This window comes from Blautia caecimuris (assembly GCF_024622975.1).
In the GTDB taxonomy this organism is placed as follows: Bacteria; Bacillota; Clostridia; order Lachnospirales; family Lachnospiraceae; genus Blautia_A; species Blautia_A caecimuris.
On record NZ_JANJZT010000004.1, the window covers coordinates 115,344 to 173,014 of the forward strand.

The following is a 57,671-nucleotide window of genomic DNA, read 5'->3' on the forward strand; positions in this document are numbered from 1 at the left end:
AATGGGTATACAACGCTGTATCGAAAAGATTTACGTACAGGTGAGGAAACCAGCTATGACCTGGGAGAATTTCACCTGTATATGGGCGGCGGCTTCTATGAGCTGGGGGATAAAATCTGTCTTATGCGGTTCCGTCCGGAACTAATGCCGGACAATACAGAACTGTGGGAGCTGGATACACAGACCGGAGAAAAAAGACTGATCGGACAATGGTATAATTCAAATGCAGTTAATGCGGCAAAGGAGCCGTAATCCTGAAAAATAAATCTTGACAAAAAGAGAACATAATATTATAATGAACAATGTTCATATTGGAAACAGTTTTAAATGTATGATCAGGGAAACAGGAGACGTATATAATGAATACAGTTGTTACCTCCAGGACCGCAATTCTTGAAGCCAGCAGACAGCTGATCCGGGAAAAGGGATGGTCTGCATTGAATATCAGAAGCGTTGCCGGAGCATGTGGCGTTTCAGTAGGTTCTATTTACAATTATTTTAATTCAAAAGCAGATTTGATGGCAGCTGCGGTAGAAAGTATCTGGTGTGACATTTTTCACTTCTCAGATGAGAATGCCTTTGACAGCTTTACCGAATGTATTCAGTGGGTATTTGACAGTCTGGAAAAAGGAGAACAGAAATATCCTGGATTTTTTGCTCTGCACTCCGTAGGCTTTGAGGCAGGAGAAAAGACAGGAGGGCAGCAGTTAATGGCGCAGTCCTGGGAACATATGCGCAGGGGCTTTTGTATGGTGATGGCTCAGGACAAAAAGATCCGTAAGGATGCCTTTGATGAGAGTTTTACCAGAGAAACGCTGGCAGAGCTTGTATTTTCTCTGATTCTTGCCAACATGCTGCAGAAAAAATATGACAGTAGTTCTATTCTGGAAATGGTCAGAAGACTGATTTACTGATAACTGTGTGCAGAACAGATTGCAGAAGCAGACTTTTCTGCACCTTATTTGGGAACAAAATGAACAATGTTCAGAAAGGAGGCAGATAAATGCTCAAAGTAAAAAAGAACAGCTTACTTATGATCGCATGTCTGGTATGGGGAATTGCAGGAATCAACATTCTCCGTATAGGACTGTTGGCATATCCTGCATACGTTACAGTGGGAAACATCATTCTTTCTGTTGCGGTGTTTTCTGTTTTTCAGTATTTTATTTTTGGAAAGCTGGTAAAAAAGCATACACAGAGAATACGGACATACAAGGAAGAAAAGCAGTTTTTCCTGAAATTCTTTGATGTGAAATCTTTTGTGATCATGGCGGTTATGATGGCAGGAGGAATCTATATCAGAGAGTCCGGCCTTGGACCGGAGATATTCATTGCAGTATTTTATTCTGGACTTGGCGCATCACTTTTGCTGGCAGGGATTCTTTTTGGCAGAAATTATTTCAGAGAGATCAGCTTACAGAAAAAAACAGCACAGAGATGCTGTTAAATTATAGAAAAGGAGACAAATATTATGCAGGCTTTTGGCGAAACTTTATTTGATGTGGTTTATCTTGTTCTGGTTATTACCGTAGGAATCAAAATGATCAGACAAAGCAAAGGGGACAGGCAGTATCGTCTGTTTGGAATTATGGCAGTCACTCTGGGGTGCGGAGATGCTTTTCATCTGGTTCCCCGGGCATATGCATTATGTACAACAGGGCTGGAAAATTATACAGCGGCTCTTGGCATTGGTAAATTTATTACCTCGATTACAATGACAGTGTTTTATATTCTTCTCTATTATGTATGGAGAAACCGCTATAAGATCGAAGGAAAAAAAGAAATTACAATAGCTGTATATCTGATGGCAGCTCTTCGTATTATTCTCTGCCTGTTTCCGCAGAATGCTTGGACAAGAGCTGATGCGCCGCTGTCCTGGGGAATCTACAGAAACATTCCGTTTGCCATTCTGGGACTGATCGTGATCGTTTTGTTTTACAGAAGTGCGAAAGAGCACAAGGACAGAGATTTCCGCTGGATGTGGCTTACCATTGTGCTGAGCTTTGGATTTTATATTCCTGTCGTTCTGTGGGCAGATACCGTACCGGCAGTTGGAATGCTGATGATTCCTAAAACCTGCGCTTATGTATGGACAGTAATGATCGGATATCAGGCCATGAGAAAAACAGCCAGATAAGATGATATGCAGTACTGAGAAGCCGGCCAGCCGGGGGATGACTGCCAATATAAGAGTAAACAGCGTCAGACCGCAGAGGCTGTCAGAAAAAACACCGTATACCAGGTAAAAATATGCCCGGTATACGGTGTTTTTGCAGGGATTAAATGTTTTTATAACTGGGCGATTGCAGTGCTTATCATTTCTCTGCACTTTTCAATCTGCGGCATGTCTTCAGGAATGATGGACGCCAGCGGTTTGCGTACGCCTCCGATATTCAGCCCGTTCATTTTAAGGATTTCCTTCATGACTGCATACAGGTTGCCGTGACAGGAGCACATTGCATAGATGATGCGGTCAATTTTATACTGGATCTCTTTGGCCCGTGCAATATTGCCGGCTTTTAAAGCCTCGTCTGCTGCAAGGAACAGCTCAGGCATAACGGCATAGGTACCGCCGATCCCGCCGTCTGCTCCGATGAGACGTCCGGAAATGAACTGTTCATCCGGACCGTTGAATACAACAGAGTCGTCTCCTTTTACATCCTTGAACATCTGAATATCCTGTACCGGCATAGAAGAATTTTTTACACCGATCACATTTGGATTTTTCAGCATTTCTTTATAAAGCGGGATGCTCAGCGCCACACCTGCAAGCTGCGGGATATTGTAAATAATAAAGTCTGTATTTGGAGCTGCGCTGCTGATATCATTCCAGTACTGCGCGATCGCATGATCCGGAAGATGGAAATAAATAGGCGGGATAGAAGCGATGGCATCAACTCCAAGGCTTTCTGCGTGAGCTGCAAGCTCCTGGCTGTCTGCCGTATTGTTGCAGGCTACATGGGCGATTACGGTAATTTTGCCTTTTGCAATCTTCATCACATTTTCCAGAATGAGCTTGCGTTCCTCTTTGCTCTGATAGATACACTCTCCGGAGGAACCGCATACATAAACGCCTTTTACATTTTTGTCGATCAGGTGTTGGGTAAGAGCCTGTGTTCTTTCTGCGCTGACACTTCCGTCATCCTCGTAGCAGGCATAAAATGCCGGAATAATTCCTCTGTATTTTTCTAAGTCTCTCATATTGTCCTCCTTTTTTATATCAGCCTTTTACAGCGCCCATGGTAATTCCTTTTGTAAAGTATTTCTGGAATGCCAGGAATACAACAATGATCGGAATTGCGGCCAGAGCTGCGCCGGCCATGATCAGACCGAAGTCCGTAGAGTTTTCTGCCTGCAGTTTGGCAATACCAAGGGAAATGGTAAGATTGCTGGTGCTGCTCAGCATGATCAACTGCATAAAGTAATCGTTCCAGGAATTAATAAAGGTAAAGATCGCAAGAGCTCCGATACCTGGTTTGATCATTGGAAGAGCCACGTCTGCAAAGGTTCTCCATTCACTTGCGCCGTCGATACGGGCCGCCTCCATCATCTCTCCCGGAATGCCTTCAGCGAACTGCTTGATCAGGAATACGCCAAAGGGCCAGCCCACAATAGGGAAGATCGTTGCCCACAGTGTATTATACAGATTCAGCGACGACATTTCGCGGATCAGCGGAATCAGGATAACCTGTTTCGGAAGCGCCATTGCGCATACGATCAGTGTAAAGATAATGGTACGTCCCACAAAGCGTTTTTTTGCCAGGGCATAGCCGGCCATAGCTGCCGTGATACAGGTCAGCAGCATGGCAACTACTGCCATAAAGATAGTATTTCCCATCCAGCGGATTGCAGCCGGAACTTCAGGTCCTGCAAATACAATATCCGTAAATGGAACGTGGATTTCCCATAATGGGGCTACCTGTCTGCTGAAAAGCTTTTCGTAGTTTGCCAGAGTCCATTCCTGCGGAAACCACTGTGGTGTTGTGGCATTGATCGCCTGGGGCGTTTTAAAGGAGCCGGTAATGATCCAGTAAAGCGGGAATGTAAATCCGATAGCCAGAATAATGATAGTCAGGTAAGCCAGGATTTTATATAATTTTGTCTTTGTAAATTTTGTTTTCATAGCTTCCCCTCCTTACTTTTCACTGGTTACTTTAAACTGTATTGCAGAGAGAACCGCAATAATAATGGCAAGAACAACGCCCATTGCGTTTCCGTATCCGTAGCGGTACAGCTTAAATGCAGTGTGATAAATGTAATACATGATCGTGTCTGTGCTGTGGTTTGGTCCGCCGCTGGTAAGAAGCTGGATCAGGGCAAAGCACTGGAAGCTGTTAATGGTAGTGATAACCAGTATGTAAAGAGTAGTGGGTTTGATCTGAGCCCATTTGATCTTCCAGAATACCTGAAGATGATTTGCGCCGTCTACCTGTGCCGCTTCTACAAGAGACTGATCCACATTATTCAGAGCAGATACATAAAGTACGATAGGCTGTCCTACAGAAGTGGTGATCAAAATAAGAATGATACAGCCAAGAGCATATTTTTCATCACCCAGCCAGTTGATATTTTTTTCAAGAAGACCGGTGGATTTGCCGAGATAATTGAAAATACCGTAATAATTATTGAACATCCATTTCCACACAACAGTAACAGCTACAGAACCGGTAACAACCGGAAGATAGAATACGCAGCGGAACAGGGAGCACAGCGGGCCTGTCATATTGTTCAGCACTGAGCCTACCCACAGGGAAAAGATACAGGTTACAGGTACGGATACAATCACAATAATAAATGTATTTTTTAATGCGCCCAGGAAAACAGGATCCGTAAACAGTTCCTTGTAATTGGCAAGGCCTACAAAGATATCCTCACGGTTCATGGTAGAATCAAAGAAGCTGGTTATAATACACTGGAACATCGGATAGATGACAAATCCCAGAAAAAATACAAGACTTGGAAGCATAAACGCATATCCTGCGATGGTTTCTCTACGGGTAAGCGCTTTACTGCTTACTCCGTTTTTTTTCTTACTTGCTGCCAAGAGAAATCCCCCTTTCTATTACTCCTACAGAGACAAAACGCCCCTCCCGCGCAAACGCAGGAAGGGCGCCCGAGTTCTCATTTTGCAAATATGCAGTTGCAGTTTCGGTTATATTACTGAGCTACTGCTGCATTTGCGGTTGTAGTAAATTCTTCAACTGCTGTCTTAACATCTGTGCCGGAACCAATCTGCTGAAGCATGTTCCACCATGCGGTACGGGCCTCTGCCCATCCGCCTACTACCTGGTAATAATCGCCCATGTAATCAACGAAAGTAGAATATTCAGTCATCAGTTCATCGTCTTCGTAAATGTTTCCGATATCTTTTACCGGCCAGTAGCTGGAAGCTTTGACACTTTCTACTACCTGTTTTTCATCGTTTGCCATAAAGTCGATAAAGGTTTTGGAAGCTTCGATCTTGGCCTCATCACCGTTATCAAAGATACCGAATCCCCAGATACCGCCGCAGAGCTGAGGCTCGCCGCTTTCTGTAGGGAATGCCATTGGAAGAACATCAAATGCGATGTTTTCAAGATTGTTCTTTTCCTGAGCTACGTTCCAGCAGAATGCCATTGCAAGTGTTCCGTTGCAGAAAAGGTTGATCTCATCTGCGCCCTGGAGAGAAGCGTCGAAGTTGATTCCGTCCATACCGGAAAGAAGCTCAAGAGCTTTAATGTTTTCTTCGCTGTTTGCTGTGTATTCGGTGTGCTCCGGATTGGTAAAGGTACCGCCGTAAAGGTTGTTTACCAGTGCGCGGGTTCCCTGGTCGCCGCCCTGACCTGCACAGTAAACTGCGCCTACGTTTTCCTGGCCGGAGTCATAAACTGCCTGAACTGCTTTTTTGAAGTCCTCTGTAGTCCAGGTGCGGGTTTCTTCGTCAATATACTGCATAGCGTCTGCAGCTTCAAAAACGTCTTTATTGATTGCCATGGTATGAGCAGTCATACAGAGAGGATACTCATAATATATGCCGTCATTGCTTTTGCATGCAGCTTCAACAGACGGATAAATAGCTTCTTTGGCTTCATCAGTCCAGAGATCAGCAAGGTCTACCATTAATCCTTTTGCACCCCAGTTTGCAACCAGACGTTCCGGTCCTTCCAGAACAATATCCGGTGCCTGTCCGCCTTCAATTGCAGTGTTGATCTGGTCATCTCCGTTTGTGTAGTCCAGATACTCTACTGTCACGTTGATCTCAGGATGCGCCTCATTAAAGCTGGCGATCAGACTGTCTACTGTTGCGGCATCGCCCCAGCTTCCGATTGGGTAGGTCCATAAGGTAATGTCAGTCGCTTTGTCAGCTTTTTCATCCTTAGCAGCAAATGCAGTTACAGGGAATGCCAATGTGCATGCCAATGAAAGCGCCAAGATTTTTCGATACGTCATATTGTACCCTCCTTCTTATTTGGATGACTACCTGTCTTGGTAATCATTAATAAATTGATAATAAAAATATAAGTCGCTTTCGTCATTTTGTCAATAGATATTGCGAAAACTATTATAAAAATTTTCATTTTCCGTAAAAAAATTAAAAATTTTCATTTACAGCGTAGTATCACAGGACAAAATTTCAGGGATGATCTCTGAAAGAGCTTCTGCAAGCTGTCGGTGCCCTTCCTCTGTAAGGTGCATGAAATCCACATTATTTGGTTCAGCAGTAACCACCTGGTTTGCATCCAGATATGCACAGCCCGTCAAATCTGCGATCTTTTTGTATTCTTCCGCAAGCTTCTGAGATTTTTCTGCGCAGCCTTTTCCCATGGTTCCTCCTACCTCGGAAGTTTCATAGCGTTTGTCAATATTCTGAGGCGTTACAATGAGGATAGAAGGCCTGCCGTTTTTCCAGCAGTCAGTTGTGGAAACTGCTTTGGAGATCAGACGCTTCAGGCCAAGCGCAATACATTCGGCAGAAGCGCCGAAACGTTCTTTGGTATCATTTGTACCAAGCATAATGATCAGCAGATCTACAGGCTCATGGCTCATAAGGCATGGATAAATATAGTCCAGACCGCTGAGCGCCTCGTGGATCGGATCGTCAAAGGTGGTAGTACGGCCGCTTAAACCTTCTTCCAGGATCAGCCACTGGTCTCCCAGCTTTTTTTGCAGAAGACAGGTCCAGCGCTGGTTTTCATCAAATCGTCCTCCGGTTTTGGCACAATAGCCGTGAGTGTTGGAATCACCAAAACAAACTACATGTTTTTTCATAGTCATACCCTCCAATAATATTGTTTTATCAATATTATAATTAATTTTATGATTTCTGAAAATACTTTTCTTTATCAGTTGCGGAGGAAAATAATTTATATTATACTTTTTGTTAGGAAAATAAGGTTTTGGAGATTTATTATAAAGAAATCAGGAGGCAGACTCATGACGGATTCTATTTTAGACGCAATGACAGAACAGTATAATTCTATGACCCGTTCCGGAAAGAAGCTGGCAAATTATATTTTGTCTAATACTGCAGAAACTCAATATTTATCTATTACGTCGCTGGCTGAAAATTCCGGTGTATCGGAAGCGACTATTACCCGGTTTTGCCGTATGCTGGGATTAAATGGATATCATGAGCTGAAACTGGCTCTTGCAAAATCAGAACGGGCGAATACGGCCGCTGATTCTGAAGATGCGCTTCTGGCTGTCAGCGACAGTGGGTCTCTGGAAAAGATGTGCCGTAACCTGAGAGACTCTTATCTTTCGTCTATTAATGAGACGATTTTTCAACTGGATACTCTTTCTCTGAAACTGGCAGTGGATCTGCTTGTGCAGGCAAGACATGTGTATTGTTTTGGACAGGGGGGAAGTATGGTAACTGCAAAGGAAGCCTGGGCGCTGTTTGCAACAGTAACTCCAAAGTTTATTCATATTGAGGATTCCCATATGCAGACCATTGCGACTGCGCTTCTCACTCCCGGAGATGTGATTTTGTTTTTCTCTTATTCCGGTTCTACCAGAGATATGCAGGAAGTACTGGATCTGGCAAAAGAACGCCATATTCCCATTGTTCTTATTACGCATTTTCGTAAATCACTGGCTGCCAGTTATGCAAACGTTTCTCTTATCTGCGGCTATAATGAAAATCCTCTGCAGTCCGGCTCCATAGCGGCAAAAATCGGTCAGATGTTTTTGATCGACTGCTTATTTAATGCATACTGCAGCCAGAATACAGATGAAAATTCAGCAGCAAGAGATGCAACTTCCCAGGCTATTTCACGCAAGCTGTTATAGGCTACTGATTCCGGGCAGGAGGCTGGCGGAACTGCTTTTTATAGGCCCGGGAAAAAGTGGTGTAATCCCTGAAGCCGCTCTGAAGAGCGGCTTTCATAACAGGTGTTCCCCGGGCGATGAGGGAACGGGCAAGGAGAAGCCGTTTGCTTGTAACATAGCTGTGGATGGTGCAGCCGGTTTCTTCTTTGAATTTCCGCATCATATGATATTTGCTGAAAAAGAACCGGGCTGCCAGAGCGTCAATGGAAAGATCCTGCTCAAGATTCTGGTTGATATATGCCACAAGCTGTTCCACATGGGAATCAGAGGAATAGGATCTCTGATCAGTAATGTACTGTTTTTGCAGAAAAATGCGGTTTACATGAACCATGAACTCAGTGAAAAGAGCCTGTTTCAGAAGCTGATCTCCGAATTGAGTGCCGGAGATCGCAGTTTCCAGTTCATAGAGAATGGATTTTATCTGCTCCATAAGCCGGGTGTCCAGACGGATCAGGCTGAAGCTGCGGTCATTTGCTTTCTGAAAGCAGGTATTCAGTTCGGATGTCTGAAGATCGTCTCTGATCCACAAGATAAAACGTTCATAGGGAACGGAAAAATCAATTTCAGGCATATGAATAGCCCCCCGGCTTACAAGGATAATATCCCAGGGCTTCAGATGATATGCTTTTCCTTCTATATGATAGGTGACTTTTCCGGAGAGAAAAACAATGATTTTATGAAAATCATGATAATGGTAAAAATATTCTTTTTCAGTTTGGTCTTTAATATGAAACAACCGGAAATCCTCTTTTAAATATCCTGTTTTTTCTTTCTGGACAGGTATGGAATAACTGCTTTCCTGCTCTGAGTCCCGGGAAACGGGAAGGGTATCCGGATGGTATGAAGAGGTTTTCATATATTTCAGCTCCTGGTGTTATTTACAGTCAGTTTATCGCAGATGAAGAATGACTGCAAGAGAAAAAACCAGATGAGGATCAGACTGAGTTACTGTGAAGGTAGTAAGCATCAATCACACTGACAGGGGCAGGGGGCAGGAATATAAAAGCAGTTTTTGCAATGCAACAGGCATTTTATCCTATATACATAGAAAAAAATATCAGATATAATAATAACAGAATAAAGGTGAACATAAGATTCAATGGAGGGTTTTAAGATGGCAGGCTGCATTACAATGGTGAAATATCAGGGACTTGGCAATGATTATCTGGTTCTGGATCCTAATAAAAATCGTGTACAGCTTCAGGGGAAAAAGATTGCCCTGATGTGTCAGAGAGGATTTGGTCTGGGGGCAGACGGTGTTTTGTACGGACCTGTAGAAATCAATGGCAAAACAGGCGTGCATATTTTTAATGCAGACGGAAGCGAGGCTGCGATCAGTGGAAACGGCGTAAGGATTTTTGCAAAATATCTTATGGATCAGGGATATGTAAAAGAAAAGAAGTTTTCCATTGAAACTTTGGCCGGTCCCATCGAGGTAGAATGTCTGAACAGCCGCGCGACAGAATTTCGTGTGAACATGGGGAAGGCCTCCTTTTTGTCAAAGGAAATTCCTGTAACAGGAGAGGTTCGTGAAGTTATCAATGAGGATTTCTCTTTCCATGGAAAGGATTATAAAGCAACCTGTCTGACAGTAGGAAATCCTCACTGCATTATCTTTATGGATAAGGTCAGCAAGGATTTGGTAAAGGATCTGGGTCCTTATGTGGAAAATGCAGACGAATTTCCGGAAAGAATGAATCTCCAGATCTGCCGTAAGATTGACACAGGAAATCTGGATATTGAGATATGGGAAAGAGGTTCCGGTTATACAAAAGCCTCCGGTACCGGAAGCTGTGCCGCAGCAGTGACTGCCTATCGTCTGGGGATGGTGGAGAGTCGTGTGAATGTGAACCAGCCCGGCGGAATGATCCAGATCGATATTACTGATAACGGGGACATTTATATGACCGGAAGTGTTGGATATATTGCTGACATGAGGGTTGCGGAGAGTTTTTTCTCCTGATCGTTTATGCTATACTGTTATCAGACAAACAGATGAAAGATATGTATAAGGGATTGGAGAAACAATGTATCACTATGAGAAAAAGAACAGAAAATCATTAGGCGCTCAGACAGAGGATGAGTTGATGAAATACATCCTTCAGGAACCTATAAAACCAGGACAGAAAATTCCCAATGAATTTGAGCTGGCAGAGAAATTCGGTGTGGGACGGAGTACTGTCCGGGAAGCAGTAAAAGGACTTGTATCCAGAGGGATCCTGGAGGTGCGCAGAGGCTCCGGAACCTATGTGATCAACACCAATTCTCTGGCGGAGGATCCTTTAGGATTTGGGAAAATAGAAGACAAATATGAGCTGGCATTGCAGTTGTTTGAGGTAAGACTCATGATTGAGCCGGAAATTGCCTCTATTGCCTGCAAAAACGCCTCAGAAGAGGACCTCCTTCAGCTGAAAAAGCTCTGTGATGAGACGGAAGAATTGTATCTGGGCGGGCATAACCACATAAAAAAGGATATTGAATTTCATACTTTTATTGCTAAATGCAGCAAAAATCAGGTAGTGGAGCTTCTTCTTCCGGTGATTCATACAGCAGTGCTTACCTTTGCGAATGTTACACACAGACTTTTGAGAGATGAAACAATCCGTACCCACAGAGCCATTACGGAAGCGATTCTTGCCCGGGATTCTGTAGGGGCCAGATGCGCAATGATCACTCATCTGACCTATAACCGGCAGACGATCATGAAGATCATCTGTGAGCGGAACAGTAAGGATATGGAAAAAACATCTGACGTTTAAAAGGACGGAAAGACGACTTAAAAAAGTATATGGACATAATGTACAAAAAACAAAGCGATTATTCTTGGAAATAATCGCTTTTTTTGTGTAAAAAACAGAAAAGAATTTAAATACATCACATATATTGACGGGAAAAATGGGGAATCCTATAATGAGGGCAAACAACATAAGACGTCAGATGTTGAGCGAGAAAAATGCGTTATATCAACAAAGGAGGATTTTATTTATGTCTATAGAAGGTACTGCACTGAACCCTGTACGGCTGGTTGCAGCGGCACTGATTGGACTGGTAATTTTACTCGTACTCATCATTAAGTTTAAAATCCAGGCAATGGTAGCCATTCTCATTGGCGCGATCTCCATAGGCCTTATTGCCGGACTTGCAGTTGGTCATGCCTTTATTCCGCCTACACCGGGGCCGGTCCTGGTGGCAACCATGCTGAACGTAGACCTTGGATGGGTTATTATAGTAGGCATTTTCTGCGGAGTTTTTGCAATGATCGTAGCAGGTCCTGTGTGGGGTTCCATTTGCGGAAAGAAATATATGATCCCTGTTCCGGAACATGTGGCAGAGCAGAACGATATTGATGAATCAAAGCTGCCGAATTTCTGGACTATTGTCGGAATCATTCTGATTCCTCTTGTACTGATTATTATGGACTCTGTCTGTGGAGTTGTTCCGGCGCTCAGCGCGCTGGCACCGGTGTTCTCTTTTCTGGGAGAGCCGTTTGTAGCCCTTCTGATCGCAACAGTGGCAGCAATGTTTATTCTTGGAATCAGACACGGCTATACAACTGAAGAGCTGGAAAAGGTTATGACAAAATCTCTGGAGCCTACAGGTCTTATCCTTCTGGTAACTGCCTGCGGCGGTGTGCTCCGCTATATGCTGCAGTATTCCGGACTTGGCGAAGTAATCGGAGACGCAGTTTCTTCTGCAAACCTTCCGATCGTAGTAGTAGCCTTTGTGGTAGCGGCTCTTGTAAGGATCAGCGTTGGTTCTTCTACAGTTGCCATGACAATGGCAGCAGGGATCGTAGCAGCCCTTCCGGGAATTGCAGAGCTTTCCCCGCTGTATCTTGCATGTACTACAGCGGCAGTAGCAGGAGGTGCAACTGTCTGCTCCCACTTTAATGATTCCGGTTTCTGGCTGGTAAAATCGCTGGTGGGAATGGATGAAAAGACAACCCTGAAAACATGGACTATTATGGAAACCCTGGTAGGTGTGACCGGATTTATCGTAGCGTTGATTATTTCTATGTTTGCATAATAAAGTGACGGAAACTGTTTGAACACAGATTTTCTGTCAGGGAAAAAGAAAGGAAGATTGTGATGAAATTAGTAAGTCAGGAAATGAGAAAAATAGCTCCTGAGCTGGATCCTCTTCGTATTGGAACAGGCTGGAAGCCGGAAGATCTTTCCAAGCCCCAGGTGATTATTGAAAGTACTTTTGGAGACAGCCATCCGGGAAGCGGACATCTGAATATTCTGGTGGAGGAAGTCCGTAAAGGAATTGAAAAGGCCGGAGGTCATGGCGCACGTTATTTCTGTACTGATATCTGCGACGGAGAAAGCCAGGGAACAGACGGAATCAATTATAGTCTGGCAAGTCGGGAAATGATCGCCAATATGATTGAAATTCATGCGAATGCAACTCCTTTCGATGCAGGCGTTTATCTGGCAAGCTGTGACAAGGGGATGCCGGGAAATCTGATGGGTCTGGCAAGAGCAGATGTACCGTCGGTAGTGGTTCCGGGCGGAACCATGAATGCCGGACCGGAGATGCTTACTCTGGAGCAGCTTGGCATGTACAGCGCAAAATATGAACGGGGAGAAATTGATGAGGAAAAGCTGGAGTGGGCCAAGTGCAACGCCTGTCCAAGCTGCGGCGCATGTTCTTTTATCGGAACTGCGTCCACCATGCAGATTATGGCAGAGGCTTTGGGACTTGCTCTTCCGGGAAGTGCTCTGATGCCTGCAACAAGTCCTGATCTTCTGGAATATGCAAGGCAGGCAGGAGAGCAGGCAGTAAAGCTTGCAACTATGCCGGGGATGCGTCCAAGCGAGATCGTCACAGAAAAAAGTTTTGAAAATGCCATTCTGGTTCATGCGGCTGTATCCGGAAGCACCAACTGCCTTCTTCATATTCCGGCCATTGCCCATGAGTTTGGCATTGAGATCACAGGAGATACCTTTGACCGGCTGCACAGAAATGCCCGTTATCTTCTGGATGTACGTCCGGCCGGTCGGTGGCCGGCAGAGTGCTTCTACTATGCAGGAGGTGTTCCTGCAATTATGGAAGAAATTAAGGAGCATCTGCATCTGGACGTTATGACTGTTACAGGCAAAACCCTTGGTGAAAACCTGGAGGAACTCCGAAGAAACGGTTTCTATGAAAAATGTGAGAGATGGCTTCACGAATTTAACAGACGCTACAATGTAAATCTTACCAGAGAGGATATTATCCGTTCTTATGATAATGCCATCGGAACGGACGGAAGCATTGCCGTTCTCAGAGGAAATCTGGCTCCGGAGGGAGCAGTGATCAAGCACACTGCATGTCCAAAGGAAATGTTCCGGGCAGTTCTGAACGCAAGACCCTTTGACAGTGAGGAAGAGTGTTTGGATGCAGTGCTTCATCACAGGGTACAGAAAGGCGATGCAGTATTTATCCGCTACGAGGGTCCGAAAGGAAGCGGAATGCCGGAGATGTTTTATACCTCTGAGGCGATCAGCAGCGATAAAGAACTTGGAAGAAGCATTGCCCTGATCACAGACGGTCGCTTTTCCGGGGCATCCACAGGACTGGTTATTGGACACTGCAGCCCTGAGGCTGTTGAAGGCGGTCCCATTGCTCTGGTAGAGGAAGGAGATCTGATCGAGATTGATGTTCCGGCCCGTAAGCTGAACATTATCGGAGTCAAAGGTCAGCGCAGATCTATGGAAGAAATTGATGAGATTCTGGAAGAACGCCGCAAAAACTGGCAGCCCCGTGAACCCAAATACAAAAAAGGCGTGCTTCGTTTATTCAGTCAGCATGCGGTAAGCCCCATGAAGGGCGCTTATCTGGAATAGATTTTTACAGGAGGCAATTATGGAAGTAAAAAATTCTGGTCAAAATACGCACATATTCATTACCATAGGAGAGATCATGCTTCGCCTGACCCCTCCCAACCATGAAAAAATCCGAATGGCCTCCAGTTTTGAGGCAAGCTACGGCGGAAGTGAAGCAAACATTGCGCTGGCGCTTGCGAACCTTGGCATAGACAGCACTTTTTTTACCGTTGTTCCCAATAACAGCCTGGGAAAAAGCGCTGTCCGGATGCTGAGAAGCAATGATGTGCACTGTGCTCCGGTGATCTTCAGTACACCTGAGGAGACGCCCACTCACCGTATGGGCTGCTATTACCTGGAAACTGGGTACGGGATCCGGGCAAGCAAGGTTACCTACGACAGAAAGCACAGTGCCATTACAGAATATGATTTCAGTCATTATGATTTTGAAAGACTTCTGGAAGGGTATACATGGCTGCATTTAAGCGGGATTACTCCGGCTCTTGGCAAAAGCTGCCGGGAAATGATCCTTACCTGTCTGAAAATTGCCCGTAAAAAAGGACTGACAGTGAGCTTTGACGGGAATTTCAGAAGTACTCTGTGGACATGGGAAGAGGCAAGAGATTTTTGTACTCAGTGTCTGCCTTATGTGGATGTTCTTCTGGGAATTGAACCCTACCATCTCTGGAAAGATGAGACAGATCACAGTCAGGGGGATGTGAAGGACGGTCTGCCCATGCAGCCGGATTTTCAGCAGCAGGAAAAGATTTTTGAGGAATTTGTCCGCAGATATCCCAATCTGAAATGTATTGCCCGTCATGTGCGCTATGCCCATACGGGAAGTGAAAACAGCTTAAAGGCTTATATGTGGTATCAGGGACATACTTATGAAAGCAGGCTGTTTACGTTTCAGATCCTGGACCGTGTAGGCGGGGGCGATGCTTTTGCCAGTGGACTGATCTACGCTATGATGAAAGGATATGAACCGCTGGATATGGTGAATTTTGCAGTTGCCAGCAGCGCCATTAAACATACCATTCATGGAGATGGAAACATTACGGATGATGTGGATACCATCCGAAGTCTTATGGATATGAGTTTTGATATAAAAAGATAGCAGAAAGGAATGGATAATAATGAAAACACTTGAAGAGCAGTTTTATGAATATGCAGTAGTTCCGGTAGTCGTTCTTGATGATGCAGACGATGCGGCTCCTCTGGCAGAAGCCCTGATAAAAGGCGGACTTCCCTGTGCAGAGGTGACCTTCCGCACAGAGGCGGCAGAAGAATCCATTCGTATTATGAGCGAAAAATACCCGGATATGCTGGTTGGCGCAGGAACTGTTCTGACCACAGAGCAGGTGGACCGGGCAGTGGCAGCAGGCGCAAAATTTATTGTAAGCCCAGGCTTTGATCCGGAGATTGTAGATTACTGTATGGAAAAAAATATTCCTGTTTTTCCCGGATGCGTTTCTCCTTCCGAGGTGGCGCAGGCAGTAAAACGTGGGCTGAAGGTGGTAAAATTCTTCCCGGCGGAGCAGGCCGGAGGACTTGCCATGCTGAAAGCTATGGCAGCTCCTTATACCATGCTGAAGTTCATGCCTACCGGTGGGATAAATGCAAAGAACCTGACAGACTATCTTGGATTTTCCAAGATTCTCTGCTGCGGCGGGAGCTGGATGGTAAAAGGCGATATGATCAAAAACAAAGAATTTGACAAAATCACAGAAATGACAAGAGAAGCAACAGAACTTGCGGCAGCGGCACGCAGATCATAATGGAGGAAGAGAAGATGAACCTGAATTTAAGACCAAAAGAAGAATGTACATTTGACGCAGTATCTCTGGGAGAGGTTATGCTGAGACTGGATCCGGGCGAGGGAAGAATTCGCACAGCAAGAAGCTTCCGCGCATGGGAAGGCGGCGGAGAGTATAATGTTGTCCGTGGCCTGCGCCGCTGCTTCGGTCTCAAAACAGCAGTGATCACAGCATTTGCAGACAACGAAGTGGGAATGCTTATGGAAGATTTTATTCTGCAGGGTGGTGTTGATACTTCTCTTATTAAATGGATGGAAACAGACGGGATCGGAAGAACCTGCCGCAACGGTCTGAACTTTACAGAAAGAGGCTTTGGTATCCGTGGAGCCATCGGCTGCTCTGACCGTGCCAACACAGCTATTTCCAAGGCAACACCTGAGGATTTTGATTTTGAGTATATTTTCGGTGAGCTGGGCGTACGCTGGCTGCATACAGGTGGTATTTACGCAGCACTGTCTGAACAGTCCTGTGAAACTGTTCTGGCAGCTATCAAGACTGCAAAAAAATACGGCACCATTGTTTCTTATGATCTGAATTACCGTCCTTCTATGTGGAGCGCCATCGGCGGTCTGGAAAAAGCCAGGGAGGTCAACCGTGAAATTGCAAAATATGTGGACGTAATGATCGGTAACGAGGAGGACTTTACCGCATGTCTCGGACTTGAGGTAGAGGGCAATGACGCGGAGCTGAAAGAACTGAATCTGGACGGTTACCGTAAGATGATCAATCATGCGGCAGAAATTTATCCAAACTTCAAGGCAGTGGCAACTACACTTCGTGAGGTAAAAACAGCTACCGTCAACGACTGGAGCGCCATCTGCTGGGCAGACGGACAGATTTATCAGTCCAGAGAATATAAGGGACTGGAGATCATGGACCGTGTAGGCGGCGGTGATTCCTTTGCTTCCGGACTGATCTACGGTCTTATGACTACAGGAAATGCAGAAACTGCGGTGAATTACGGTGCTGCTCACGGAGCCCTGGCAATGACAACACCGGGCGATACCACTATGGTAAATAAAAAAGAAGTGGAAGCAGTTATGGGCGGCGCAGGAGCCAGGGTAAAACGATAAGACAAAACAATAAAAAACAAGTGCTGCAGAGCGCCGGTTTCTTCAGAGCAGAAACCGGCGTTTTTCGTTGAAGATTTTCAGGGTCCATGTTAAAATATACATAATTATCATCCGGTATATGGGAAGATTACAGAGAAACGGAGGAGAGCTCATGAAGCTTACAATGCTTGGTACAGGCAACGCACTTGTGACAGAGTGTTACAATACCTGTTTTGTTGTTCAGAATGGAAAAAAACATCTGCTTGTGGATGGCGGCGGAGGAAATACTCTGCTGGCTCAGCTGAAGCATGCCGGATTTGACTGGATGGATATGAGAGAGATTTTCGTAACCCATAAGCATGTGGATCATCTTATGGGAATTGTGTGGATGATCCGCATGATCTGTCAGTATATGCGCCAGGGGCAGTATCAGGGTGAGGCATGGATCTACGGACATGACGAGGTAATAGCGATTCTGAAAGAAATGGCAGACAGGCTTCTTTCCGGAAAAGAGACGTGTTTTATAGGGAACAGGCTGCATATGGAAGTGGTCGGAGACGGGGAAGAGCGCACTCTTATAGGGAAAAAGGTGACTTTTTTTGATATTGGCTCCACCAAAGCGAAGCAGTACGGATTCTGCATGGATATGGGAGATGGAGAAAAGCTTACCTGCTGTGGGGACGAGCCCTACAATGAGTGTGAAAGAAACTATGCAGAAAACAGCAAATGGCTCCTTCATGAGGCTTTTTGTCTTTATGACCAGGCAGAGGAGTTTCATCCTTATGAAAAGCATCACTCCACGGCGAAAGATGCTTGTGAGCTGGCAGAAAGTCTGAGGGTGAAAAATCTTATTCTGTACCACACAGAGGATAAAAATATTTCCAGAAGAAAGGAACTGTACACTGCTGAAGGAAAAAAATACTTCCGGGGAAATATTTTTGTTCCGGAGGATCTGGAAACCATTGATCTGTAGACCATTGATCTGCAGATCGCAGCAACAGGAACATTCCGCCGGTCCCTGCGGAATTAAGGTCAGCAGGCAGGAAATATAAAGACTGTCATTTCCGGCTTCTCTTGAAGTTTGGGGCAGGATATGGTATGCTAGGAACACTTGATACGTACCGGTTTTTCGGAACCGGCACTGTCTTGACAAATATAAAGAAAGAAGGTGAAGCTGTGGTTGAGTTAGATCAGTTCAAGAGTATTCTTGCAACATACACAGAACCATTAGTGGAAGTGAGGGATTCACTTTGACCTGGCTAATAAAGAAAAGCGGGTTGAAGAATTAGAGCGCGAGATGGAAGCGCCGGATTTCTGGGATGATGCAGAAACATCTCAGAAAAAAATGAAAGAATTAAAAAGCATGAAGGACGACATGGAAACCTATCATAATCTGGTGACGCAGATGGATGATATGGAAACTATGATCGAGATGGGGTACGAAGAAAACGATCCGGATCTGATCCCTGAAATTCAGGAGATGCTGGATGAGTTCCGTACTGATTTTGATAACATCAGAGTAAAAACACTTCTCTCAGGAGAGTATGACAGTGAAAACGCCATTATCAAGCTGAATGCCGGAGCAGGAGGAACGGAGGCCTGCGACTGGTGCGGAATGCTGTACCGTATGTACAGCCGCTGGGTGGACCGCAAAGGTTTTACTATGGAGGTGCTTGATTATCTTGACGGCGATGAGGCAGGTGTAAAATCTGTTACTTTCCAGGTAAACGGAGAGAATGCCTATGGCTATCTGAAATCCGAGAAAGGCGTACACCGTCTTGTGCGGATCTCTCCGTTTAATGCAGCAGGTAAGCGTCAGACTTCTTTTGTATCCTGTGACGTTATGCCGGATATCAAAAAAGACCTGGATGTGGAGATCAATGATGAAGATATCCGTATTGATACCTACCGAAGCAGCGGCGCCGGCGGACAGCATATCAATAAGACCTCTTCTGCCATCCGTATCACACATTTTCCTACAGGAATCGTGGTACAGTGTCAGAACGAGCGTTCTCAGCATATGAACAAGGATAAAGCGATGCAGATGCTGAAAGCAAAACTCTATCTTCTGAAGCAGCAGGAGGCGGAGGAAAAGCTTTCCGGTATCCGGGGAGAGGTAACGGAGATTGGCTGGGGTAATCAGATCCGTTCCTATGTTATGCAGCCATATACTATGGTGAAGGATCACCGTACAAACGAAGAAACCGGAAATGTGGATGCAGTGATGGACGGAGGCATTGATCTGTTTATCAATGCATATCTGAAATGGATCGCTCTGTCAAAGAAAGCGGAGTAATATAGTAACGTTCACAGTAGCTTATGCTCCTCTCTTTATGAGTGCCCTGCAAAAAATACTTGCAGACTGTACTCAGGTGTGATAACATATCCCTCGTAGGAAAACAGGTGTCTTTTTGAAACGGACATCCCTTCGGGGGATATCTTTTTATCACATACAGGAGAAAGGACATGGAAAAAACAACAGAAAAAAATAAATATTATGTAGTAAAAGAAAGGGCGGTTCCTGAAGTACTTTTGAAGGTAGTACAGGCAAAGCGCCTCCTTGATTCGGAAAAGGTCAGTACGGTTCAGGAGGCGGCAGAGCAGACAGGGATCAGCCGCAGTTCTTTTTATAAATATAAGGATGATATTTTTCCTTTTCATGAACAGGCAAGGGGAAAAACAATTACCTTTATTATACAGATGGACGACGAGCCCGGACTTTTGTCCGCAGTTCTTCAGACTATAGCAAAGTTTCACGGAAATATTCTTACCATTCACCAGAGTATTCCCATTAACGGAGTGGCCACGCTGACTTTAAGTGTGGATATCCTACCGGGAAGGGGAGATGCAGAGGCTATGGTGGAGGATATTGAGAGAACTGAAGGTATTCATTATCTGAAGCTTCAGGGAGGAGAATAGCCGGACCATCGAACAGAAAAGGCTGTTGCGAAGCAGCGTAAAAGCAGAAAACAGCCGGAAGAAACTTATATGGGAGGAAGATATGGTAAATATAGCAGTATTAGGATACGGCACAGTAGGCAGCGGTGTCGTTGAGGTTATCAACACAAACCATAAGAGCATTAATAAAAGGGCCGGCGCAGAGATCAATATCAAATATGTACTGGACCTCAGAGACTTCCCGGGAGATCCTGTTCAGGAGATTCTGGTTCATGATTATGAGATCATTGCCAATGATCCGGAGGTAGATATCGTTGTTGAGGTTATGGGAGGCATTGAACCTGCATATACCTTTGTGAAGCGTGCGCTGGAGGCCGGGAAGAGTGTATGTACCTCTAACAAGGCTCTTGTTGCAAAACATGGTCCGGAGCTTATGGAAATTGCCCGTCAAAAAGATATTAATTTCCTGTTTGAGGCAAGCTGCGGAGGCGGTATTCCCATTATACGTGCTCTGAATTCCTCTCTTACAGCAGATGAGATCGATGAGATCACCGGAATCCTCAATGGAACAACAAACTATATGCTTTATAAAATGAGCACAGAAGGCTCTGAGTTTGATGCGGTTCTCAAAGAGGCTCAGGAAAAGGGATATGCAGAGGCGGATCCCACAGCGGATGTGGAAGGCTATGATGCATGCCGTAAAATTGCCATTCTTTCTTCACTTGCCTATGGAAAATTCCTTAATTATGAAGAAATTTATACGGAGGGCATTACAAAGGTTACACCGGAAGATATGGAGTATGCGGCAGAGCTGGGAATGACAGTCAAGCTTCTGGCAACCAGCCGTAAGGTAGGAAATGATTCTTTTTATGCGATGGTAGCTCCGTTCCTTCTGGGCAAAAACAGTCCGCTGTACAGCGTCAACGGAGTATTCAACAGTGTGTTTGTACATGGAAATGTTCTTGGCGACGCCATGTTTTATGGAAGCGGCGCAGGCAAGCTGCCAACAGCAAGCGCTGTTGTGGCTGACGTTGTGGACGAGGCAAAACATCTTCACAGAAATATTATGACAAACTGGACCAGCAGACCGCTTCATCTGATGGAGCTGGATCAGGTTGCGGGAAGATTTTTTGTACGGGTAAAAGGAGCTACTGTAGAGCAGGTGGAGGAAGTATTCGGAAAGGTCGAGATCGTTAATCTGAAAAAGCTTCCGGGAGAGTTTGCATTTGTGACTTCTGTGATGAAGCAGGCTGAATATAAAGAAAAAGCAGCCCGTCTGAATGGAAAAGTGGTTTCCATGATTCGTGTAAAAGACTGAGCTGAAGTGCACCTGAGACAACGGGCAGCCGGGAGACAGTACTCAGAAGTGTACCTGAATGTCTGGAAATAACAGGCAGCGAGGAGGTAATTATGAAATATGTTGTGGTTTTGGGAGACGGAATGGCGGACTGGCCAATGGAAAGTCTGAATGGCGGAACACCCCTTTCCTGCGCCGTTACCCCATGTATGGATGAACTGGCGGGAATGTCCGAAATCGGAACTGTTTCCACCATACCTGAAGGAATGGCGCCGGGAAGTGATACGGCAAATCTCTCGGTGATGGGCTATGATCCCAGGAAATATTACACAGGGAGATCTCCTCTGGAGGCTCTGAGCATCGGAGTGGATATGAAGGAAAGCGATGTGGTTTATCGCTGCAATCTTGTGACTTTGACAGAGGAGGATGTTCCTTATGAGGAACAGAGAATTCTGGATCACAGCTCCGGAGAGATCAGTACAGAGGACGCGGCAATTCTTCTCAGAGATGTGTGCCAGGAGCTGAAAAATGAAAACTGCAGTTTTTATGTGGGAACCAGCTATCGTCACTGTCTTGTGTGGGAAAATGGAAAAAATCTGGAGCTTACACCGCCTCATGATGTGCTGACACAGAGGGTCGGAAATTATCTGCCGGAGGATGAAATGCTTTTGTCCATGCAGAAAAAAAGCTATGAGATCCTGAAGGCTCATCCGCTGAATCGGAAACGGAAAGAGCAGGGACTGAACCCGGCAAACAGCTTCTGGTTCTGGGGCGCAGGCACAAAGCCCATCCTTACATCTTTTGAGAAGATCTATCACAAAAAGGGAGTGATGATCTCTGCTGTGGATCTTCTGAAGGGAATTGCAGCGGGAGCAGAAATGGACTGCAGGATCGTGGAAGGAGCAAACGGCGGGCTTCATACCAACTATGAAGGGAAAGCCCGGGCTGCGGTAAAGGCTCTGACAGAGGAAGGTTACGATTTTGCGTATATTCATGTGGAAGCGCCGGATGAAATGGGGCATCAGGGAAGCGTTGAACGCAAGATCCAATCCATAGAATATCTTGATCAGAGGCTGATACGCCTGGTGAAAGAGGGACTGGACGCATCGGGAGAGGATTACCGGATGCTGATCCTTCCGGATCATCCTACGCCTGTGAAGGTGCGGACACATGTGGCAGAGCCGGTACCGTATCTTCTTTATGACAGCACAGCTCCCCGGAGCCACAACTGGCATTATAATGAAAAGGAAGCACTGGAAAGCGGAATCAAAGTAGAACACGGCTGGGATATGATGAAATATCTTTTCGGAGGAAAATTATGTTAATTGTAAAAAAATTCGGAGGCACCTCGGTGGCAAATAAAGAACGTATTTTTAATGTTGCCCGCAGGTGTATCGAGGATTATAAAAATGGAAATGATGTAGTAGTGGTGCTTTCTGCAATGGGAAAGTACACAGATGAGCTGATCGCCATGGCGCAGGATATCAGTGAAAAGCCGCCAAAGAGAGAAATGGATATGCTTTTTACTATCGGAGAACAGATGTCTGTAGCTCTTATGAGCATGGCAATGGACAGCCTGGGCGTTCCGGCGGTATCCCTGAATGCTTTTCAGGTAGCTATGCATACCACAAGCGTATATGGCAATGCCAGACTGAAACGAATTGATACAGAGCGTATCAGAAGAGAGCTGGACAGCCGTAAGATCGTTGTGGTAACCGGATTCCAGGGGATTGATAAATATGATGATTATACAACTCTGGGAAGAGGAGGCTCTGATACCACGGCAGTTGCCCTTGCGGCAGCTCTGCATGCAGATGCCTGTGAGATATATACAGACGTGGACGGAGTTTATACAGCTGATCCCCGTAAAGTGCCGTCAGCAAGAAAGCTGAAAGAAATCACCTATGATGAAATGCTTGATCTGGCAACACTGGGAGCGGGAGTGCTTCACAACCGTTCTGTGGAAATGGCTAAAAAATACGGTGTACCTCTTGTGGTACGTTCAAGTCTGAATACAAGTGAAGGAACTGTTGTAAAGGAGGAAGTAACAGTGGAGAGAATGCTGATCAGTGGAGTTGCCCTTGATACAGAGGCAGTGAGAATTGCAGTAATTGGTCTGAAAGATGTGCCGGGCGTGGCGTTTAAGCTTTTTGATGTTCTTGCAAAGAAAAATATTAACGTTGATGTGATTCTGCAGTCCATCGGACGTGCAGGAACAAAGGACATTTCCTTTACAGTGGACGGAAAGGATCTGGATGAGGCTGTGGCAACTCTGGAAGAACACCAGGCAAGACTGGGATATAAAGAAATCCATTCAGAGAGAAATGTTGCAAAGCTTTCCATCGTAGGAGCCGGTATGATGAGCAATCCGGGCGTGGCGGCAAAAATGTTTGAAAGCCTGTATAATGAAGGGGTAAATATTAACATGATCTCCACTTCAGAGATTCGTGTGACCGTTCTCATTAATGAAAAAGACGGCATCCGGGCAATGAATGCAGTACACGATGCCTTTAATCTGGCAGACTGAAAGAGCAGGAACTGTCTGATCTGCATAGAAGAAAAATCTTCCGATCCTGTTACAGTATATTTTGACATAAAGGACAAAAACATACATGAAACACAGATAAAATTGTGAAAAAATACTGGAAAAAACTTCTGGATTCAGATATAATGGGGAAAATGACCAATGGAGGATCAATCTATGAGGAAAAAGTATCTAGCATTTCTGCTTGCCGGATGCATGACTGCCGGTGTTCCCTCAATGGCTTGGGCGGCAGAACAGACAACAGAAGCGGCTGCGGAAGAAACATCAGGCGGGGAGGCTGCTCCGTCAGAGGAAACAGCAGCGGTTCAGACAGCGCTTGGTACAGATGTTTACAGTTTTCAGGCAGAATATGCAGGTAATCTCATACAGCTTCCTGTGAAATATGAAGATTTTACAGTTCTTGGATGGACGCTCAGTAAAAATGACAGTCCGGATACCATGGTTCCCCCAGGATCATATACAATGGTGACATTTAACAACGGTGAAGCAAGCGTTTATGCAGATATGATGAATTTCGGCATTAATGAGGCGGCTGTTTCCGACTGCCTGGTAGCCGGCATCAAGTTTGACATGAGCTGGGGTGACATTGATCTGACTGCCAATCCGGTGAAGCTTCCGGGCGGTATTTCCATGGGAGTTTCCAATGTGGACGATATTAAAGCAGCATATGGAGAACCATGCGATACCTATGATTCAGATCTCTATACAAAAATGACTTACCAGAAGGATACCTATGAACGTGTGGAGCTTTATGTTTATAAAGAAACCAATACACTTCTTCAGGCTGATATCAGGAACTTTAAAGAACCGGAAGGTTTCGATAAAGGCAGTGTCAGTACAGAAGTACCGGAGATTGTGACAAATTATCAGACTCCGGCAGCTCTGGGAAGTGATTTTATGGATCCGGAAGTAGAGTTCATGGGAAATCTTTATCGGCTTCCGGCTCCTGTTTCCGCCTTTCTGGATAACGGCTGGGAAATGAAGGATGTGGCAGAGGATGCCTTTGTAGAGGGAGTCGGCCTGGAATTTATTGATATGATGAAAGATAACCAGACCGTGAGTTTTTCCGTTTATAATCTGACAGAAAATGCAACCTCTGTTGAAAACTGCTTTGTGACAGAACTTGATTTTGGCTCCTATGACCCGGAGGTTCTTGCGCTGAAGCTTTCAGAGAATATTACTCTTGGCGCTGATAAGAGTGAACTGATTGCAAAGGCCGGAGAGAGAGGATACCTTTACGAAGACGAAGACAACTATCTTACCATTTATCCTGATAAGGATTCGAAACTGGAACATTCGGTACAGTTCTGGTTTAACGAGGAGGAAAGTACCACAAAGGTTGCAAGTATTACGGTTCATCACGAAATGGACGAAGAATAGTATATCTGGCCGCTTATCTGATTTGATCGGATAAGCGGTTTTCCTGTGGTGAAGAAGAACTGCAGCTTTCATGGGACCGGGACAAAACTTTCGCAAATCGTAAAAAAATATCGACACTTTTATTAATTCGTGCTAAAGTATCTAAATAGCAGAAGAAAGAGAGGGTTGAAAATGATTGGAAACAGACGTTACTGGAAAGCCTGTGCAAAGCAGTTTTTAAGTGGAAAATGGGGAATTGCCATTCTGGCAATGATGGCGGCACCGGCATTAAATACAATAGGAACAATGGCTGCAATTAAACTTTTTCCCGGAGATTCCTTTCTGGCATGGCTTCTGGGAGAAGCTTTTCTGTTTATTGTTTCTCTGCTTTCCATGGTGATCAGTACAGGATATAATTTTATGCTTCTGAACATGGCCCGTGGACGGGAGTACAGATTCGGAAATCTGATCTATATGTTTAAAAAAGGATCAGACGGAGTATTGTCGGCTGCCCTGATCATGGCGCTGATCGATACGGTTCTTATGATTCCCTTTTATTATATGGTAAACATGACTGCTCCGGCAGCAGAGACAATGGAAGCGGTGCTGGAATGGAGTCAGCCGATTATGTACAGTGCGCTGGCAGCAACAGTTCTGGGAGTTGTGATTAAACTTCCCTTTGCCATGGCATTTTATATCCTTGCAGATAATCCGCAGATGAAGGGGAGAGAGGCTCTGAAAAAAAGCGCGTCTCTGATGAAGGGACATATGATGCAGTATCTTGTGCTGCAGATCAGCTTTATTCCTCTGATGTTTCTTTCCATACTGTTTCTGTATGTGGGCTTATTGTGGGTAATGCCATATATATACGCCACAAATACTATATTCTATATGGATGTGACCGGAGAGCTGAAAGAAACTCATAAAAAACATATGCATGAGGTGGCAGACTGGATTCCGAAAGAACTGGAAGATACTGCTGCAGATAAAGAGTTACAGGAACAGCGCACAGGAGATGATTATAATTCAGAGGCGTAGATTCTGATAAAAATATTTTCGTGAGAAATAGATGCGAACAAAACAACTGGAGGAAAATATGGATATTATTCAGATAATTACAAAGGAGCTGAGTGTAGAAAAGTGGCAGGTGGAAGCTGCGGTGAAGCTGATCGATGAGGGCTGCACCATTCCGTTTATTTCCCGTTACCGTAAGGAAGCAACAGGTTCCTTAAATGACGAGCAGCTTCGTTCTCTCCATGAGAGACTTCTGTATCTGAGAAACCTGGAAGATAAGAAAAATCAGGTGATCGGAAGTATTGAGGAGCAGGGAAAACTGACGCCGGAGCTGAAAAAACAGATTCTTGAAGCCCGGACACTTGTGGTTGTAGAAGACCTGTACCGTCCGTACAGGCCGAAACGGCGTACCCGGGCTATTATTGCAAGAGAAAAAGGACTGGAGCCGCTGGCAAATATCCTGATGCTTCAGATGACAGATAAAGCGCCTGAAAAAGAGGCTGAAGCTTTTGTATCCGAAGAAAAAGGCGTTGCAGATGTAAAGGCTGCCCTTGACGGAGCAAAAGATATTCTGGCAGAGCATATTTCTGATGAGGCAGATTACAGAATTTATATCCGTAAGCTGACCGCACAGAAGGGAACCGTTGTTTCTTCTGCCAGAAAGCCTGAGGAAAGCTCTGTATACGAGATGTATTATGAGTTTGAGGAGCCGGTGAAAAAGCTTGCAGGCCACAGAGTTCTTGCGCTGAACCGTGGAGAAAAAGAAAAGATCCTTACCGTAAAGATCAATGCGCCTGAGGAAGAGATCCTGGGATGGCTTACCCGTCAGGTGATCAAAAAGGACAATCCCAAGACGACTCCTGTTCTGAAAGAGGTTGTGGAGGACAGCTACAAGCGTCTGATCGCTCCGGCCATTGAACGTGAGATCAGAAGTGAGCTTACAGAAAAAGCAGAAGACGGAGCCATTCATGTATTTGGAAAAAATCTGGAGCAGCTTCTTATGCAGCCGCCGATCATGGGCAAGGTGGTTCTGGGATGGGATCCTGCCTTCCGTACCGGATGTAAGCTGGCAGTAGTGGACGCTACGGGAAAGGTCCTGGATACAACAGTGATCTATCCTACAGCTCCTACTTCTGAGGCCAAGATCCGTGCAGCAAAGGACACACTGACAAAGCTGATCAGAAAATATAATATTTCTCTTATCTCTCTGGGCAACGGAACAGCATCCAGAGAGTCAGAACAGATCATTGTGGAGCTTCTGAAGGAGATCCCGGAGCAGGTTTCCTATGTGATCACCAACGAGGCAGGAGCTTCTGTATATTCTGCAAGTAAGCTTGCCACAGAGGAATTTCCTAATTTTGATGTAGGGCAGAGAAGCGCGGCTTCTATTGCAAGAAGGCTTCAGGATCCTCTTGCAGAGCTTGTGAAGATCGATCCGAAATCCATTGGCGTGGGACAGTATCAGCATGATATGAACCAGAAGAAGCTGGGAGAAGCTCTTGGCGGAGTGGTAGAGGACTGTGTAAATAAAGTGGGCGTGGATCTGAACACGGCTTCCGCCTCCCTTCTGGAGTATATTTCCGGAATCAGTAAGGCCATTGCAAAAAATATCGTGGCATACAGAGAAGAAAACGGTCGTTTTAACAGCAGACGGGAGCTTTTGAAGGTGGCGAAGCTCGGACCGAAAGCATTTGAACAGTGCGCCGGCTTTACCAGGATCACAGGCGGCAAAAATCCTCTTGATTCTACAAGCGTACATCCGGAAAGCTATGAGGCGGCTCAGAAGCTTCTGGAAAAAATGGGATTTACCACTGAGGACATTGCCGGAGGAAAGCTCAGCGGAATTTCCCGTAAGATCAGCGATTATAAAAAACTTTCAGAAGAGCTTGGAGTGGGTGAGATCACACTGAGAGATATTGTGAAAGAACTGGAAAAACCGGCAAGAGATCCCCGTGAGGAGATGCCGAAACCGGTTCTTCGTACCGATGTTCTTGATCTGAAAGATCTGAAAGAGGGAATGATCCTGAAGGGAACCGTAAGAAATGTGATTGACTTCGGAGCCTTTGTAGATATCGGAGTTCATCAGGACGGTCTTGTGCATATTTCAGAGATCAGTGAAAAGTATATCAAGCATCCTCTGGAAGCTGTCAGCGTTGGTGATGTAGTTGACGTCCGCGTACTGGGGGTTGATATGAAGAAAAAACGTATCAGCCTTTCCATGAGAGGAATTAAATAAAAAGATAACATGGATTGAGATAAAAAATGCCTGCACTTCAAATTGAAATGCAGGCTTTTTTTTATCAGCTTAACAGTGCGGAATCGTTGGAAAATTCCTGACCGCTTGCTTTTTCAAACTGATCCAGAAGATTTCTTACAGTCAGTTTTTTCTTTTCTTCTCCTTCAATATCCAGAATGATCTTTCCTTCCATCATCATGATCAGTCGGTTTCCGTGATTGATGGCATCCTGCATATTGTGGGTGATCATCATTGTGGTCAGGTGATCACGGTTGACGATCATATCTGTGATCTCCAGAACCTTTGCTGCGGTTTTGGGATCCAGAGCAGCAGTGTGCTCGTCCAGAAGAAGAAGCTTTGGCTTTTTCAGAGTTGCCATCAGAAGGGTAAGAGCCTGTCTCTGACCTCCTGACAGCAGACCGACCTTGGAGGTAAGTCTGTCTTCAAGACCGAGACCGAGAACTTTCAGAAGCTCCCGGTATTCATCCCGTTCTTTTCGGGTGATTCCCGGACGGAGAAAACGTGTTTTGCCCCGGCGCTTTGCCAGCGCCAGATTTTCTTCAATTCCCATGGTTGCAGCGGTTCCCGTCATGGGATCCTGGAAAACGCGGCCGAGATATGCGGCTCTTTTATGTTCGGAAAGCCTGGTAACATCAGTGCCGTCAATAAGGATCTGGCCTTCGTCTACCATCCAGGTTCCGGCTACTGCATTCAGCATGGTGGATTTTCCGGCTCCGTTGCCTCCGATCACGGTAACGAAATCTCCCTCCTTTAAGGTAAGGGAAAGTCCGTTAAGGGCCAGTTTTTCATTTATGGTGCCGGGGTTGAAGGTTTTATATAAATTTTTCAGCTCAAGCATTTGTATTACCTCCGCGTTTCATTGGTTTTGCAAAATACTTTGCTTTCCAGTAAGGAACTGCAAGAAAAACAGCAACCACAAGTGCGGACAGAAGCTTCAGAAGATCTGTGTCGATTCCCATCCAGATCACTGCCTGAAGAACCAGGTAGTACAAAATGGAACCAAGAGCCACACTGAAAAGACGGAGCGCAAAGTTGCGGAATATTTTTCCGAAAACAGCCTCTCCGATGATGACGGCTGCCAGACCGATCACAATAGCGCCGCGGCCCATATTCACATCTGCAAAGCCCTGATACTGGGCAAGAAATGCGCTGGAGAGAGCTACAAGACCATTGGAGATCATAAGTCCCAGAACCTTGGCGAAATCCGTGTTGATGCCCTGAGCTCTGGACATATTTGGATTACAGCCTGTGGCGCGGAGAGAGCAGCCGATTTCCGTTCCGAAAAACCAGTAGAGAACAGCAATCAGGATCACAATAAAAACAGCTACGATCAGAATGGTGTTCTGATAAAAAGGTACGTCCTTTATATTTCTCAGAGATACCAGAAGATCATACTTACTGGAATTGACTGCCTGATTGGCTTTTCCCATGATCTTGAGGTTTACGGAATAAAGTCCAAGCTGAGTCAGGATTCCGGCAAGGATTGCGGGAATCCCCATAACTGTATGGAAGATTCCAGTGGCAAGTCCGGCCAGCATTCCGGCTCCTGTGGCAGCCAGCATGGAAACCCAGATGTTCTGGCCGCTCATCAGCATCATGATGCACACTGCGCCTCCGGTACACATGGTACCGTCAACTGTCAGATCGGCAACATCCAGAATACGGAAGGTGAGATATACGCCGATGGCCATAATGCCCCAGATCAGTCCCTGGGCAGCGGCTCCGGGAAGGGCGTTTATTAAACTCATAATATCCATGGGGAACCTCCTGGCTTATTCTTCAGCAGCGATGGCTTCGTAGTCATCCGGAATTTCCAGTCCAAGCTCTTCGCAGATTTCCGGGTTATATTTTTTGGTGAAATTCGGTGCGTATTCCACAGGTATTTCAGCAACATCTTCTTCGCCCTTCAGAATTTTTACAGCCATTTTTCCTGTGGCAGTACCGAGATCATAGTAGCTGATAGAAAGTGTGGCAACGCCGCATCCGCTGCAGATACCTTCTTCACCTGCGATTACCGGAACCTTTTCCGGAAGGCAGATATTGTTAATGATCTCAGCATTGGAAGCTGCTGTGTTGTCTGTGGGAACATAGATCACATCGCTTTCGGAAGCCGCTGTGGTGACAACGGAAGAAAGATCGTTGGAATCAGAAAATGCATAATATTCACAGGTATATCCCAGCTTTTCAAGTTCTTCCTTCACAGTGTCCACCTGATACTGGGAGTTGGGTTCAGCAGAGCAGTAGAGAAGTCCTACATTTTTTGCATCCGGGAACAGCTCGTTAAGCATAGCAGCCTGCTGATCAAGAGGCGCAAGGTCGGAAGTGCCGGAAATGTTTGTTCCTACCGTACCGTCGAAATCATCAAGATCCAGAGCAACGCCGTATTCTGTAACAGCAGTGCCCAGTACCGGAATATCTTCAGTTCCTGCGGCTGCTGCCTGAAGAGCGGCAGTTGCATTAGCCAGAATCAGATCCATATCATTAGAAACAAAATTATTGATAATAGTAGAACAGGTATTGGAGTCGCCCTGTGCGTTCTGTTCGTCAAAAGTAACCTTGTCACCGAATTCTTCTGTGAGAGCGTCTTTAAAGCCCTGTGTGGCAGCGTCAAGAGCCTCATGCTGAACCAGCTGACAGATGCCCACATTATAGGTGTCATCAGCAGCCATTACAGGTATGCTGCAGGTACCGGCAGCCATTACAGCGGAAAGTGTTAAGGCAAAAATTTCTTTTTTCATAATATATATCCTCCTTTTATTCCATTTGTGTTTAACTGTACAGAGAGAAGATTTACTTCTCTGCTTTTAACTTCTAAAGTATAACGCTTTAACGCTAAGAAGTCAAGCGGATGAACAATAAAGAAAATAGTAGCTTAAAAAAATTTAGTTAGCCGAAAAAACAGTTTGAATTTTCTGATTGTATTGACAATTTACGCCATTTTCGGTATGATTGAAGTACTTGCAGAGAGGCGGAACGCAGACGGTGTTGTGCCTCTTTATGTTTCATAAAACATATTCACTGTGTTCCTGCGCAGGCAGGAATACCTATGGGTAAGAATGGAGGAAAAGAGGATGAAAAAAGCATTAGCAGTAGGTCTGGCAGCGGCTATGGCAGTTTCCATGACAGCGCCGGTGTATGCAGAGGGAGACGGTGTTGCAAAAGAAGACCTGAAAGTGGGAATTATTTACATTGGTGACGAAAACGAAGGTTACAGTGCTGCTCATATGGCAGGAATTGATGAGATGGTTGAGAATCTGGGACTGGAAGAAGACCAGGTGATCGAAAAAACTCTGATCGGAGAAAACGAGGCGGCTTATGACGCAGCAGCAGACCTGGCAGACCAGGGATGCCAGATCGTGTTCGCAAACAGCTTTGGTCATGAGACTTATGTTCTGCAGGCTGCAGGAGAATATCCGGAGGTTCAGTTCTGCCATGCAACAGGAACTCAGGCAAAGGCAAGCGGACTTGCAAACATGCACAACTATTTTACAAACATTTATGAATCCCGTTATGTATCCGGTGTTGTTGCCGGACTTAAGCTGAACGAGATGATCGAAGCCGGAGAGATCACAGAAGATCAGGCAAAAATGGGATATGTAGGCGCATTCCCGTATGCAGAGGTTATTTCCGGATATACTTCTTTCTATCTTGGCGCAAAGAGCGTATGCCCTGCAGTTACTATGGAAGTAAAATATACAAACAGCTGGGCAAGCTTTGACCTGGAAAAAGAGTGTGCAGACGCTCTGATCTCTGATGGATGTGTTCTGATCAGTCAGCACGCAGATACAACAGGCGCTCCTACAGCATGTGAGGCAGCAGGCGTTCCATGTGTAGGCTATAACATTGATATGACTTCTGTTGCTCCGAACACAGCTCTTACATCTGCATCCATTAACTGGGGCGTATATTACACCTATGCAGTGCAGTGCATGTTGGACGGAACAGAGATCGATGTTGACTGGTGCAAGGGCTTCGCAGATGGCGCAGACAGACTGACACCACTCAATGAGAAGACTGTAGCAGAAGGAACAGAAGAAAAGGTAAAAGAAGTAGAGGATGCAATCATTGACGGTTCTCTTCATGTATTTGATACTTCTACATTTACAGTTGACGGCAAAGAAGTTACCACATATGAGAAAGATGGAACAGAGTACGTATCTGACGGATATTTCCATGAGTCTGAATTCGGATCTGCTCCGGCATTCGATCTTGCGATCGACGGAATCACCTCTATCGTGGAATAAGGCAGATACACGGCGGAGCTGCTTGTCAGCAGCTCTGCTTTTTTATATGATGGAATACTTTTAACAACAGGATTCGATTGTATAAAAAAGCAGAGCAATCTGTATATAGTATAAATTTACTGTTCAATGCATCAAAGGAGGGAATAGAAGTGGGAGAGAATTATGCTCTTGAACTGAAACAGATCACCAAGCGTTTCGGTTCCGTTCTGGCAAATGACCATGTGGATCTCACTCTCAGAAAATCCGAGATCCTTGCGATCCTGGGAGAGAACGGAAGCGGAAAAACCACGCTGATGAATATGATCTATGGAATTTACTATCCGGATGAGGGACATATTCTGGTAGATGGAAAAGAAGTTACGATCCGCTCGCCAAAGGATTCTCATGCTTTGGGAATCGGTATGGTGCACCAGCATTTTAAACTGGTGGATGTTCTTACAGCAGCAGAAAATATTGTTCTCGGTCTTCCGGGAAAAGCAATGCTGAATATGAAAAAGATCACAGAGGAGATTCAGGTTCTTGTTAATAAATATGGATTTGACCTGGATCTGTCCCAGAAGATCTATGAAATGTCTGTTTCCCAGAAGCAGACGGTAGAAATTGTCAAAATGCTTTACAGGGGAGCCAGGATACTGATCCTGGATGAGCCTACTGCTGTTCTGACTCCTCAGGAGGCGGACAGACTGTTTGATATTCTCAGAAATATGAGGGACGACGGATGCTCCATTATCATTATCACTCATAAGCTTCAGGAGGTTCTGGCTCTTTCTGACCGTGTGGCGATCCTCAGAAAAGGCTGCTACATAGATACGGTAGAGACTTCCGGCGCAAGTGTTCAGAGTCTGTCAGAGATGATGGTAGGCGCCAAGGTGGACCTGGATATCGACCGTCCGGATCCGGTAAATCCGGAGAAACGCCTGGAGATTAAGGGGCTGACCTGCAAAGATAAAGAAGGCGTCAAAACACTGGATGATGTAGATCTTACGGTCAACAGTGGAGAAATCCTGGGTATTGCCGGAATTTCCGGAAGCGGACAGAAGGAACTTCTGGAAGCTATTGCAGGACTGCAGCCTACTGAAAGCGGAAGTATCCGGTTTACAGACAGCGACGGAAATGTGAAAGATCTGGCAAAAATGAATTCTGTGGAGATCCAGGAGCTTGGCGTAAGTCTTGCCTTTGTGCCTGAGGACCGTATCGGTATGGGTCTGGTAGGCGATATGGATATGACAGATAATATGATGCTGCGAAGCTATCACAATGGCAAAGGCGGTCTTCTGGACAGAAGAGGGCCAAGGCAGCTTGCCTCAGAGATCAAGGATCAGCTTGAAGTCATGACGCCAAGTATTTCAGCGCCTGTACGTCAGATGTCAGGCGGAAATGTACAGAAAGTACTGGTAGGACGCGAAATCGCACAGAATCCGAAGCTTCTTATGGTAGCATATCCTACAAGGGGAATTGATATTAATTCTTCCCATACCATTTACAAACTTTTAAATGAGCAGAAAAAGCACGGAGTAGCAGTGATCTGCGTTATCGAGGATCTGGACGTACTTCTTGCTCTCAGCGACAGGATCGCTGTGCTCTGCGGCGGAAAAATAAGCGGAGTTGTAAATGGAAGAACTGCCACAAAAGAGGGAATTGGCCTTCTGATGACAAAACATGAAAAAGGAGGGGAGCAGTCATGAAAAGAGAACCTTTCTTAAAAATGGCCAAGCGTGAAAAGATCAGCTGGCAGAAACGGCTTCTGATTCGTTTTATTGCCCTTCTTCTGTCTCTGATCGTGTGCGCGGGCGTGATTTTTTTACTGGTAAGAATGAACCCCATGGATGTATATAAAGCGATCTGGGACGGCGCTTTAGGTTCTGAACGCCGTGTATGGATCACTCTTCGTGATACGATGGTTCTTCTGTGTATTGCAATCGGTCTGGCTCCGGCATTTAAAATGCGTTTCTGGAATATCGGTGCAGAAGGTCAGATTCTGGTAGGCGGAGCCTGTGCGGCAGCTGTGATGATCTATGCAGGGGACAGCATGTCTCCGGTACTCCTTCTTATTATAATGTTTGTATGCAGCGCGCTTGGCGGAATGATCTGGGGAATGATTCCCGGAGTGTTCAAAGCATACTGGAATACAAACGAAACACTGTTTACTCTGATGCTGAATTATGTTGCTATGCAGATCGTTACGTTCTGCATTGTGTTCTGGGAGAATCCCAAGGGCTCCAATACGGTGGGAATTATTAATCAGACCACTCAGGCAGGCTGGCTTCCGGAACTTTTCGGACAGAAATACGGATGGAATGTCCTGATCGTTCTTGTATTTACAGTTGTGATGTTTATTTACCTGAAATACAGCAAGCAGGGCTATGAGATTGCAGTCGTAGGTGAAAGTGAGAATACAGCAAGATATGCGGGAATCCGTGTAAAAAGAGTAATTATCCGTACCATGGCCATTTCCGGCGCTATCTGCGGTGTGGCAGGCTTTATTATTGTCAGCGGCGCAAGTCATACAATTTCCACTGCAACAGCAGACGGCAGAGGCTTTACAGCGATTATTGTTGCATGGCTTTCCAAGTTTAATACATTTATCATGCTGGCAGTATCCTTTGGCATCGTGTTTATGCAGCAGGGTGCAGTGCAGATCGCAACTCAGTACGGATTAAATGAAAATGCTTCCGATGTAATCCTTGGAATTATTCTGTTTTTCCTGATCGGAGCAGAGTTCTTTATTAACTATAAGGTTGAGCGCGCAAAGAAATAGGAGGAAGATGCAATGAGTGTTCTTATTATTTTTATTCAAAAAGCCATTGTCCAGGGCATCTGTATTCTGTATGGTGCGCTTGGCGAGATTATGACGGAAAAATCCGGAAACCTGAATCTGGGAATTCCGGGAATTATGTACATGGGCGGTATTTCCGGACTTATGGGAGCATTTTTCTACGAAAAGGATAACCCCAATCCCAATGCTCTGGTGGGAGTTCTGATCTCACTTTTGTGTGCGTTTGTGGTTGCATCCCTTGGCGGACTGATCTACAGTGTCCTGACGATTACGCTCAGAGTAAACCAGAACGTAACCGGTCTTGCCCTTACTATTTTCGGTACCGGCTTCGGAAACTTTTTCGGCGGTTCTATTTCCAAGCTTGCAGGCGGTGTAGGACAGATTTCCGTAAAGGTTACAGGAAGCGCCTATACAGCCAAGATTCCGGGATTATCTGAAATTCCGGTGATCGGAGATCTTTTCTTCAGCTATGGATTTATGACGTATCTGTGTATCATTGCGGCAGTAGTCCTTTCTGTATTTTTGTTTAAAACAAGATATGGACTGAATCTCCGTGCCATCGGAGAGAACCCGGGAACTGCAGATGCGGCGGGAATCAATGTTACCAAGTATAAATATCTTTCTACCTGTATCGGAGCAGGACTTGCAGGTCTGGGCGGACTGTATTTCGTTATGGAGTATTCAGGCGGAACCTGGACAGACAACGGTTTTGGAGACAGAGGATGGCTGGCAGTTGCCCTTGTTATCTTTGCCCTGTGGAAACCGCTTAATGCCATCTGGGGTGCGTTTCTGTTTGGAGCACTCTACATCCTGTATCTTTATATCCCGGGACTGGGAAGAAGTATGCAGGAAGTATTTAAGGCTCTGCCTTATGTGGTTACGATTATTGTTCTTGTGTTTACCAGCTTCCGTAAAAAGAAGGAACACCAGCCTCCGGCAGGTCTGGGACTTCCGTACTTCAGGGAAGAACGCTAAAAAAGTATTGCAAATACATTTATACGGCAGTATAATAAAGCATATAAAAGGAAATTCTTCGGGGCAGGGTGACTGTGATCTGCATGATGCAGAAAGCGGAATTCCCTACCGGCGGTATAGTCCGCGACCCGCTATGAGCGGTTGATCTGGTGACCGGAAGCATCCGGAATTCCAGAACCGACAGTAAAGTCTGGATGAGAGAAGAACACGCTTGTTTTTACGTGCTCAGTGCCCCGGGAATATTTCCCGGGGTTTTTTGCGCAGCAGGAAATCAGTACGCAACCTGAGAGGAATTTTCTTTGAGAAGAAGGCTGTTATTCATGACCTTCAAAAAAGAAAAGGAGAGATAAAGTATGAGTGAACAGGTTTTAAGAGGTGGGAATGTAATGGAGAGAAGTCGGACAAGGACACTGACACAGATTGCTATGCTGGGAGCTGTGGCAGGAGTACTGATGAACTTTGAGTTTCCGATTCCGTTTCTGGCGCCATCGTTTTATCAGCTTGATTTTTCGGAGATCCCTGTTCTGATAGGAAGCTTTGCCATGGGACCTCTGGCAGGTGTGGTGATCGAGCTGGTGAAGATTCTGGTACATCTTGTGACAAAGGGAACCATGACTGCAGGTGTGGGTGATGTGGCAAACTTTATTTTTGGCTGTGCTTTTGTGATTCCGGCAGGCCTGATCTACCGTTTCCACCATATCAAAAGCAGGAAACATGCTGTAGAGGGAATGGCTGTAGGAACAGTTCTTACAACTGCGGCCGCTTGTCTGATGAACGCTTTTGTACTTCTCCCGGCATATGGAAAAGCTTTTGGAATGCCTGTGGAGGCATTTATTGAAATGGGGACAGCTGTAAATCCTTCTGTAAACAGTCTGCTTGGATTTGTGGCAATGATCATTGTTCCTTTTAATCTGTTTAAGTATACACTGACTTCCGTGATCGTGTTTTTTATTTATAAAAGGATCCGTGTTATTTTAAAAGGCGACTGAAAATAATATTGAAATAAAAAGAAAACAATCAGGGCTGAGGCTTTGGTTGTTTTCCTTTTGGGAAGAAAGAAGGAGGGTTTGCTATCAAGGTATATTTTCATCTTCCAGGATTGTTTGAATTTTACGAACTGTATCAGATATTTTTTCCGTTATACCGCAGGCACAGAGAATATTTTTATGACTGGTGTGAGATAGGCTCTGTATACGGAGCTCCGGCAGATTGTATCTGGGGCGGCGGCCGTGTAGGAGAGGGAAATCATGATCCGCAGGAGGTTTTGGCCCTGATGCAGGAATATGGGATTTCAGCCCGACTGACATTCAGTAATTCTCTGCTCAGGCAGGAACATCTTTTGGATAAAAAGTGCAATGCTCTTTGTGAAGTGTTTGCAAAAAAGGGACAAAATGGTGTGATTGTTCATTCAGACCTGCTTCTGGAATATTTAAAAATAAATTATCCGGAACTTTATTTTGTTTCGTCTACCACAAAGGTACTGACAGATTTTCAATTATTTATGAAGGAAGTCAACCGGGAGGATTTTCTTTATGCCGTACCGGATTTTCGTCTCAATAAGTCTTTTGATAAATGGAAAATTCTGTCCCAGAGCCAGAAAGACAAGGTGGAATTTTTATGTAATGAATGCTGCTGGTTTGGCTGTACAGACAGAAAAAGCTGTTATGAGACTGTGAGCCGTAAAAACCTTGGAGAGGACTGTCCGGAGCATCACTGTGCGGCTCCGGATGCAGGAAGTGGTTACCGTTTTTCAAAAGCAATGGAAAATCCAGGATTTATCAGCATTGATGACATAAAAAATGTTTACCTTCCGATGGGATTTTCTAATTTTAAAATAGAGGGACGGGGACTTGGCAGTGCTTTGATTCTGGAATTTTTGCTTTATTATATGACAAAACCGGAGTATCATATTCATATAAGAGAAAAAATATATTTAGACAACATGCTGGATTTATTTTAAAGGAGAAAATTAACTATGGGAAAGATACATCATGTAGAAAAACTTACCGACAACCGTTTTGTCAATCTGTATCATGTGGATGCAACCAGTGTACATAATACGCCGGTATCTTACTTTGTGGCATCCAGAGCGAAAGCAGTCAGTGAACTGAAACTGAAAACAGGAAAAAACGATCCGGACGGCGTTATCATCTACAGCCTGTTCGGGGAGAAAAAAGACAGAGTGGTGCTGATCCGCCAGTATCGCTATACCCTTGGCGGATATGTATATGAATTTCCTGCAGGGCTGGTAGAGCCGGGAGAAGATCTTCATGAAGGGGCAGTCCGTGAAATGTATGAGGAGACAGGGCTTGTCTTTACTCCACTGCATGTGGATCCGGCCTTTGAAAAGCCTTATTTTACTACCGTAGGGCTTACGGATGAATCTTGCGCCACCGTTTACGGTTATGCTTCCGGTGAGATCAGTAAGGCAGCCCAGGAGGACAGCGAGGAGATTGAGGTGGTTCTGGCAGATCGGAATGAAGTAAGACGCATCCTGAAGGAAGAGCGTGTAGCCATCATGTGCGCTTATATGCTGATGAATTTTCTGAAAGATGAAGAACCGTTCGAATTTCTGAATGAGGAAATATAGCTTGACAAATACGAGAAAAACATGCTATAGTTTTTATGGTTATAAAAGCTATAGTGTGTTACTCTTTGGGAGGCATTAACTATACATAACGAGAAGTGTTTATGTGTAGTAGTGTCTTTTTTTGTACAAAAAACCGGTTGAAACAGGATACAGCTGCGTATACTCACTTCTTAGATGATAATAAAATAAGAAGGAGTAAAGTAAGAATGAAAGACAAAATTTTCAGTGTTCTTCAGCGTATAGGACGAAGCTTTATGCTCCCTATCGCCATCCTTCCGGTAGCAGGCCTTCTGCTGGGTATCGGAAGTTCGTTTACGAACGCAACCACTATTGAAACTTATGGATTAACAAAAATTCTGGGAGATGGAACCATTCTCCACTATCTTCTCATGATTATGAATAAGGTAGGAAGCGCTGTTTTTGACAACCTGCCTTTGATTTTTGCAGTGGGTGTTGCCATTGGGATGGCAAAAAAAGAGAAAGAGGTTTCCGCTCTTTCTGCAGTAATTGCTTATTTTGTTATGAATACAGCAATCAACGCCATGCTTATCAACAACGGACTGATTCTTGAAAATGGAGAGATTGCAGAATCTGTCCTTGAGGGAACAATTACTTCCGTCTGCGGTATTCAGTCTCTTCAGATGGGCGTATTTGGAGGAATTATTGTAGGCCTTGGAGTGGCGGCTCTTCATAATCGTTTTTATAGAATCCAGCTTCCAAGCGCATTGTCTTTCTTTGGAGGAACAAGATTTGTTCCTATTATTTCCACGATCGTATACATGTTTGTGGGAATTTTGATGTATTTTGTATGGCCGGCAGTTCAGAATGGTATTTTTGCACTGGGTGGTCTTGTGACAGGTTCCGGATATGCGGGAACGCTGATCTTTGGTCTCATTAAGAGAGCGCTGATCCCGTTTGGACTGCATCACGTATTCTATATGCCTTTCTGGCAGACTGCAGTTGGCGGCACTATGGAAGTGGCAGGTCAGATGGTACAGGGTGGACAGAATATCTTTTTTGCACAGCTGGCTGATTCCGCAAATATTGCACATTTCAGTGCAGATGCTACCAGATATTTTTCCGGCGAGTTTATTTTTATGATCTTTGGTCTTCCCGGCGCAGCGCTGGCTATGTATCAGTGCGCGAAGCCTGAAAAGAAAAAAGCAGCAGGCGGTCTTCTCCTTTCTGCAGCTCTGGCATGTATGGCAACAGGTATCACAGAACCGCTGGAATTTTCTTTCCTGTTTGTAGCGCCGGCTCTTTTTGCAGTACAGGTGATCCTTGCAGGTTCTGCCTATATGATCGCTCATATGCTGAATGTTGCGGTAGGTCTTACTTTTTCCGGCGGATTTCTTGACTTTTTCCTGTTTGGTATTCTTCAGGGAAATGAAAAGACCAGCTGGCTTCGAGTAATCCCTGTAGGTATTATCTACTTCCTTTTATACTATTTTATTTTTAAATTCATGATCCGGAAATTTGATTTCAAAACTCCTGGACGTGAAGAAGACGATGTGGAAACAAAACTTTATACAAAGGCAGACGTGAATGCCAGAAAAGCTGCAGCCGGAGAGGTACAGGCTTCAGACAGTGAGGATCCGGTCAGCGAGGCGATCACCAGAGGCCTTGGCGGCAAAAAGAATATCAGTGATGTGGACTGTTGTGCAACAAGGCTTCGTTGTACGATCCACGATGCTTCCAGGGTCAATGACAGCATCCTGAAAGCAACAGGAGCTTCCGGCGTAGTCCATAAAGGAAATGGAGTGCAGGTTATTTACGGACCAAATGTGACGGTGATTAAATCTAATCTGGAGGATTATCTGGAAAAAGCTCCGGATACCTATGCAGAAACAGAGGAAGCAGGAGAAACAAAGCAGGAAGAAACAAAGAATACAGAAACAGAGAAAAAGGTTGTAAAACGCATCGTGATCTCCAGCCCTGTTACCGGAATGGCAGCGGATCTGGGAACAGCTCCTGACGAAGCTTTTGCACAGAAGATGATGGGAGACGGCGCCGTAGTAACACCTGAGGAAGCATTTGTATGTGCTCCGGAGGATGGAGAAGTTGCTTTTGTATTTGACACAAAGCATGCTATTGGATATATGACAGATTCCGGGATCAGCCTCCTGATCCACGTAGGAATCGATACAGTAAAATTAAATGGAGAGGGATTTGAGGTTCTGGTGGAAAACGGACAGAAGGTAAAAAAAGGTCAGCCTATGCTGAAGCTGGATCTGGATTATCTGAAAGCCAATGCGCCGTCTCTGGCGACGCCGGTTCTCTGTACGGAGCTTGAAGACGATCAGAGGATCCGTCTTCTGAAAGAGGGACCGGTGAAAGCAGGAGAACCACTGTTTGAGGTGGAAGTGCTGAACTAGGATCCGATGGGGAAAGATACGGATGATGTACAGGATAGTGAAGGTTTTAAATCATAATACATTTATTGGGATTCGAAGTAAAGATAAGTGTAAATGTCTGATCATGGGAAAGGGCATTGCTTTCGGCAGAAAGGTGAGCGAAAGTATTTCCGTGGGAGAAGATGCAAAAGTCTACACGCTGACGGAACTTACGGAAAGAGGATCAGCAGAAGAGATCATTCGCTCCGTTCCTCCGGAGTGCCTGGAGCTGGCAGGAGAGATCCTTGATCATGCAGAAAAAGTATTTGGTCAGATTGATCGTTCTATTTTATTCCCTATGGCAGATCACCTTGCTTTTGCTGTACAGCGTATCCGAAACCAGGAACAGATTAGTAATCCTCTTACGGAGGATATACGGATTCTGTTCCATCAGGAATACAAGGTTGCCAAGTGTGCCGAACAGCTTCTCAGGGAAAGGCTTCATGTGGAAATTGATGAGCATGAGATCGGATATATTGCCCTTCATGTTCATGCAGCTATCGAAGATCAGAAAGTTTCCCAGGCCATGCAGCTGACCAGGGCGGTAAGAGACTGTATCTCTCTGGTAGAAAAACAGACAGGGACCACCATTGACGTAATGTCTCTTTCTTATAACAGGCTGATGAACCATATCCGTTATATGGTGGCCCGCGCTCTCAGCGGGGAAAAACTGAAGGTAAATATGAACGATTATATTTCCATACGTTTTCCAAAAGCATTCGATATGGCATCCCAGGTGTGCGGAGAAATGATGAAAAATCTGAAGATCTGCCTGGATGATGTGGAGGTCGGATATCTTGCCATGCATCTGGAACGTGTGATGGATACGGAATTAAAGTAAGTGTTCATGCGGCTCGTTGCTGTAAAGGTCGTGAACAGCAACGAATTGAATGATGATATGCAGAGTACTTTTTAAAATACTATGGTAAAAAAGATAGATATAATGTAAAATAAAACAAAAAACAAAAAATGGAGGAATATCATGAAATCATTTGAGTACACAATTAAAGACGAACTGGGAATCCATGCAAGACCGGCAGGACTTCTTGCAAAAGAGGCTAAAAAATACAGCTCTGTATGTATGATCGAAAAAGGTGGCAAAAGCGTAAAACTTTCTCAGCTCATGATGCTGATGTCTCTTGGTGCGAAACAGGGAGATCTTGTTAAGGTGACTGCAGAGGGTGAAGATGAGGATACTGCTATTGCAGAACTGGAGAAATTCTTTAACGAAAATCTCTAATCACAAAATATAGAAGCCACAGGTCAGGGAGGAAAAAAGTATGCAGAGTTTCCAGGGAAAATCCGTATATAAAGGAATTGTAATGGGACCGGTAGTCGTCCTCAAAAAGAATGATTATCAGGTAAAGAGATCCAGGATCGAGGATGCAGATGCTGAGACCAGCCGTGTTCAGGAGGCAGTAAAGCGTTCTCAGGAACAGCTTCAGAAGCTTTATGACAAGGCACTGAAAGAAGTCGGAGAGGCAAGCGCGGCTATTTTTGAAGTACATCAGATGATGCTGGAGGATGAGGATTATCTGGAGGCTATTCAGAATATGATCCAGACAGAAATGGTAAACGCAGAATATGCGGTTGCAGTAACAGGGGATAACTTCTCTCAGATGTTTGCATCTATGGATGATGATTATATGAAAGCCCGTGCAGCAGACATCAAGGACATTTCAGAACGTCTGGTCCGCAATCTGAGCGGACAGGAAGATGCAGACTTAAGTGACATCGATCCGTCTGTCATTGTAGCGGATGATCTGAGTCCCAGTGAAACTGTTCAGATGGATAAGGAAAAGATCCTTGCTTTTGTTACGGTTCATGGTTCCACCAACTCTCATACTGCGATCCTTGCCCGTATGATGAATATTCCGGCGCTGATCGGAGTTCCTCTTGCACTTGACGAACTGAAAAATGGTACGACTGCAGTAGTAGACGGATTTACCGGACAGGTAACTTTTGAGCCGGATGAAGAAACTCAGGCAGCCACACTTAAAAGAGTTCAGGAAGAAAAAGAGAAACTTGCTCTTCTGCAGGAACTGAAAGGAAAAGAAAATATCACACTTGATGGTAAAAAGATCAATATCTATGCAAATATCGGAAGCGTTGGAGATATCGGCTATGTTCTGGAGAATGATGCAGGCGGTATCGGACTTTTCAGAAGTGAATTCCTGTATTTAGGCAGAAATGATTTTCCTACAGAGGAAGAACAGTTCCAGGCATATAAGCAGGTTGTGCAGACTATGGCCGGTAAGAAGGTCATTATCCGTACCCTTGATATCGGGGCGGATAAGCAGGTGGACTATTTTAATCTTGGAAATGAAGAGAATCCGGCACTGGGATACCGTGCGATCCGTATCTGTCTGAAGCAGCCGGATATCTTTAAAACTCAGCTGAGAGCTCTTTTCCGTGCAGCTGTATACGGTAACCTTTCTATCATGTATCCAATGATCACTTCTGTTGAGGAAGTGGAAAAGATCTATGAGATTGTGAAAGAGGTGGAGATCGAGCTGAAAGCCCAGGAAATTCAGTACAGGATTCCGGAACAGGGAATTATGATCGAGACTCCGGCAGCTGTTATGATCAGCGACCGTCTGGCTGAGATGGTAGACTTTTTCAGCATCGGAACAAATGACCTGACTCAGTATACTCTGGCGATCGACCGTCAGAACGAAAAACTGGATGATTTTTACAATCCGCATCATGAAGCAGTTCTGCGGATGATACAGATGGTTGTAGACAATGCACATAAATGCGGCAAATGGGCAGGTATCTGTGGGGAGCTGGGCGCTGACCTGACTCTGACAGAGAAGTTTGTCCGTATGGGACTGGATGAGCTGTCCGTGGCTCCGTCCATGATTCTGAAACTCCGCAAGATCGTCCGGGAAATGAAAGCAGAAGACTGAATATAGAGATTGTTAACAGGTATCGAAGCCAGATATTTTTACTATATGTTAATATCTGTCATAAAAGCTTTTTGCGAGACATCGGAACTGTGTTCCGGTGTCTTTTTGCAGTTAATATTTCGGATATGCTTATTTATTGTATGATTTCATATTATATGAAACTGAGATTTATAAAAACATATGTGGTAAGAGTAAATATGCCTCGAGATTCTTCGACAAAACTTGACAGGATTCTCCATATGAAATACAATGTTCCCTAACTGAAAAGGGAATTTGCAGAAAAGGAGACAACCATGGTCTATTCGTTTTATCAACTGCTCTGGCTGTACATGATCTATTCATTTATAGGCTGGTGCGGAGAAGTTGCAGTGGCAGCAGTAAAGAGGCATCGTTTTGTAAACAGAGGGGCAGTCAGCGGTCCTTTTTGTCCGATCTATGGTCTGGGAGCTGCTGTGGTGGCTGTATTCTTTCCGGAGCTTAAAGGAAATCCGCTTTTTCTGTTTTTGGGCGGAATGGTAGTCAATACCTTTGTGGAATATGTGACAGGCCGTATTATGGAGATGAGCCTTCATAAAAAATGGTGGGATTATTCAGACCAGAAATTCAATCTGGGAGGATATGTATGCCTGAAAACCTCGGTTCTCTGGGGAATTTGTACCGTTCTTATGATTTATGTGCTGAACCCTGTATTTACCGGACTTGTGGGACTGATTCCAAAGCTCTGGGGAGAAATTATCCTGTGGGTGCTTTTTGGCCTGCTTATTGTAGATTTTATTGGAACAGTGATTGCTGTCTGGGGGCTGAAAAAGAAAAACGGTCGGATCGATCAGATCAGAGAAGGCCTTGGACGTACTTCAAAGCTTCTTGAAAATACCATGACCAGACGGCTTCAGGCGCGTATGATCAAAGCGTATCCCAATCTTGAGAAGGAAGAAAAGGAGGATGTCTTTGCTTCCGGATGTGGTTTCTATAAACTGGCCTGCCTGTTTTTTATCGGAGCCTTTCTCGGAGATATTACAGAGACTGTTTTCTGTCGTTTTTCCATGGGAAGATGGATGAGCCGCAGCAGTGTGGTATTTGGGCCGTTCAGTATTGTATGGGGACTTGGCTGCGCCATGCTTACCTGGATCTTGTACAGATACAGGGAACAAAGTGACAGAAGGCTGTTTCTTTGCGGGACGATTCTCGGCGGCGCCTATGAGTACATCTGCAGTGTGTTTACAGAAATTGTGTTTGGAACTGTATTCTGGGATTACAGTAAAATTCCCTTTAATCTGGGCGGAAGGATCAATCTTCTGTATTGTTTTTTCTGGGGATTTGCAGCTATTATCTGGATGAAGGGTATTTATCCGTTTTTGTCCAGATGGATTGAAAAAATTCCGGTACGGATTGGAAAGCCTTTATGTATGATCATGGTTTTTTTTATGAGCGTAAATATAGCACTGTCCGGACTGGCTCTTGATCGGTATTCCAAAAGACATGATGGCCTTCCGGCAAAAAATGCTGTGGGAGAGCTGATGGATGACTGGTTCCCGGATCCTTATATGGAAAAGGTTTATCCGAATATTAAATTCAGGTAGGATAAAAGCCCTTTTGTGTCGGCAGAAATGCAGACATGAAAGGGCTTTTTTGGCAGCTTTATTTCTTTTTCTTTTCCAGATATTCATTCAGAGTGGCATTGGAAATGTCAGTGATAAACATATGGCCTGGCGCGTGAGTGATAACAATGGGCGGCTTTGCATTTTCAACAGCTGCCTGAGGTGTGACACCGCAGGGCCAGAACACAGGAATCTCTCCCGGGTAGATATCTACAGCCTCTCCGTAGTCCGGGTTCATGATATCGGTAACGCCGATTGCTTCCGGATCTCCCATTTGTACAGGGGCGCTATGAACATTTGGCATTTTTTCAGTGATCTCATAGGCTTTCTTTGCATTTTCCGGAGTCATTGGACGCATGGAGCATACCATAGGCCCGGAAAAAGGTCCGACAGGGACAGTCTGGATACTGGTTTTAAACATGGGGACATTCCGCCCCTGCGCAATGTGGCGGACTTCGATTCCTTCACGGATCAGCGCCTCCTCAAAAGAGAAGGAACAGCCGATCAGAAAGCCGACATATCCTTCTTTCCAGTATTGAGATGCATCAGTGATTTCCTTTGTAAATACTCCGTTTTCATAAATGCGGTATCTGGGGATATCTGTGCAGATATTTCCGCCTTCTCCCATGTCGTGAGTTTCAGGAGTGCCTTTGATGATTTCCAGAACCGGACAGGGAAAGGGATTTTTTGCTGTAAATTCTTCAAAATCTGCTGCATACTCCGGCGGCAGAATAACAAGATTTGCCTGGGCATAACCCCTGCACATTCCGGCTGTGGGAAAATCAATTTTACCCTGTCTGATCAGACTGCGGACTTGTGAGGGGGCCATATCTATATATGGTGTAATATCAAATGCCATAAAAGAGTCCTCCTTTTTTACGTTAATGTATAAAAATACTATACAGGAAAATAATGGAAAATGCAATCCTGTGTTGTCAGGGAGTGTTGATGTGGATAAGTCAGGTATATTAATAAAAGATTGGTGCATAAAATAAAAAGAAAGCAGCAGAAGGCGGCAGTTATGGCAGACCAGAAGCTTGATAATCTTTTAAATCTCGCCTTAGATTCTACAGAAGAGGAACGGAAAAAGTCAGGGAATTTGAATATCGGATACGAAGAACGGTCCGGAAACTGGGATATCATAGTAAAATATAGTGGTGATGCAGAGGCATTGTCAGGAGAAAGAATCCGGACAGTGCCTCTTTTGGGTGGATATGCAGTGGTGAATCTTCCGGAAGAAGAGATTCAGGAGTTTGCATCAAGACCACAGATAGAGTTTGTAGAGATTCCAAAGCGGTTGTATTTTCAGGTGAACCAGGCGCTGGATGCCGCCTGCATCCGCCCGGTTCAGGAGGGATATTTTCCGGGAGCTGTGCAGACAGGAAACACAGTGGGCGATGTACCCGGACAGACAATCGGTAATATTACGGAGAATCAACAGGGGCTTTCCGGGCAGGGAGTGCTTGTGGGAATCGTGGACTCCGGGGTGGACTGGCAGCATCCTGATTTTTGCAATAAAGACGGCACAAGCAGGATCCTGAGGTTATGGGATCAGAGTCTTCTGGCAAAGCCCGGAGAAGATCCCCCGGAGGGATATGCAGCAGGAGTGGAATATACAAAAACAGATATCGACAGGGCATTGAGACTTTCCGGGGCAGAAGGAAAACAAATTGTTCGGGAACAGGACTTCAGCGGTCATGGAACCTCTGTTCTCGGAATTGCGGCAGGAAATGGCAGAGCTTCCGGAGGTGTGAACCGGGGAGTGGCTTATACCAGTGATATTATTGCCGTAAAAATGGGAATGCCCGGAGAGAATTCTTTTCCAAGAACAGCAGAGCTGATGCAGGGAGTTGATTATCTGGTCCGGCAGGCGGCAGAGCTTGGAAGACCAATGGCTGTTAATATCAGCTTTGGGAATAATTATGGCTCGCATGAACCTTATAATTAAGGGAAAACATAAGAAAACACTGATATTTCCTGTGTTTTCAGGCGATTCAGTGCTTTACTCGGATTCATGTTTGGTTGTCATTTGGGTCTTATAATACTCGGTCAGGATCATGTTAATCTGCTGGGAACGTGTACGATAGTTCGCTTTCGCATCCTTATCAATCTCAGCAACCAGTTCTTTGGACAAAGTAGTATAGACCTGAATATTGTTGGAACTGATAGCCATGTGGCACCTCCGATTCAATTTAATAGAATTATTCTATCATACTTCTTCGAGAGGGGCAATGTGAACTGAAAATTGAATAATTATTGTTACTGTAAAATTGGAACGGTCGTAAAGAAAATCTATGAATAGAGAACGATAAGAAAGGTAGAACAGACAATGAAGAAAACAATTTTTGAAGAGATGGGCGGTACTTATATCAGACATGGGGATTATCTTATCCCTGCTCTTACCTTACCGAAGGAAGAAGAACAAAGGGTTGTCGGTGTATGGGGACAAAGACATTTGCGGTATTTGAAGGAATACCGCAGATTGCTATATCTGAATATGCTTACAAGCGGCAGGCTGAATGGTTATTTGGCTGATATAGAAGAACAGGCACAGGAACGCTTTGAAAGACTTGTAGAACAGATGAAACAGGCACAAGGCATTACAGAACAGCTAAAGGTGGAAAATGTCTTGGAATGGGTAGGAAGAATGAATAATATACAAGCGTGTGCGAGGGAGATTGTAGATAAAGAGATAATCTATCAATAAGAAAAGGTGTATAACGAAAGCAAGTCTGAAAAGGCTTGCTTTTTCTTTACTATGTTGGGGATTGATGTATAATTATGTTAAAGAGACAAATTAGACGTGGGGAGGTAAAAGAAGTGGAAGAAAATGGATTAAATTTATATCTTCAAGAAATGTGGTATGTGAAAAAGAGAACGGAAGCGATAAGAACTATTGCGTTGAAAGAAAAAACAACATTATTTCCAATAACTAATATTGAGTTTATGACATTGCAAATAAGAAAGATAATTGAACATATTGCTATGGGCAATTTAATTGCTAATAAAGAATTGTATGAGGAATACAGTGCGAAATTTTCTTCTAATTGGAATGCAAGGTATATTTTTAGAGATTTAGAAAGGCTAAATTTTAAATTTTATCCAGAACCTGTAAAATCTGATTATACAAAAGAAGTAGAAGAATGGATAACTATTAATGAAGATTATTTAACAAAAGAGGATGCAATAAAAATTTATGAAAAATGTGGTGGTTTATTACATGTTTCTAATCCATATGGTTCGCAGATAGATGTTAGTTATTATCAAGAAAAAATGCCTATATGGTATAAAAAAATTATGAATTTGTTGAACCAGCATCTTATTCATATGGTGGATGGAAAACATATTTTTTTTATTAAAAAACCACTAAAAATCTGATTATCCCTTAAAACACAGTATCTATCAGCATTTACAAGGGAATAAAAACATCAAATTACTACGATTTTACTACGAATGAATGAGCCTTGATACGTCCTATTCCCTAGATTTGCAAAGATAAGGTACAGCACATCAGTATTGAAACAAGAAAAAATTGAATGATTGATAGATTATGGAACGCCTAAAATGACGTTCCTTTTCTATTTCCAGCCGTTCCTAGTGGACGGCTATTTTATTACCCAAAATGAAAGGAGCATTAAGAATTATGAAAAAGATATTCAAGCGATTATGTACGGGCTTCCTAGCCTTTGCAACTATCGTTACCGCCTTGCCGAGTACTGCTGTTCATGCAGAAAGCAAGCAATACTGGACAGAAAGTGCAGAGCGTGTCGGTATCGTTGAAAAAGTAATGAATGACGGTTCTATCGGTTCAACCTTTAACGAGGGACATTTGACCGTTGAGGGCGAGGACGCATACTGTATTGACATCAATACCGACTTTAGAAACGGATATAAGACAAGAGCTGACGCAGGCACACGTATGAGTGCCGACCAGATAGCTGATGTTGCCTTATCCATTGAATATGTCAAACAATACACAGCCAGTCACAGCGGAATAAGTAGTAATCACGCTTACCTTTTAAGACAGTTGGTTGTCTGGCAAAGATTGAGCGTACATCTTGGCTGGCAGTGTGATAATGTGCGAGCTTCCTATGATGAAATCCCAAAGGCAACGCAGGACGAAGTATTCGCAGGAGCAAAAGCCTTTGTCAAAGCAAATAAAGGACGCTATGAATGTGGCGGTTATATCTACTCTGGCGAGGGGCAGGAATTGGGACAGTTCTGGGCGAACCTTAATGTAGGTAACGCTACCCTACAAAAGAGTTCCACCAACACCAGCATTACAGACGGCAACGGAAATTACAGTATTGCTGGTGCGACGTATGGTGTCTTCTCTGATAAGGACTGCACAAACCAGCTTGCCACCTTTACGACAGATAGCAACGGCAATACCGAAACCGTAGAAGTCAAGGCAGGCACAGTCTATATCAAGGAATTATCCGCACCAACTGGTTACAAGGTAGATAATACCGTGTATTCCTTAAAGGTTGAAGTTGGTAAAACAGCCACTTTGAAAGTAGCTGATACACCAAAAGTAACCGATACCTTGATTGAGCTTTTCAAAATTGATATGGAAACACAGAAAAGCAATCCGCAGGGCAACGCTACTTTAGAGGGTGCAGAGTTCACATGGAAGTATTACGCTGGCTACTATAACAAGAATAATCTTCCTGCTGAACCTACTCGTACATGGACGACAAAGACAATCGCTGAAAAGGACAGCGACGGTACAATCCATTACGTTACCCGTTTAGCTGACGCTTACAAAGTCGCTGGCGACAGCTTCTATATGCAGGACGGTAACGCCGTACTTCCACTTGGAACATTGACCGTAGAGGAAGTCAAAGCACCAGACGGCTATTTGTTAGACGGTGCATATATGCAGGCAAACGGCAGTGAGGAACAAATCAAGGGAATGTATTTAACACAGATTACCGAGGACGGTGACCTTGCCGTACTGACTGGAAGCAATCAGTTCCATGTATCAGACAAGGTTATCCGTGGCGGTGTCAAAATCCAAAAACGTGATTTAGAAACGAAAGATACCAAAGCACAAGGCGGAGCTACTTTGAAAGATACTGCCTTTGAAATCATTTCTCTAAATGACAATGCCGTATTGGTTGAGGGCAAGCTATACAAGAAAAATGAAGTCGTAAAAACCATTCATACGGATATTGAGGGCGTGGCTTCTACTTCTGCTGATTTACTGCCACATGGAAAATACCGTATCGAAGAAAGCGAAGCACCAGAGGGCTACCTAACTGACGGTGCAAAAGCGATTGAGTTTACAATCACAGAGAATGGAAAAATCGTAGATTTAACCGACGAAGCCCACTCTGTCTACAATCAGATTAAACGTGGCGATTTAGAGGGCGTGAAGATTGGAGCAGGTACACACAAGCGTCTTGCTGATGTTCCCTTTAGGATCACAAGCAAGACGACGGGCGAAAGCCATATTGTCGTAACGGACGACAACGGGCAGTTCTCTACTTCTTCTGACTGGGCTTCCCACAAACACAATACCAACGAGGGCAAGACCAGTGAGGACGGCGTATGGTTTGGGACTTCTGAACCAGACGACAGCAAGGGTGCGTTATTATACGATACCTACATCATTGAAGAATTACGCTCTGACAGCAACAAGGGCTTTACACTTATTCCACCGTTTGAGATTGTGATTTCCAGAAACAAAGTAACCGTTGATTTGGGAACATTGACCGACGAATACGAAAAAGAAATCTCAATCCATACCACAGCAACCAGCAAGGACGGCGAAAAGTCAATCATTGCAGGCAAAGAGGTAACAATCATTGATACCGTCAAATTAGACGGGCTTGTGAAAGGTACAAAATATCAGTTAAAAGGCTGGCAAATGATTAAGGACGAAAACGCCGAACTTATCATTGACGGCAAGCGTGTAGAGAACGACTATACCTTTATTGCTGATGATGAAACAATGAAAGTAGAGATTGCCTATACATTCAATGCGTCTGCCTTAGGTGGCAAGAACCTTGTAACTTTTGAAGAATTGTACGATTTCAGCAATCCAAAAGAACCCGTCAAAGTAGCAGAACACAAGGACATTGAGGACGACGGACAAACGGTATTGATTACCGAGCGTATCATCAAGATACATACGACAGCTACTTTTGAGGACGGCAAGAAAGAAATCGAAGCCGACAAAGATGTAACGATTGTTGATACCGTTACCTTAGAGGGCTTAGAAGTTGGCACACAGTATCAGCTTGTAGGCTGGCAGATGTTACAAGAAGAAAATGCGGAGCTTATCATCAATGGAAAACGTGTAGAAAATGACTATACCTTTACCGCTGACAGTGAAAACATGGAAGTACAGATTGCCTTTACATTCGACGCTTCCGAGCTTGGCGGAAAACAGCTTGTAACCTTTGAAGAATTGTATGATGTAAGCAATCCAGAAGAACCCGTCAAGGTGGCAGAACACAAGGACATTGAGGACAAGGGACAGACGGTAACAATCAAGGAAGTGCCAGAAGTTCCCGAAGAACCAGAGAAACCAGAAACACCAACGACACCCGATACGCCAACCAGAACGGACAGTCCAAAAACGGGCGACAGCACTAATCTTATGGCATTTATCGTGATGTTGATTACTTCTGCAGGTGGCATTATCGGAACTTACATTCTGAAAAAAAGAAAAGGGTGTAAATAATGGCGCTCACATTAGGAAGTCTGTTTGACGGAATAGGTGTATTTCCACTGGCTGCTTCTAAATATGGCATTACTCCATTATGGGCGAGCGAGATTGAAAAAGTACCGATTTCCATTACAAAGAAACATTTCCCCGACATGAAGCATTTAGGGGATATTACGAAACTGCATGGTGCTGAAATACCACCCGTCCATATCATTACCTTTGGTTCGCCATGTCAAAATTTATCTACAATAGGAACACGTGAGGGACTGACTGGTTCAAAATCCAGTCTGTTTCATCATGCAATCCGCATTATAAAAGAAATGAGGTGTGCAACAAATGGCAAATATCCAGTTATCGCTGTTTGGGAGAACGTCAGAGGAGCGTTTTCTTCAAATGACAGGCTGGACTTTAGAGCCGTGCTGGAGTCGTTCACAGACACCGAAGTACCAATGCCTCCTTCTCGAAAATGGGCAGGAGCCGGTATGGTTAGAGGGGGAACGGCTGATGTCTGCTGGCGGCTCATGGACGCCCAATATTGGGGAGAACCCACCCTCGTACAACGAAGAAAACGCATCTTTCTCGTGGCAGATTTTAGAGGACAGCGTTCCACAGAAATATTACTTAAAGCCCATCAACTGCAATTACTTTCTGCGTCTGGCGGAGCGTTCACAATGCCAGCTTCCCGAAGCAATCGAATATCTACTAATAAAGCAAGGGGGAAAATACCAGTCCTCTCCCCCTTTGAAGAAAGACGTATCCGAGGAGCAGAAAAAAGTCGGGACCAAGAAGCCTTCATCAGAGCTTTCGGACGGGCAGATGACCCTTTTCCCACTTTATTAGCCGGTGTTGTTCATATCATTGCATTCTGGTATGAGGGCGAAGAAAAAGACGGCTATATCCGCTATCTGACACCGGTAGAATGTGAGCGTCTTATGGGGCTTCCAGATAATTGGACAGCCTTTTCTAATACAGGACAGCTAAACAGCGACCATTCAAGATGTAGAGCATTAGGAAATGCGATTGCCTTGCCATGTGCCGAGCATATCATGGCAGGCATAGCCGAAGTCGTTAAGGAAAGTGAGGAATAACTGATGTCAGATAAATCACGTTCTCCACCTACCTTTATCGCAGACTGAAAACTCAACATTGAAACTGTTCTTTTTTCGTCAATCCATTTATGGAATGATGAGAAAAAACAGTACACAAGGGGCTTGGGGAGTGTAGCTCACCAAAATCTCTCTCACTAAATAAAATTCAAAGAAAGAAATGAGGTAAAACACTATGGAATTAAAATATGTTGTGCCGAACATGGAAAAGACATTCGGCAATTTGGAATTTGCAGGCGAAAGCAAGGTGGAACAGCAACGCATGAACGGACGCTATACACCCGTATCAAGAAGCTACAACTTGTATTCCGACGTACAAAGAGCTGATGATATTATCGTAACCATTCCTGCCAAAGCTGGCGAAAAGCACTTTAAGCCAGAGCAGAAAATCAAGCTCATTAACCCACGCATTACCGCAGAGGGCTACAATATCCGTGGGCGTGGCTTTACAAACTATATCTTACTGGCTGATGATATGTTGCCAGTGGAAAGTAAATAAGGGGGTATTCATTATGAGATTAGCAAATGGAATTGTATTAGACAAAGAAAAGACATTCGGCATGTTGAAGTTCTCTGCCCTTAGACATGAAGTTCGTATGGAAAATGAGGACGGGACGACAAGCGAAGAAATCAAACGCAGAACCTATGACCTTAAATGCAGTGTGCAGGAACGTATGATACAAGTGTCTATTCCTGCTGATGTGGCGGTCAAGGACTATCCCTACAATGCCGAAGTGGAGCTTATCAATCCCGTAGCCGATACAGTAGCAAACGCCAACTTTAGAGGGGCTGATGTGGACTGGTATATCAAGGCTGACGATATTATCTTGAAGAACAAAGGCAACCAGCCAGCAGGAAATCCACAGAACAACAATCCGCAGGGACAGCCGAAGAAATAAGTTAATGAATTAGATTTTCATTGTAGCGGATATATGGAGTTGATATAATGTAGATATAAAAAGAAAGGAGTAGCTCATTATGAAAATGCCAAAAGAAAATATTGATACTTCTATGTTTGCTCCTTGTGGAATGAATTGTCTTGTCTGCTACAAGCATTGCTACCATAAAAAACCATGTGCAGGTTGTTTGAATAGCGATAAAGGAAAACCTGAGCATTGCCGTAAATGTAAAATAAAGGACTGTATCAAAGATAAGGGACTATCTTACTGTTTTGAATGTTCCGATTATCCTTGTAAATTGATTAAAAATCTTGAAAAAAGTTATAACAAAAGGTATCAAGCAAGCCTTATGGAAAACAGCAATACTGTACGACAGCATGGTTTAGAAATCTTTATGGAAAAACAGAAAGAAAAATACACTTGTTCTAAATGTGGCGGTATCATTTCAATCCATGATAGAGAGTGTAGCGAATGTCAAGAAAAAATGGAATAATCATACTTCATATAATTGCGGTTAGTCTTTAACGATTGACCGCTTTTTCCATGCAAAGAAAGGAGCATTTATGAACCTACTGAAATATAAGGGAAAGTGTATCAGAGCCAGCGACAAGACCCTTGTTTATCGTTTTTCATTGAGTACGCTTCTGCTTTTGTTCGTAGCAGTTATCCTGCTACTGAATATAAAACAGCTCGTGCGTGCCGATTGGGAACAGTTCAGCCTATTGGATAACGGGCTGACGCTTTCTACCTACAACTTCATAACCATACTGATAGCGACTGGTGTTTGTGCATTGGTCGCTTTTCTGTATTACCGCTTCTGCTATGACCGTTTCAAACAGTTATTGCACCGTCAAAAGCTGGCACGAATGATACTGGAAAATAAGTGGTATGAAGCCGATACCGTCAAGGACAGCGGGTTTTTCACTGACCTGCAAGGCAGATCAAGGGAAAAAATCGTCTGGTTTCCGAAAATCTATTATCAGATGAATACGGGACTGCTTCATATCCGCTGTGAAATCACACTAGGAAAGTATCAAGACCAGCTCTTGCGGTTAGAGGATAAGCTGGAAAGCGGTTTGTACTGCGAGCTGACCGACAAGACCTTGCATGACGGATATATTGAATACACCATGCTTTACGATATGATAGCGAACCGCATTTCCATTGAGGAAGTCAAGGCAGAAAACGGCTGTCTTAGACTGATGAAAAATCTTGTCTGGGAATATGACGCACTCCCTCACGCTCTGATAGCTGGTGGGACTGGTGGCGGTAAGACGTATTTTCTGCTGACACTCATTGAAGCTCTGTTGCAGACCAACGCCGAGCTTTACATCTTAGACCCGAAGAACGCTGACCTTGCCGACTTGGGAACGGTTATGCCGAATGTGTATCACACCAAAGAAGAAATGATTGATTGCGTCAATGCTTTTTATGACGGCATGGTGGCACGAAGCGAAGAAATGAAACAGCACCCGAAGTACAAGACGGGCGAAAACTACGCCTACTTAGGACTACCGCCCTGCTTCCTTATCTTTGATGAATATGTGGCGTTTTTTGAAATGCTGGCAACAAAGGAAAGCATGAGCCTACTTAGCCAGCTAAAGAAAATCGTGATGTTGGGACGACAAGCAGGCTACTTTTTGATTGTCGCTTGTCAAAGACCAGACGCAAAATATTTTTCAGACGGGATAAGGGACAATTTCAACTTCCGTGTGGGGCTTGGTCGTATCAGTGAACTTGGGTACGGTATGCTCTTTGGTTCAGATGTGAAAAAGCAGTTTTTCCAAAAGCGTATCAAAGGACGTGGCTACTGTGATGTAGGAACAAGTGTAATCAGTGAGTTTTACACTCCCCTTGTCCCTAAAGGGCATGATTTCTTACAGACAATCGGCTCACTGGCATACGCAAGGCAGGACGGAACGGCGACGTGCGAAGCGAAAGGCGACGGGACGGACTAGCCGTTGCTGGTGTGGCGTCAGCCACGCCAGCAGACATTAGCCCCTCATATCTAACAGAGGGGCACAATTACGCTGGAAACTGGTTCAAAAACCTTGGGAAGTCCTTTAGTTATCAGGGTTTTCTCTGTTTTCAACCGTTTGTGATAATCGCTTGAAATTATCACAAAATCCTAAAAATGTCACGATTGGGGGTATGACAACTGAATGATACTGATTTTCTCAACGCCTTGAAAGCCAAACGCAGTGACTACGGCGTATCGCAGACAAGGCTTGCACTCATGGCTGGTATCAGCCGTGAACATCTTAGCCGTATCGAAGCTGGCAAGGTAACACTGACCGAAGATATGAAGCATAAATTACTGGACGCTGTGGAAAGGTTCAATCCCGACGCTCCTATGTTTCTGCTCTTTGATTATGTGCGTATCCGATTTCCCACGCTGGATATACAGCACGTTATCAAAGACATATTAAAGCTGAACATCAGCTATATGCTTCACGAAGATTTCGGACATTACAAGTACACCGAGCATTACTATATCGGGGACGTGTTCGTTTATACTTCACAAGACAAAGAAAAAGGTGTCCTATTGGAACTGAAAGGCAAAGGCTGTCGCCAGTTTGAAAGCTACCTGCTGGCACAGGAACGAAGCTGGTATGACTTCTTCATGGACGCACTGGTTGAGGGCGGTGTGATGAAACGCCTTGACCTTGCAATCAATGACAGAACGGGCTTGCTGGATATTCCAGAACTGATAGAGAAATGCAAGAATGAGGAATGTATTTCTAAATTCCGTAGCTTCAAGAACTATGGTTCTGGGGAGCTGGTAAAGCACAACGAAGCCAACAAGGACGGCATGGGACATACGCTTTACATTGGTTCATTTACCAGTGAGGTGTACTTCTGTGTCTATGAAAAGAATTATGAACAATCTTCAAAGTTAGGAATACCCATTGAGGAAGTCCCCATTAAAAACCGATTTGAGATACGTTTGAAAAATGAACGTGCCTACTATGCCGTGAGAGAACTGCTGACCCACTATGACGCAGAACTGACGGCATTTTCTATTATCAACCAGTATATCCGCTTTGCCGATAAGGAAGTAGGCAAGCGAAAAAGCGATTGGAAAACTAACGCCCGTTGGTCTTGGTTTATTGGCGAGGGACGACCACCCGTGAAGCTGACGACAA

Annotated in this window: 54 protein-coding genes and 1 riboswitch (2 of these 55 cut by a window edge); of the genes, 43 read left to right on the plus strand and 11 right to left on the minus strand. The window is 44.6% G+C overall.

The window, feature by feature from the left end; genetic code table 11:
- From NSA57_RS04295 to NSA57_RS04310, 4 genes are all read left to right on the plus strand, one after another.
- Positions 1–252, plus strand: partial view of a DUF5050 domain-containing protein gene (locus NSA57_RS04295; protein ID WP_257464113.1) — the 3' end only. Its footprint begins 756 nt before the window's first position; only the last 252 of its 1,008 coding nucleotides appear in the window; its start codon lies off the left edge, out of view; its stop codon occupies positions 250–252.
- Positions 253–359: 107 nt separating this feature from the next.
- Entirely contained in the window at positions 360–914 is a 555-nt protein-coding gene (locus NSA57_RS04300) for a TetR/AcrR family transcriptional regulator (protein WP_147598502.1), read from the plus strand.
- An 89-nt stretch (positions 915–1,003) separates the two neighbouring features.
- Positions 1,004–1,447, plus strand: a complete 444-nt coding sequence (locus NSA57_RS04305) for a hypothetical protein (protein WP_147598501.1) — start codon at positions 1,004–1,006, stop codon at positions 1,445–1,447.
- 24 nt (positions 1,448–1,471) lie between these two features.
- The gene (locus NSA57_RS04310; RefSeq protein WP_147598500.1) at positions 1,472–2,137 is read left to right on the plus strand and encodes a hypothetical protein; all 666 of its coding nucleotides are present in this window, start codon (positions 1,472–1,474) and stop codon (positions 2,135–2,137) included.
- 152 nt (positions 2,138–2,289) lie between these two features.
- On the opposite strand, the gene NSA57_RS04315 is transcribed toward NSA57_RS04310, so the two are convergent.
- The 5 genes from NSA57_RS04315 to NSA57_RS04335 all read right to left on the minus strand — a co-directional run bounded on the left by NSA57_RS04315 (position 2,290) and on the right by NSA57_RS04335 (position 7,248).
- Positions 2,290–3,201 carry a dihydrodipicolinate synthase family protein gene (locus tag NSA57_RS04315; RefSeq protein ID WP_147598499.1) on the minus strand — a complete coding sequence of 304 codons (912 nt, stop codon included), beginning with the start codon at positions 3,199–3,201 and terminating at the stop codon, positions 2,290–2,292.
- Positions 3,202–3,220: 19 nt separating this feature from the next.
- Complete coding sequence (locus NSA57_RS04320; RefSeq protein WP_257464114.1) at positions 3,221–4,123, minus strand: carbohydrate ABC transporter permease; 903 nt, start codon at positions 4,121–4,123, stop codon at positions 3,221–3,223.
- 12 nt (positions 4,124–4,135) lie between these two features.
- Positions 4,136–5,044 carry a carbohydrate ABC transporter permease gene (locus NSA57_RS04325; protein ID WP_022068867.1) on the minus strand — a complete coding sequence of 303 codons (909 nt, stop codon included), beginning with the start codon at positions 5,042–5,044 and terminating at the stop codon, positions 4,136–4,138.
- 113 nt (positions 5,045–5,157) lie between these two features.
- Positions 5,158–6,429: an ABC transporter substrate-binding protein gene (locus tag NSA57_RS04330; protein WP_257464115.1), complete on the minus strand. Its 1,272-nt coding sequence runs from the start codon at positions 6,427–6,429 to the stop codon at positions 5,158–5,160.
- 156 nt (positions 6,430–6,585) lie between these two features.
- Positions 6,586–7,248 (minus strand): SGNH/GDSL hydrolase family protein, encoded by a 663-nt coding sequence (locus tag NSA57_RS04335; RefSeq protein WP_257464116.1) that lies wholly within the window; start codon positions 7,246–7,248, stop codon positions 6,586–6,588.
- A gap of 165 nt (positions 7,249–7,413) precedes the next feature.
- Here NSA57_RS04335 and NSA57_RS04340 point away from each other — a divergent pair, with 165 nt between their 5' ends.
- Entirely contained in the window at positions 7,414–8,271 is an 858-nt protein-coding gene (locus NSA57_RS04340; protein ID WP_138270088.1) for a MurR/RpiR family transcriptional regulator, read from the plus strand.
- A gap of 1 nt (position 8,272) precedes the next feature.
- Here the strand turns inward: NSA57_RS04340 and NSA57_RS04345 are convergent, their stop codons facing one another.
- Positions 8,273–9,166, minus strand: a complete 894-nt coding sequence (locus tag NSA57_RS04345; protein WP_138270087.1) for a helix-turn-helix domain-containing protein — start codon at positions 9,164–9,166, stop codon at positions 8,273–8,275.
- 258 nt (positions 9,167–9,424) lie between these two features.
- Between NSA57_RS04345 and dapF the strand changes: the two genes are divergently transcribed.
- From dapF to NSA57_RS04425, 16 genes are all read left to right on the plus strand, one after another.
- Positions 9,425–10,273, plus strand: coding sequence for a diaminopimelate epimerase (gene dapF / locus NSA57_RS04350; RefSeq protein ID WP_138270086.1), 849 nt, complete (start codon positions 9,425–9,427; stop codon positions 10,271–10,273).
- Between the two features lie 64 nt (positions 10,274–10,337).
- On the plus strand, positions 10,338–11,069 hold the full coding sequence (locus NSA57_RS04355; RefSeq protein ID WP_257464117.1) for a FadR/GntR family transcriptional regulator: 732 nt from the start codon (positions 10,338–10,340) through the stop codon (positions 11,067–11,069).
- A gap of 226 nt (positions 11,070–11,295) precedes the next feature.
- Positions 11,296–12,336 carry a GntP family permease gene (locus NSA57_RS04360; protein WP_257464118.1) on the plus strand — a complete coding sequence of 347 codons (1,041 nt, stop codon included), beginning with the start codon at positions 11,296–11,298 and terminating at the stop codon, positions 12,334–12,336.
- A gap of 62 nt (positions 12,337–12,398) precedes the next feature.
- Positions 12,399–14,141, plus strand: a complete 1,743-nt coding sequence (ilvD, locus tag NSA57_RS04365; protein WP_257464119.1) for a dihydroxy-acid dehydratase — start codon at positions 12,399–12,401, stop codon at positions 14,139–14,141.
- Positions 14,142–14,160: 19 nt separating this feature from the next.
- Positions 14,161–15,237 carry a sugar kinase gene (locus NSA57_RS04370; protein ID WP_257464120.1) on the plus strand — a complete coding sequence of 359 codons (1,077 nt, stop codon included), beginning with the start codon at positions 14,161–14,163 and terminating at the stop codon, positions 15,235–15,237.
- Between the two features lie 19 nt (positions 15,238–15,256).
- Positions 15,257–15,898 (plus strand): bifunctional 4-hydroxy-2-oxoglutarate aldolase/2-dehydro-3-deoxy-phosphogluconate aldolase, encoded by a 642-nt coding sequence (gene eda / locus NSA57_RS04375; protein WP_257464121.1) that lies wholly within the window; start codon positions 15,257–15,259, stop codon positions 15,896–15,898.
- A 14-nt stretch (positions 15,899–15,912) separates the two neighbouring features.
- Positions 15,913–17,010, plus strand: a complete 1,098-nt coding sequence (locus tag NSA57_RS04380; protein ID WP_257464122.1) for a sugar kinase — start codon at positions 15,913–15,915, stop codon at positions 17,008–17,010.
- Positions 17,011–17,161: 151 nt separating this feature from the next.
- Positions 17,162–17,962 (plus strand): MBL fold metallo-hydrolase, encoded by an 801-nt coding sequence (locus NSA57_RS04385; RefSeq protein ID WP_138270080.1) that lies wholly within the window; start codon positions 17,162–17,164, stop codon positions 17,960–17,962.
- 203 nt (positions 17,963–18,165) lie between these two features.
- Positions 18,166–19,285, plus strand: a protein-coding gene (gene prfB, locus NSA57_RS04390; RefSeq protein WP_390427230.1) for a peptide chain release factor 2 whose coding sequence is annotated in 2 segments (ribosomal slippage) — positions 18,166–18,228 and positions 18,230–19,285 — 1,119 coding nt in all. Because the reading frame shifts where the segments join, the coding sequence is not laid out codon by codon here.
- Positions 19,286–19,455: 170 nt separating this feature from the next.
- Positions 19,456–19,908 (plus strand): ACT domain-containing protein, encoded by a 453-nt coding sequence (locus NSA57_RS04395; protein ID WP_138270079.1) that lies wholly within the window; start codon positions 19,456–19,458, stop codon positions 19,906–19,908.
- Between the two features lie 82 nt (positions 19,909–19,990).
- Positions 19,991–21,205 (plus strand): homoserine dehydrogenase, encoded by a 1,215-nt coding sequence (locus tag NSA57_RS04400; RefSeq protein ID WP_022067284.1) that lies wholly within the window; start codon positions 19,991–19,993, stop codon positions 21,203–21,205.
- A gap of 92 nt (positions 21,206–21,297) precedes the next feature.
- On the plus strand, positions 21,298–22,509 hold the full coding sequence (locus NSA57_RS04405) for a cofactor-independent phosphoglycerate mutase (protein WP_257464123.1): 1,212 nt from the start codon (positions 21,298–21,300) through the stop codon (positions 22,507–22,509).
- Complete coding sequence (locus NSA57_RS04410; RefSeq protein ID WP_257464124.1) at positions 22,503–23,711, plus strand: aspartate kinase; 1,209 nt, start codon at positions 22,503–22,505, stop codon at positions 23,709–23,711. Before NSA57_RS04405 ends, NSA57_RS04410 begins: the two co-directional genes overlap by 7 nt.
- A gap of 174 nt (positions 23,712–23,885) precedes the next feature.
- The gene (locus tag NSA57_RS04415; protein WP_257464125.1) at positions 23,886–25,109 is read left to right on the plus strand and encodes a hypothetical protein; all 1,224 of its coding nucleotides are present in this window, start codon (positions 23,886–23,888) and stop codon (positions 25,107–25,109) included.
- Between the two features lie 171 nt (positions 25,110–25,280).
- Entirely contained in the window at positions 25,281–26,126 is an 846-nt protein-coding gene (locus tag NSA57_RS04420; protein WP_022067280.1) for a DUF975 family protein, read from the plus strand.
- A 58-nt stretch (positions 26,127–26,184) separates the two neighbouring features.
- Complete coding sequence (locus NSA57_RS04425; RefSeq protein ID WP_147598487.1) at positions 26,185–28,338, plus strand: Tex family protein; 2,154 nt, start codon at positions 26,185–26,187, stop codon at positions 28,336–28,338.
- Positions 28,339–28,402: 64 nt separating this feature from the next.
- Here the strand turns inward: NSA57_RS04425 and NSA57_RS04430 are convergent, their stop codons facing one another.
- Genes NSA57_RS04430 through NSA57_RS04440 form a run of 3 tightly spaced genes read right to left on the minus strand, consistent with a single transcriptional unit; the run spans position 28,403 to position 31,097 of the window.
- Positions 28,403–29,197: an ABC transporter ATP-binding protein gene (locus NSA57_RS04430; RefSeq protein ID WP_022067278.1), complete on the minus strand. Its 795-nt coding sequence runs from the start codon at positions 29,195–29,197 to the stop codon at positions 28,403–28,405.
- Positions 29,190–30,116 (minus strand): ABC transporter permease, encoded by a 927-nt coding sequence (locus tag NSA57_RS04435; RefSeq protein ID WP_173751908.1) that lies wholly within the window; start codon positions 30,114–30,116, stop codon positions 29,190–29,192. Before NSA57_RS04435 ends, NSA57_RS04430 begins: the two co-directional genes overlap by 8 nt.
- Positions 30,117–30,131: 15 nt before the next feature.
- Positions 30,132–31,097, minus strand: a complete 966-nt coding sequence (locus NSA57_RS04440) for an ABC transporter substrate-binding protein (RefSeq protein ID WP_257464126.1) — start codon at positions 31,095–31,097, stop codon at positions 30,132–30,134.
- A 369-nt stretch (positions 31,098–31,466) separates the two neighbouring features.
- Between NSA57_RS04440 and NSA57_RS04445 the strand changes: the two genes are divergently transcribed.
- The 12 genes from NSA57_RS04445 (at position 31,467) to NSA57_RS04500 (ending at position 45,826) form a co-directional block, all read left to right on the plus strand.
- Positions 31,467–32,603 carry a BMP family ABC transporter substrate-binding protein gene (locus NSA57_RS04445; protein WP_390427229.1) on the plus strand — a complete coding sequence of 379 codons (1,137 nt, stop codon included), beginning with the start codon at positions 31,467–31,469 and terminating at the stop codon, positions 32,601–32,603.
- A 149-nt stretch (positions 32,604–32,752) separates the two neighbouring features.
- Positions 32,753–34,288, plus strand: a complete 1,536-nt coding sequence (locus NSA57_RS04450; RefSeq protein WP_257464127.1) for an ABC transporter ATP-binding protein — start codon at positions 32,753–32,755, stop codon at positions 34,286–34,288.
- Positions 34,285–35,361, plus strand: a complete 1,077-nt coding sequence (locus NSA57_RS04455; RefSeq protein ID WP_022067273.1) for an ABC transporter permease — start codon at positions 34,285–34,287, stop codon at positions 35,359–35,361. The genes NSA57_RS04450 and NSA57_RS04455 overlap by 4 nt, the downstream gene beginning before the upstream one ends.
- 12 nt (positions 35,362–35,373) lie before the next feature.
- A complete protein-coding gene (locus NSA57_RS04460) occupies positions 35,374–36,354 on the plus strand; it encodes an ABC transporter permease (RefSeq protein ID WP_138270070.1) in 981 nt (326 codons plus the stop codon).
- Positions 36,355–36,404: 50 nt separating this feature from the next.
- Positions 36,405–36,564: riboswitch (FMN riboswitch) on the plus strand.
- Between the two features lie 143 nt (positions 36,565–36,707).
- Positions 36,708–37,343: an ECF transporter S component gene (locus NSA57_RS04465; RefSeq protein ID WP_257464128.1), complete on the plus strand. Its 636-nt coding sequence runs from the start codon at positions 36,708–36,710 to the stop codon at positions 37,341–37,343.
- 83 nt (positions 37,344–37,426) lie between these two features.
- On the plus strand, positions 37,427–38,314 hold the full coding sequence (locus tag NSA57_RS04470; protein ID WP_257464151.1) for a death domain-containing protein: 888 nt from the start codon (positions 37,427–37,429) through the stop codon (positions 38,312–38,314).
- A gap of 15 nt (positions 38,315–38,329) precedes the next feature.
- On the plus strand, positions 38,330–38,944 hold the full coding sequence (locus NSA57_RS04475; protein ID WP_257464129.1) for an NUDIX hydrolase: 615 nt from the start codon (positions 38,330–38,332) through the stop codon (positions 38,942–38,944).
- A gap of 206 nt (positions 38,945–39,150) precedes the next feature.
- Positions 39,151–41,319: a PTS sugar transporter subunit IIABC gene (locus tag NSA57_RS04480; RefSeq protein WP_178709744.1), complete on the plus strand. Its 2,169-nt coding sequence runs from the start codon at positions 39,151–39,153 to the stop codon at positions 41,317–41,319.
- A 22-nt stretch (positions 41,320–41,341) separates the two neighbouring features.
- A complete protein-coding gene (locus tag NSA57_RS04485; protein WP_022067267.1) occupies positions 41,342–42,178 on the plus strand; it encodes a PRD domain-containing protein in 837 nt (278 codons plus the stop codon).
- A gap of 141 nt (positions 42,179–42,319) precedes the next feature.
- Positions 42,320–42,577, plus strand: coding sequence for an HPr family phosphocarrier protein (locus NSA57_RS04490; RefSeq protein ID WP_022067266.1), 258 nt, complete (start codon positions 42,320–42,322; stop codon positions 42,575–42,577).
- A gap of 40 nt (positions 42,578–42,617) precedes the next feature.
- Positions 42,618–44,246 carry a phosphoenolpyruvate--protein phosphotransferase gene (gene ptsP, locus NSA57_RS04495; protein WP_022067265.1) on the plus strand — a complete coding sequence of 543 codons (1,629 nt, stop codon included), beginning with the start codon at positions 42,618–42,620 and terminating at the stop codon, positions 44,244–44,246.
- A gap of 293 nt (positions 44,247–44,539) precedes the next feature.
- Entirely contained in the window at positions 44,540–45,826 is a 1,287-nt protein-coding gene (locus tag NSA57_RS04500; RefSeq protein WP_022067264.1) for a putative ABC transporter permease, read from the plus strand.
- 58 nt (positions 45,827–45,884) lie between these two features.
- Here the strand turns inward: NSA57_RS04500 and NSA57_RS04505 are convergent, their stop codons facing one another.
- Complete coding sequence (locus NSA57_RS04505; RefSeq protein ID WP_257464130.1) at positions 45,885–46,703, minus strand: putative hydro-lyase; 819 nt, start codon at positions 46,701–46,703, stop codon at positions 45,885–45,887.
- 162 nt (positions 46,704–46,865) lie between these two features.
- Between NSA57_RS04505 and NSA57_RS04510 the strand changes: the two genes are divergently transcribed.
- Positions 46,866–47,792, plus strand: coding sequence for a S8 family serine peptidase (locus NSA57_RS04510; RefSeq protein ID WP_257464131.1), 927 nt, complete (start codon positions 46,866–46,868; stop codon positions 47,790–47,792).
- Positions 47,793–47,846: 54 nt separating this feature from the next.
- On the opposite strand, the gene NSA57_RS04515 is transcribed toward NSA57_RS04510, so the two are convergent.
- Positions 47,847–48,017 (minus strand): hypothetical protein, encoded by a 171-nt coding sequence (locus NSA57_RS04515; RefSeq protein WP_004614765.1) that lies wholly within the window; start codon positions 48,015–48,017, stop codon positions 47,847–47,849.
- Positions 48,018–48,173: 156 nt separating this feature from the next.
- Between NSA57_RS04515 and NSA57_RS04520 the strand changes: the two genes are divergently transcribed.
- The 9 genes from NSA57_RS04520 to mobT form a co-directional block, all read left to right on the plus strand.
- Positions 48,174–48,551 (plus strand): TnpV protein, encoded by a 378-nt coding sequence (locus NSA57_RS04520; RefSeq protein ID WP_257464132.1) that lies wholly within the window; start codon positions 48,174–48,176, stop codon positions 48,549–48,551.
- A gap of 113 nt (positions 48,552–48,664) precedes the next feature.
- A complete protein-coding gene (locus tag NSA57_RS04525; protein ID WP_257464133.1) occupies positions 48,665–49,222 on the plus strand; it encodes a hypothetical protein in 558 nt (185 codons plus the stop codon).
- A gap of 265 nt (positions 49,223–49,487) precedes the next feature.
- Complete coding sequence (locus tag NSA57_RS04530) at positions 49,488–52,535, plus strand: SrtB-anchored collagen-binding adhesin (protein ID WP_257464134.1); 3,048 nt, start codon at positions 49,488–49,490, stop codon at positions 52,533–52,535.
- Positions 52,535–53,608: a DNA cytosine methyltransferase gene (locus NSA57_RS04535; protein ID WP_306814035.1), complete on the plus strand. Its 1,074-nt coding sequence runs from the start codon at positions 52,535–52,537 to the stop codon at positions 53,606–53,608. The genes NSA57_RS04530 and NSA57_RS04535 overlap by 1 nt, the downstream gene beginning before the upstream one ends.
- 193 nt (positions 53,609–53,801) lie before the next feature.
- The gene (locus NSA57_RS04540; protein ID WP_250781426.1) at positions 53,802–54,125 is read left to right on the plus strand and encodes a YdcP family protein; all 324 of its coding nucleotides are present in this window, start codon (positions 53,802–53,804) and stop codon (positions 54,123–54,125) included.
- 13 nt (positions 54,126–54,138) lie between these two features.
- Positions 54,139–54,525: a YdcP family protein gene (locus tag NSA57_RS04545; RefSeq protein ID WP_257464136.1), complete on the plus strand. Its 387-nt coding sequence runs from the start codon at positions 54,139–54,141 to the stop codon at positions 54,523–54,525.
- 79 nt (positions 54,526–54,604) lie between these two features.
- Positions 54,605–55,018 carry a DUF3795 domain-containing protein gene (locus NSA57_RS04550; RefSeq protein ID WP_257464137.1) on the plus strand — a complete coding sequence of 138 codons (414 nt, stop codon included), beginning with the start codon at positions 54,605–54,607 and terminating at the stop codon, positions 55,016–55,018.
- Between the two features lie 70 nt (positions 55,019–55,088).
- Positions 55,089–56,483: an FtsK/SpoIIIE domain-containing protein gene (locus NSA57_RS04555; protein ID WP_257464138.1), complete on the plus strand. Its 1,395-nt coding sequence runs from the start codon at positions 55,089–55,091 to the stop codon at positions 56,481–56,483.
- A 200-nt stretch (positions 56,484–56,683) separates the two neighbouring features.
- Positions 56,684–57,671, plus strand: the 5' portion of a protein-coding gene (gene mobT / locus NSA57_RS04560) for a MobT family relaxase (protein ID WP_306814039.1). 212 nt of this gene lie beyond the right edge of the window; only the first 988 of its 1,200 coding nucleotides appear in the window; it begins with the start codon at positions 56,684–56,686; its stop codon lies beyond the right edge, outside the window.

Excerpts from the sequence above, each read along its gene's own strand:
- NSA57_RS04545 (WP_257464136.1), top strand. The coding sequence starts at position 54,139 with ATGAGATTAGCAAATGGAATTGTATTAGACAAAGAAAAGACATTCGGC.
- NSA57_RS04530 (WP_257464134.1), top strand. The coding sequence starts at position 49,488 with ATGAAAAAGATATTCAAGCGATTATGTACGGGCTTCCTAGCCTTTGCA.
- NSA57_RS04445 (WP_390427229.1), top strand. The coding sequence starts at position 31,467 with ATGGCAGTTTCCATGACAGCGCCGGTGTATGCAGAGGGAGACGGTGTT.
- NSA57_RS04440 (WP_257464126.1), bottom strand. The coding sequence starts at position 31,097 with ATGAAAAAAGAAATTTTTGCCTTAACACTTTCCGCTGTAATGGCTGCC.
- NSA57_RS04335 (WP_257464116.1), bottom strand. The coding sequence starts at position 7,248 with ATGAAAAAACATGTAGTTTGTTTTGGTGATTCCAACACTCACGGCTAT.
- NSA57_RS04355 (WP_257464117.1), top strand. The coding sequence starts at position 10,338 with ATGTATCACTATGAGAAAAAGAACAGAAAATCATTAGGCGCTCAGACA.
- NSA57_RS04515 (WP_004614765.1), bottom strand. The coding sequence starts at position 48,017 with ATGGCTATCAGTTCCAACAATATTCAGGTCTATACTACTTTGTCCAAA.
- NSA57_RS04455 (WP_022067273.1), top strand. The coding sequence starts at position 34,285 with ATGAAAAGAGAACCTTTCTTAAAAATGGCCAAGCGTGAAAAGATCAGC.
- dapF (WP_138270086.1), top strand. The coding sequence starts at position 9,425 with ATGGCAGGCTGCATTACAATGGTGAAATATCAGGGACTTGGCAATGAT.
- NSA57_RS04430 (WP_022067278.1), bottom strand. The coding sequence starts at position 29,197 with ATGCTTGAGCTGAAAAATTTATATAAAACCTTCAACCCCGGCACCATA.
- NSA57_RS04405 (WP_257464123.1), top strand. The coding sequence starts at position 21,298 with ATGAAATATGTTGTGGTTTTGGGAGACGGAATGGCGGACTGGCCAATG.
- NSA57_RS04305 (WP_147598501.1), top strand. The coding sequence starts at position 1,004 with ATGCTCAAAGTAAAAAAGAACAGCTTACTTATGATCGCATGTCTGGTA.
- NSA57_RS04465 (WP_257464128.1), top strand. The coding sequence starts at position 36,708 with ATGAGTGAACAGGTTTTAAGAGGTGGGAATGTAATGGAGAGAAGTCGG.
- NSA57_RS04540 (WP_250781426.1), top strand. The coding sequence starts at position 53,802 with ATGGAATTAAAATATGTTGTGCCGAACATGGAAAAGACATTCGGCAAT.
- NSA57_RS04555 (WP_257464138.1), top strand. The coding sequence starts at position 55,089 with ATGAACCTACTGAAATATAAGGGAAAGTGTATCAGAGCCAGCGACAAG.
- NSA57_RS04415 (WP_257464125.1), top strand. The coding sequence starts at position 23,886 with ATGAGGAAAAAGTATCTAGCATTTCTGCTTGCCGGATGCATGACTGCC.
- NSA57_RS04345 (WP_138270087.1), bottom strand. The coding sequence starts at position 9,166 with ATGAAAACCTCTTCATACCATCCGGATACCCTTCCCGTTTCCCGGGAC.
- NSA57_RS04300 (WP_147598502.1), top strand. The coding sequence starts at position 360 with ATGAATACAGTTGTTACCTCCAGGACCGCAATTCTTGAAGCCAGCAGA.
- NSA57_RS04400 (WP_022067284.1), top strand. The coding sequence starts at position 19,991 with ATGGTAAATATAGCAGTATTAGGATACGGCACAGTAGGCAGCGGTGTC.
- NSA57_RS04435 (WP_173751908.1), bottom strand. The coding sequence starts at position 30,116 with ATGGATATTATGAGTTTAATAAACGCCCTTCCCGGAGCCGCTGCCCAG.
- NSA57_RS04480 (WP_178709744.1), top strand. The coding sequence starts at position 39,151 with ATGAAAGACAAAATTTTCAGTGTTCTTCAGCGTATAGGACGAAGCTTT.
- NSA57_RS04370 (WP_257464120.1), top strand. The coding sequence starts at position 14,161 with ATGGAAGTAAAAAATTCTGGTCAAAATACGCACATATTCATTACCATA.
- NSA57_RS04505 (WP_257464130.1), bottom strand. The coding sequence starts at position 46,703 with ATGGCATTTGATATTACACCATATATAGATATGGCCCCCTCACAAGTC.
- NSA57_RS04395 (WP_138270079.1), top strand. The coding sequence starts at position 19,456 with ATGGAAAAAACAACAGAAAAAAATAAATATTATGTAGTAAAAGAAAGG.
- NSA57_RS04475 (WP_257464129.1), top strand. The coding sequence starts at position 38,330 with ATGGGAAAGATACATCATGTAGAAAAACTTACCGACAACCGTTTTGTC.
- NSA57_RS04360 (WP_257464118.1), top strand. The coding sequence starts at position 11,296 with ATGTCTATAGAAGGTACTGCACTGAACCCTGTACGGCTGGTTGCAGCG.
- eda (WP_257464121.1), top strand. The coding sequence starts at position 15,257 with ATGAAAACACTTGAAGAGCAGTTTTATGAATATGCAGTAGTTCCGGTA.
- NSA57_RS04500 (WP_022067264.1), top strand. The coding sequence starts at position 44,540 with ATGGTCTATTCGTTTTATCAACTGCTCTGGCTGTACATGATCTATTCA.
- NSA57_RS04460 (WP_138270070.1), top strand. The coding sequence starts at position 35,374 with ATGAGTGTTCTTATTATTTTTATTCAAAAAGCCATTGTCCAGGGCATC.
- ptsP (WP_022067265.1), top strand. The coding sequence starts at position 42,618 with ATGCAGAGTTTCCAGGGAAAATCCGTATATAAAGGAATTGTAATGGGA.
- NSA57_RS04340 (WP_138270088.1), top strand. The coding sequence starts at position 7,414 with ATGACGGATTCTATTTTAGACGCAATGACAGAACAGTATAATTCTATG.
- NSA57_RS04310 (WP_147598500.1), top strand. The coding sequence starts at position 1,472 with ATGCAGGCTTTTGGCGAAACTTTATTTGATGTGGTTTATCTTGTTCTG.
- NSA57_RS04520 (WP_257464132.1), top strand. The coding sequence starts at position 48,174 with ATGAAGAAAACAATTTTTGAAGAGATGGGCGGTACTTATATCAGACAT.
- NSA57_RS04315 (WP_147598499.1), bottom strand. The coding sequence starts at position 3,201 with ATGAGAGACTTAGAAAAATACAGAGGAATTATTCCGGCATTTTATGCC.
- NSA57_RS04385 (WP_138270080.1), top strand. The coding sequence starts at position 17,162 with ATGAAGCTTACAATGCTTGGTACAGGCAACGCACTTGTGACAGAGTGT.
- ilvD (WP_257464119.1), top strand. The coding sequence starts at position 12,399 with ATGAAATTAGTAAGTCAGGAAATGAGAAAAATAGCTCCTGAGCTGGAT.
- NSA57_RS04420 (WP_022067280.1), top strand. The coding sequence starts at position 25,281 with ATGATTGGAAACAGACGTTACTGGAAAGCCTGTGCAAAGCAGTTTTTA.
- NSA57_RS04550 (WP_257464137.1), top strand. The coding sequence starts at position 54,605 with ATGAAAATGCCAAAAGAAAATATTGATACTTCTATGTTTGCTCCTTGT.
- NSA57_RS04490 (WP_022067266.1), top strand. The coding sequence starts at position 42,320 with ATGAAATCATTTGAGTACACAATTAAAGACGAACTGGGAATCCATGCA.
- NSA57_RS04485 (WP_022067267.1), top strand. The coding sequence starts at position 41,342 with ATGATGTACAGGATAGTGAAGGTTTTAAATCATAATACATTTATTGGG.
- NSA57_RS04320 (WP_257464114.1), bottom strand. The coding sequence starts at position 4,123 with ATGAAAACAAAATTTACAAAGACAAAATTATATAAAATCCTGGCTTAC.
- NSA57_RS04410 (WP_257464124.1), top strand. The coding sequence starts at position 22,503 with ATGTTAATTGTAAAAAAATTCGGAGGCACCTCGGTGGCAAATAAAGAA.
- NSA57_RS04330 (WP_257464115.1), bottom strand. The coding sequence starts at position 6,429 with ATGACGTATCGAAAAATCTTGGCGCTTTCATTGGCATGCACATTGGCA.
- NSA57_RS04425 (WP_147598487.1), top strand. The coding sequence starts at position 26,185 with ATGGATATTATTCAGATAATTACAAAGGAGCTGAGTGTAGAAAAGTGG.
- NSA57_RS04510 (WP_257464131.1), top strand. The coding sequence starts at position 46,866 with ATGGCAGACCAGAAGCTTGATAATCTTTTAAATCTCGCCTTAGATTCT.
- NSA57_RS04535 (WP_306814035.1), top strand. The coding sequence starts at position 52,535 with ATGGCGCTCACATTAGGAAGTCTGTTTGACGGAATAGGTGTATTTCCA.
- NSA57_RS04380 (WP_257464122.1), top strand. The coding sequence starts at position 15,913 with ATGAACCTGAATTTAAGACCAAAAGAAGAATGTACATTTGACGCAGTA.